Here is a 52,213-nt window from a genome sequence, read left to right as displayed (position 1 = left end):
ATGTTACTGTTTCTTTTTGCATACGCCAATCGTTTTTAATTGTTCGACGGCAAAGAAAACAGGTGTTTCAATGGTGGAATTATTCACCAAAATATAACTGATGAATAACTTTTGATGGTAGTTATTGATGATAAGTCATTGATAATTAATTTGTATTATATGTTTGATTATGTTCTTTGTACTAGTTATTAGAAGTTATTGATGAAAAAGAGGTGATTTTTATGAAATATCAGATTTTATACAGATAAAATAACGGTAGTTGAATTTAAGAATGAATAACTTTTTGTAATTTTACCATCAGATTTTGTTCTTAAATGCAATAGAGATGAAAAATAATTTATATTGGAATGTATATAAATCACTTGAACGTGAATTATTAGCTTTAGCAGAGATTATTCATATAGATGATAAACAGCTTGATGTTTATTCAATGAAAATTGCTGATTTATTGATTCGTACAAGTGTAGAAATAGAATCCATATCTAAAGAATTATATTTTAGAGAAGGAGGTACTAAACCAGATGATAAAGATTTATATTTTGATACAGATTGCTTGGCTCTATTAGAGTCAAAATGGCGTTTAAGTAACAAAGTTGTTATGGTCTCAAGTCCAATATTGTATTTGGAACAAGATGAAAATCTATATTTAGTACCACTACATAAAGCATATAAACGAGGTACTAGTTCTTCAGATTGGCAAAAAGCTTATCAAGCGGTAAAACATAATAGAGGAAAGTCGTTACATAAAGGAACCTTAAAACATTTCATACGTTCATTGGGAGCATTATATCTTTTAAATATATATTATCAAGATCAAACTTTTGATTTAGGTTCAAATAGTAATGGAAACTTATTTGATGCGAGTATTGGGTCTTCCGTATTTTCAATACAATTACATCCTTTCCCTGGTATTGATGCATCTGGAACATACAAAAAGAATGGTGATTTTGATAAATGTATGTATTTAATCCAAGCTACAGACAAAACAAAAGAAATTGCACAAAAAGCTATAATTGAATTAGATAATAAGCTGATGGAAAAAGTGTTATCGCAAGTAAATCAAGAGTTTGCAACGATGACTGAACCATTAACTTCAATTGATTTAAAAGATAAGGTTGCAAGGTCTATAGAAAAATATAAAGCTCAGTTACTGGTTCCCGTTGCAAAGGAAAATGGAATGTTATTGACTAAAGCTTTTAATGATATTCGATATGAGGCTGTTTTAAATAAATGCCAGTATTAATTATGCAATTTTTCTATCTAGTTTGATACGACACTCTGATTCCGTGTGCGACATTTTACGCTCAATGGTAGATATTTCCGAATCACGGAGGGTATGAGCAAATACCCTCTTTATAAATGTGGCAGTCTGTAAGCGTGGCTTGCCGAAAGCCCGCCCGATATTCCATCCAAAGTGCATAATATCAATGGTCTTTAACTGAGAATCGACCTTTATTGGTTCGATTTTAGGCAACGAGTCTGACAAGTAATATTCTGTCACATATCCACACAAGCGATTAAGTGCAGCTTCATCAAGATAGAGAACTAAGGTTTGTTTTGTGTAAGCAATGACCTTATCAAGTTTTTCTTGCGATGCTCGTTCTTTTTCAGCCATAGCGGTAGCATGGTATATCTCATATTCTGTTGGCTGGCTGGATTCTTCTATGGGAGTATTATTGATAATAGAAGGTGTGGCTTCATTCTTTGGAAGTTCTTCCACATTTTCATTGGATTCAGGAAGTGAGGAAATAAAAACTTCTTCTGTCGTGTCAGATGTAGTTTCGATTTCTGGTTCAGATTCGGAAACGATAGGTTCTGTATCTATGGTGCTTTCAATAAGTTCCTGATGTACTATTGAGGGTTCAACCACTGCCTTATTGCGGTAACACTCAAATCTCATAAAGCATCTTTCTATTGTTGGGGAAAGGAGTTGCCTGAATGCCATTTGTAGATTGAAATAGATAGCTCCTATAACAATAGAGCATACTACAAGAATAAGGTAGCTGCTGAACTCGTCCCAACCATAGTGAAGTACGGTTTGACGGGCTAAAACACCAATGATTGCGATTGTAGCAAAAACAATCAGATGCAATGTAATATGTTCTATCTTTTTCTGCTCCATAGTGAGATGTATTAATCGTTTGTGTCAAATATATAGGATTAATTTTTGAGAAAATCCATAGTTTTGCCTGTTAATGGGCTTTTGACGATATATTTCATCACTTTTCACCACGTTACACTCCTTATAATAAGCGCATTGTAAATTTCTTGTTTTTGAATGAAAATAGTTGGGTAAATAGGCTTGTGTATCTCAAAAACAAAAATTATCTGCATCATTTAAGGTAAACAATGCAGACAATCAATAGGGTATAGAGATATAGCTTATTAGCAATACAATGTATGGTTTGTATCCTTGTTGAAATATAACAGGAGGTTGTAATCTTGTTTACGAGCGACTTCGTTTATTACCCATTTCCTAAATGTAACGGAATGCCCGGTGTCTATTGATAGGATAGGGCTATAACCATATCGAGATTATACACATCGGCATTGTTCCCATTCTCCAATTTGAGGTATTTACAAACTTCGTGGCTCTTCAAAACATTAGATTTCAGGATTCTTTTGATTGCTGCGTGAATAGTCCCAGCCGTTGTATAAAACAAGTCTGCTATCTCCCAAGAGGTCATCCATATCTCACCATCGGAAATATGGATGCCTTGTCTGTTGTTTGTTATGATTCCTCGTTTCATACTTGCAATTTACTTGAGTGATATTTTATTAGCGGTTTCTCGTTTTTTGGAATTGACCAAATCGGCATATATTTGAGTTGTGGACACGTTCTTATGCGTTAGCATCTTTGAAACCGTGTAAATATCTGTACCTAAAGAGATTTGGATGACGGCATAGCTATGACGAAAGCAGTGGAAGCTTATCGACTTCGTTATTCCTGCCTTTTTGAGCCAGCTTTTCAGCGGATAATTAATCATACTCCGTTTCAACTCTTTGAATACTTTGCCTGTTCCGGGCGTACCGCATAATTCGTAGGCTTCGTAACTGATGGGGAGTGTCGCTTCTGTCTGGGTTTTCTGGGTTCTGATACGCAAGCAATAACCTTGGTCGGGAGCGATAGTGAAGTCTTCCCATTGCAGGTTGAGAATACCACTGATGCGTAACCCCGTCAGACAGGCAAATAAAGAGGCTGCTTTCAATACGGGGATGTCGCAAGGAGTGACAGCGAGTTGCTTCACTTCGTCCAATGTCAGATACTCTTTCTTCACATCTTGTGGTTCAATCTTTTCAAGGTAATCGTTGATGTTCTCACGAAACCATTTGTTCCGATAGGCAATCTTCAACAATCCTCTGAAAGTAGAATAGTAGCCGGATGCCGAATTGAGGGATATGGGGCGGTTGCTGTGTTTGAGTTGCTTGGCATTCAGCAAGTATTCACGGAACTTCTTGCACAAGTCCACATTCACATCGCCAAAGGTACATTGTCCCTTGACGAAGTTGCAGAAATGCTGATAGACGAATTGCCATTTCTGGTCTTTGTTCCGACACATCTTCTTGAGGTAGGCAAGGAAATCGGCTTTCTGCTTGGTTTTATCCAAGAAACCGAATTCTTCGTTGATGAGTGATTGCACTCTGATGCAACGGATAGCCTCTGTCTTGTTCAACATATCGTTGTTGAACTCACGTTCCATTTCGTTTTTGGGATGGGCGTAGATGTAGATGCCGAGGTATTCCCTGCGGCTCATCTGCATTGTTTCAGGGTTACGAACTGCCGGATAATAATCCAGATACAAGGAGATGCGATTATTCCGAATCGCTCTCTGACGGACTGTTACTTTTGTACATGTGTGTGACATACTGTTTAATATTTAGAGTTTTACATTTGTTTGGTGCAAAGGAATAAGGTGATTCAATGGTGGGTACATTCACCGAAAAATAACTTATTCGATCTTTGGGGCTGCAAGCAACTTATCCAGTTCGGGCTTGGAAATGAGCGTGTATTTGCCTTTCTTCACTTTCGGGATATTATGGTACTTGGCATAATGATAGAGCTGGTCACGGGTGAGATTGAATTTCTCCATCGCTTCGGCTACCGTATAATATTGCGGTTCTTCGGGTGCAGCAATGCCCTTGGCTATATCCACATGCTTCTTGGAATAGTACACCATGATGCCTTCTTTCTTCTTCGGAATGGCATTCTTGGAAACGAAACAGTAGATGGCGGATAAGGTCATGCCGAACTTTTCCTGCATTTCTTGGGTACTATACCATTCGGTAATGTCAGGATTCGGGGCTTTCTTGGCAAAGTAAGCGTCTATATGTTTCTTGCTCCAGTAGGTTTTGCCACGATTGAAAGCCCGAGGAATATTGTTCTTCTTGGCTACTAAAAATATCCATGATTCATTTACATGATATTTCTCTTTGACTTCTGCGGTAGTGTAGAAATCTGTGATAGGGGCTTTCTCTTTTGTTGGTGTATGGAACTCTGTTGGATTATTGAATAGCACATCAATATCCTCTTTCTTCAAAAGGTATTTGAAGCCCAGGCGAATGCCCTTTAATTCACTGCGTTTAATGTAGCCGTAAACGGCTGGTCGAGTTACACCGAGATAGATAGCCGTTTCGGTAATTGTAAGAAAAGGCTTGTCTTTGATTCTTTCGATAGGCTTTTTTTCAATCTTCTTCTCCACGAATTGATTGTTAGCCTTGATTGCTTCATCGCGCTTCTTTTTTTTATAAAGAGCGTTGGCGCATTGCTTGGAACAACACGCCGTAGTTGTCTTTTGGGCGATAAACTCTTTACCGCACCAAACGCAAATTCGCTTAATTTTTAGGTTGCTGCTCATTTTAATTCATCTTTATTTCTCCGTTATTACTGTAAATTCCCGTAAAACCGTGTAAAATGGCGTATAGTTTCTCTACTACCTTTCCACTCGATTTTCAAGTTTTAACAAGCGAGCAACAAATGCGGTACAAAAATGAGCTGAAAAAGCCCTATAAACGATAACCATCGCTTATAAGGCTAAAAAGAAAGGCGCTCAAAATGAACGCCTTAATAATCATTGAGGATATATACTAATCGTTGGTAATCACCACTTATTTGCCGACGCAACATGTAGATGTAATTGATAATCAAAAGCTTATATTTTAAACAGTAGAAAAGTATTTTTTAGACCATAACGGGTTGTTTTTGAATCTGAATCTACTGTTCCTACGTTTATTCTTCTACATAAAATTAGAACTATAGAAAATCTAGATTTTCCAACTGAAGTCCACCAGTTTTCTATCTACTTACAAAGGTACAAATAATATGTGAGTTTTTCGCCTAGTATGTCAACTAAATGCAAGAGAGTTTCGCGAATATTGTTTTACTGAACAAAGGGAAAAATAAAACTATTTTCTCTTTTCCCTTTATTTGACTTTACTTTAATGGACGTATATATGAATACGGTTGTAAAGTCAAGGCGTTTACCACTATTAACGCAATATATAAAGTTCATCATAATTCAAGAAAATGTCAATTCTATCATTTTTTTGAATTATACCATCAATAATTTATTATATGTTCAAATATAATAGTATATTTGTGACAGTAATGTAATAGTTATGGAACGTAAACTTTTGAACCGTATAAAAGTTATTCTTGCCGAAAAAGGTAAAACTAATAAATGGCTTTCTGAACAGTTAGGAAAAGACCCTGCAATTGTTTCAAAATGGGTGACAAATACTTCACAACCCAATGTAGAAATGTTGATTCAGATAGCTAAGTGCTTGGAAGTAAAGGTTGATGATTTATTAAGAACCGAGTAATTATGGAAAATGAAACAGGTTATGTATATATATTGACAAACCCGAGTTTTAGAGAAGATTGGGTCAAGATTGGTAAAAGCTCACGTCCTGTAGATGTCAGAAGCAAAGAACTTGATAATACTGCTGTGCCTTTACCTTTTGAGATTTATGCAACTCTCAAAACAACTAAATATGCTAAAGTTGAGAGACAGATACATAAACAGATTGATCGTCTGACAGATTTGCGTATAAGACAGAATCGTGAATTCTTCAATATAGCTCCATCTGTTGCTTTGGATATTATGCGTGATATTGCAGATTTACTAGATGACGCCGAGCTATATGTGTATGTTGATGGAAAGCCTGTTGTCAGCAAAAGTAAAGATGAAGATAAGAAGATAGAGGCAGAATCTAAAGAAAAACAACGCAAAACCCAAAAGCCTCCGTTTAAGTTTCATATGATTGGCTTAAATGTTGGGGATACGATTGTTTTTGATCCACTTCGAATGTCTGTCAGAATTGCCAGTGATGATAAAATTGAGTATGATGGCCGTCTGTATAGCCTCTCTGCATTTACAGCTAATTTCCTGCCAGAAGAAAAGCAGAACACATCGGGAGCATACCAAGGTCCTAAATATTTTAGTTATAATGGTAAGGTATTAAGTGAATTGAGAAAAGAAAAGGAACAGTATTAAAAAGTAAATTATATATGATAAATATACGAAAACTTGAAGCAGAACTTTGGGAATCAGCTGACCTGTTGAGACAGGGCAGTAAACTGACAAGCAACCAGTATTGCATGCCGGTGTTGGCATTGTTGTTTCTCCGCTATGCTTACAGCCGATATAAACTGGTAGAAACAGAGATACTGAAAGACCGACCTTCACGCGGAGGGAGGGTAATGCCTGTTGAACCAAGCGACTTTAAAGCAAAAAGCGCACTTTATCTTCCACGGGAGGCTCAATTTGACTTTCTCGTCAATTTACCGGACAATATCGCTTCTGTCGGTTTGAAAAACAAGGACGGCCAACCGGTGAATTCATTGGGCGAAGCAGTAAATAACGCAATGCAACTGGTAGAAGAACAAAGTGAACAACTTACGGGCGTATTGCCAAAAACATATACGATGTTTGCCGATGATTTGCTCTGCGAACTGTTACGTATTTTCAATAATAAGACCATTGATGAAATAGGCGGCGACATTATAGGCCGAATCTATGAATACTTTCTTTCCAAATTCGCAAAGGCAGTAGCCAGCGATGATGGCGTTTTTTTTACGCCAAAGTCATTGGTGAAAATGCTTGTCAATGTTTTGGAACCCAAGCAGGGTATTATGTTTGACCCAGCCTGTGGTTCAGGCGGAATGTTTGTTCAGACCGGTGATTTTGTAAATGCGGCAGGTATGAACGCCAATACGCTGATGACATTCTTCGGTCAGGAAAAGGTGGAATACAACGCACAGCTCTGCTTGATGAATATGGCTGTTCATGGTCTTAACGGACGCATTGTTTCCGGGGATGAAGCCAACTCTTTCTATCATGATGCCTTCAATCTCGCAGGCAGATGCGATTATGTGATAGCCAATCCTCCTTTCAATGTGGATAAGGTGAAGTCGGAGTCGGCTTTCAGTGCGGGACGCCTTCCTTTCGGATTGCCGGGTGTCAATGCCAAAACCAAGGAGGTGGGCAATGCTAATTATCTTTGGATTAATTATTTTTACGCTTATCTTAATGAGCGTGGACGTGCCGGTTTCGTCATGGCAAGTTCGGCTACCGACAGTTCCAACAAGGATCGCGACATCAGGGAGCAACTGGTAAAGACCGGGCACGTGGATGTGATGGTAAGTGTAGGGAATAACTTTTTCTACACATTGTCTTTGCCTTGTTCTCTGTGGTTTTTCGACAAGGCCAAACGGGAAGAAAACCGCGACAAAGTGCTTTTTATAGATGCCCGTAAATATTATACAGTTGTTGACCGCACGCTGAACGAATGGACTGAATGGCAGTTGCTCAATTTGCAGGCAATCGTCCATCTTTACCGTGGAGAAACAGACAAATACCAGGCATTATTGGAAAAATACAATCAGGCTATAAACGAGGCAGTAGATTCTATTTCGGAAGAAGCCCTATCATTTGTTTCCCTCCTTGACAGCGATACCGCCGGTCAGTTCAACAGCTCATTGGCATGGCTTAACTGTTCATGGGAAAACTATGATGAACTATCCAAGAACTTGAACGGACAGATAGAGCAGACCAAAAGCTGTGTCAAGTTAGCGGAAGAAAAACTGAAAAAGCGTGAACTCAAATCCATGAGACTGGCAGGAGATAAATTCTGTAAAGTGCTTGAAGAAGTTTTGACAGTTATAAAAGAACACGACTGGCTGACTGAAAAATTCGGTAAAGGCGAATACAAGGATATTGCCGGTCTCTGTAAGATTGCCACTCTGGAAGAAATCGAGGAAAAGAACTATTCGCTTACACCTGGTGCCTACGTTGGTGTTCCGGAAGCAGAAGACGACGGTGTGGATTTTCACAAACGTATGAATGAAATCCATGCGGAACTGGCAAAACTTCATGAAGAAGCTAACGTGCTTATGAAGGAAATATTAAATGACTGGGAGACGCTGAAATGAGCATGAACTATAAGACAGAAACACTGCTTTCCCTGCTGGATGAATATAAGGCATTGGGTATTGCGGAGCAGATAGACTACAACAAGTTCTATCTGTATTCCCTTATTACCCATTCCACAGCCATTGAAGGCAGCACGGTCACTGAAATAGAAAACCAGTTGCTTTTCGATGAAGGTATCACGGCAAAAGGCCGCAGTTTGCAGGAGCAGATGATGAATTTGGATTTGAAAGCGGCATACGAACAGTCAATGAAGCTTGCCAAGGCGCATGCTGATTTTTCTGTCGATATGCTAAAAGGCTTGTCTGCTTTGGTGATGAAAAACACAGGTGGAGAATATAACACAGCAAGCGGTAGTTTTGACTCATCGAAGGGAGAGTTGCGTTTGCTTGGTGTTACAGCCGGTGTAGGAGGAAGTTCCTATATGAATTTCCTGAAATTTCCTGCCAAATTGGAGGAGTTTTGTCGATATATAAACAGTCAGAGAAAGGAACTGCTGAATACAGACGATGCAATCTCCAAATATAGGCTCAGTTTTGAAGCTCATTACCAGCTTGTCACCATTCATCCTTGGGTAGACGGAAACGGACGCATGTCAAGGCTGGTGATGAATCATTTGCAATATGAATTCGGTCTGATTCCTTCGAAAGTGGTCAAGGATGATAAGGCAGAATATATCCAGTCGCTTATTGATGCACGCGAACAGGAAACGCTTCTTCCTTTCTATGAATTTATGTTCGACGAACATATCCGAAACATAAGTAAAGAGATTGAAGCATACAAGAAGTCACAGGCTGCTGACCTGATAAAACCTGTATCTGACCCGATAAATGATATGTCTGACCCGATAACAGAACGCTTGTATCAGGCTATTCTAAAGAATAATAAACTGAATTATGCTGAATATGGAGCGTTATTAGGCGTATCGGAAGCAACTATCAAACGCCGTTTGGGTGAGTTGAGAAAAGCCGGGATGATTGTTCGTATGGGTAGTAATAAGAGCGGATCTTGGGAAGTGGGAAGTTTGAAGGATAGAAAGGAGGGAAGGTATGAGTAACTTGATAAAGCTTGGAGAATTATGTCACTTTATAAATGGAGGAGCATGGAGTGACAAAGAATATATATCTTATGGAATTCCTGTTATAAAAGTAACTAATTGTAAGCCTTCAGGATTTGAACTTACAAACATTAGTTATTTACCATATGCTCTTGAAAAAAAATATATTCAAAATAGACTACAACTTTACGACCTCATTATTGCAACAGTTGGATCTCATCCAAATCTTGAAAACTCTGCAGCAGGGAGAACTATTATTGTTAATTCATTAGTAGAGGGATTCTATTTAAATCAAAATGCTGTTTGTGTAAGGAGTAAAGATAATGAAATTTTAGATCAGAAATTTCTGGGATATTATTCTAAGTATTATTTATTTAAGAATTATATCCAAATGAAAGGTCGCGGTGCTGCTAACCAGATGCGAATAGCAATAAGTTCTATTAAGGAATACCCAATGCCACTATTACCAATATTTAATCAACGTCGTATAGCTGAGATACTTTCTCGTTACGATTCCTTAATAGAAAACTACCAAAAACAGATTAAGTTATTGGAAGAATCAGCACAGCGTCTTTATAAAGAATGGTTTGTTGATTTGCGTTTCCCTGGGCATGAGAATACTAAGTTTGTGGATGGGGTGCCGGAAGGATGGGAGAAAATATGTTTAGGAGAACTTGTTTGTTTTAAGCGAGGTAAAACAATAACAAAAAAAGAAATAATTGAAGGTAATATACCTGTTGTTGCAGGTGGTATTGAACCAGCATATTATTGCAACAAATCAAATACAAGAAATCGTGTCGTAACAATTAGTGCATCAGGTGCAAATGCAGGATATACACGTATGTATTTTGAAAAAATTTGGGCATCAGATTGTTCTTTTATTGATTGCTCAATGACGAACTATTTTCATTTTGTTTATTGTTATCTTATTGCAAATAAAATTGCAATTGATAACCTGCAAAAAGGAGCAGCTCAGCCACATGTATATCCTAAAGATATAAATGCATTAGCACTGTGCTGCCCACACAACGATATTCTTGATAGTTTTGAGTCTAAGATATCATATTATTTTGATTTGATATCTTCGTTACAAAAACAAATCCATAAACTCACCGAAGCCCGCGACCGCTTGCTTCCCAAACTGATGAGTGTAAAAATAGAAGTATAAAATCTAAAATTGAAATATTATGCAAGATATAACAATAAAAAATTTCCGATGCTACGAAGAAAAAAATATGGAATTTCGGAGAGGAGTAAATTTGCTGATAGGAGATAATTCTGTTGGTAAAACTTCGTTATTGCACGCCTGTAACTTGGTAGTAAATGCTTTTTTCTCTGGTTATAGCGATGAAAACACTGTATGGAAAAGTGCGGATGACAACGATTTCCGTGAAACGGGAGTTGCAGAATTACCCATTGAAATTATATTTCATCCCAATGAACAAGATTATCCCATTATACAAACACAGTCTGGTAACAATTATTCTTTAGACCCAAATGTAGAGCTGAAGATAGAAAAAAAGTCTAAAAAGAATTCTCGTAATCTTACAACAGGTTTAAAGCCATTAAGAGATTATGCCACTGTTTGTAATCATTCTTCTCATATACTACAAGAAGATAAAAGTGTTCTACAAGTAAACGTATTGCCTGTATATGCTTGTTTTACTACGGAAGATATCCATTCAGTGCGTAAGTTTGATAAGAATAAATTTAACAAATACAATCACAAACCTTCATTTGGATATTTTGAGTGTTATGATTGTAGAGGATTGTTTGAATGTTGGATAAAACGTTTGCTTGTATTAAAAGGGGCTCAAAAAGGTGAGGAGGAAATTAATTCCGTAAGAAATGCCATTATTGATGCATTAGGCTCAACTGGGTGTAATATCATCAATGATATGGATATACGTCATAATGAAGGCAAGGTATATTTCAAGTTTGTTGACGGACGCGAATCAGAATCCGCATTGTTGTCCGACGGTTACCGTCGTTTGGTGAATATCGTTATGGATATTGCTTTCCGTTGTGCTTTACTCAATAAATCTATGTTTGGCGCCCAGTGCTACAAACATACGCATGGCACTGTCATTATTGATGAGATTGATGAACATCTGCATCCGGCTTTGCAAGTCCGTGTGCTGAAAGCATTGCAAGATACTTTCCCGAAAATTCAATTTATAATAAGTACGCATGCTCCTTTGGTTATGTCGTCAGTTGAACCAAGAACAGATGAAGACGGTAATGACATCAATGTTGTGTATAAACTGGAATATATTGATGGGAAATACACGCATAAGGAATTGAATATCTACGGAATGGATGCTTCAACAATTATTGAAACATACATGGGACAGCCTTCACGAGACTTGAAAGTAAATAATGATATTAAATCCATACTGGAATTAATAGATAAAGGTGATATTCAAACAGCGAGGAAATCGTTGGAAGAGTTAGAGCAGAATATTGCTAGTGGTGACCCGGAATTAACAAGAATGGAAGCATTAATCTCGTTTATGGAATAACAAGCCTTATGATTCTGATTACAAAAAATAAAGAGCCGAAAGAGTGGACTGAGTATAGGAACACTCCAGGAGTAGATTATCAGGCTATTCCAGAATTAGTCCAATCACTATTGAAAGAACAGGGATATATATGTGCCTATTGTATGCGAAGGATACCTACGAAAGATAAAATATATAAAAAAGACGGAGTAAACTTTGTATATACTAATGAGGACCATCGTATAGAACATATCAAAAGTAGAGAACTGCATGACGATTTAAAACTGGATTACACGAATATGGTGGCATGTTGTCCCGGTCATATTGGAACGCAAGATCACTGTGATAGATTAAAAGGATCGAAGGATATTTCGTTTAGTCCAATTGATAAACAATTTATTGAAACTGTCAGATACAGTTCCAATGGAAAAATATCTTCAACAAATGATGTGTACAATGGTGAGATGAATGATGTTCTTAATCTGAATACAAAACTGCTGTGTAAGAATAGACTTTCAATGTTGACCGAGGTTATCTGTAAAATCAATTCAACTTGTAGAAAAGGGAAAAGCTGGGATAAGAAAACTCTGGAACTGTTTTTAAAGAAATACAGTGAAAAGCATTCAGTGAAAGATGAAGAAGGAACAAAGGAAAAGTATTATCCATATTGCGGGATTATTATTTGGTATTTACAAAAGAAACTACGTACTTTAGGTTAAAACTAATTTGAATTAAATCATGTCAACCGACTACAGCGAAGACCGACTCATACAGCGAAGTGCCGCCGGGTTAATGGAAACAGAACTTGGCTGGACTTCTGTTTATGCATACGACAAAGAGGTATTGGGAGAAAACGGTACACTTTGTCGTAACAGTTATCATGAAGTATTGCTTACACAGCGATTCCGACTTGCCTTGAAAAAGCTGAATCCGTGGATAAACGACAAGCAGATTGCTGAAGCTATAGAAAGAATGACGGAACGTATGAGCAGTCAGACTCTGATGCAGATAAACGAGCAGAAATATCAGTTTATCCGTGATGGCATACCTGTAAAACGCATAAAACCGGATGGTACATCGGAAGAAATAAAAGCTATAGTCATAGATTTCGAAAATGCTGACAATAATGACTTTCTATGTGTCAGGGAACTTTGGGTTTACGGTGCGCTATATAGGCGCAGAGCGGATATTGTGGGATTTGTAAACGGCATACCATTGCTGTTTGTTGAGCTGAAGAACCATAATGTGGAAGAGGAGAATGCTTTTAATGAGAATTGCCGGGACTATCTGGACACCATACCGCAGTTGTTCTATCATAATGCCTTTATCATTTTCAGTAACGGATTGGAAGCCCGTGTCGGTACCATTGATTCTAAATGGAAATTTTTCCATGAGTGGAAACGACTTACAGAATTGGATAATGGAAACATAGAGCTTCCGACTATGCTGCGTGGTATCTGTAAAAAAGAAAATTTCCTTGACTTGCTGGAAAACTATATCTTGTATGACCACTCCGACGGAAAAACGGTGAAAATTATGGCGCGAAACCATCAGTATCTGGGAGTGAACCAGGCCGTAGAGATGTATAAAAACCGTGAATATGTAAACGGAAAATTAGGGGTTTTCTGGCATACACAAGGAAGCGGTAAAAGTTATTCAATGCTGTTTCTTGCTTGTAAAATCAGACGGAAATTTGCAGGTTCGCCAACTATCGTAATCCTGACTGACCGAGAAGAACTGAACAAACAAATCAGTGATACATTTGAAAATTGTGGCGTGCTTGGGAATGTGAAAGCCAAAAGTTTCATTGCAAGCAGCGGGGATGACTTGATAACGAAATTGAAAGGTAATCCTTCTTTCATATTCTCCCTGATTCAGAAATTCAACAAGCCTGATGCTGAACCAATTTATCCTGACCATGATATTATTGTAATCAGTGATGAGGCGCACCGTACGCAAAATGGAGTATTCGCCGAAAATCTTCTGCATTTGCTGCCTACAGCCAACCGAATCGGATTCACCGGCACACCTCTGCTGCGTGATGACAATATAACTGCAAGAACTTTTGGTGGATATGTCAGTATATACGACTTCAAACGTGCTGTTGACGATAAGGCTACAGTGCCATTATATTACGAGAATCGTGGCGAACGTTTGAAGGAACTGAAGAATCCGGAAATCAATGAAGAAATTGTTGCCGTTTTGGAACAGGCTGGCGAAATTGATGCCTCGCAACAGGTAAAATTGGAACGTGAGTTTGCTAAAGAGGTACATTTGCTTACAGCACCGAAACGACTCAGAATTGTAGCGCAGGATTTTGTGCGTCATTACAGTGACTTGTGGACTTCGGGAAAAGCAATGGTAGTGTGCTACAACAAGGTGACTTGCGTACGCATGTACAACTATGTACAGGAATATTGGCAGAAAGAAAAAGAGTCATTGGAAAAACAAATATCCAAATCCACGTATCAGCAGGAAGTACAGGAGTTGAAACGTAAACTGGATTGGATGCAACAAACAGAAATGGCAGTTGTCGTTTCACAAGAGCAGAACGAAATACAGACATTCCGGAAATGGAGACTTGATATTTTGCCGCATCGTGAAAAAATGGAAAAACGCGAGCTTGACAAAGAGTTCAAAAACACCGAGAATCCATTACGTGTGGTATTTGTCTGTGCAATGTGGCTGACCGGATTTGATGTCAAGTCGCTTTCATGCCTTTATATCGACAAACCAATGAAAGCTCATACACTGATGCAGACTATTGCACGTGCAAACCGTGTGGCTGACGGTAAAGACAATGGCTTGATCATAGATTATATAGGAATTGTAAAGGCGCTTCGTAAAGCATTGGCAGACTATACAGCCAGTCCGGAAGGTGGAGCCGATGGTAATGATCCGACAATTGATAAACAGGAACTGATTAAGCATGTGACAGAAACAATTTTTGCGGCAACAGCTTTTCTTAAAGAACATGATTTTGAACTGCAGGAACTGATTGATGCCGATACATTCTTAAAACTGTCGCTGTTGAGAACTGGGGCAGATGCTGTATGTGAACCGATTGAAATACGTAAAAGCTACTGTACATACATCACTATTTTGCTGAAATTATGGAAGTTCCTCGATCGTGATGATATCACGCAGGAAATGAAACAGAGCAAGGATGCACTTGAGGCAATCTATAAAGAGCTGCAGAAAAAACGCAAACATGCTGACATCACTAATCTAAGCGTAGCGATTAATGCCATTGTTGATGAGCATTTGGAACTGGATGCTGACAGTATAGTAGCGGAAAGTGCTTCGAACCGTCGTTTTGATATCAGTAAAATCGACTTTGATTTACTTAGGCGGGAGTTTGCAAAAAAGAGAGAAAAGAAATTGATAATGAAGGATATCCAGGAATTACTGCTGGAACGTATTGTTCAGATGATGGCAGCTAATTCTTCCAGAATCAATTTCTACGAGAAGTATCAGGAAATCATTCACAACTATAATGCTGAACAGAATAGGGCAAGCATTGAAAAGACTTTTGAAGATTTGATACACCTTACAGAAGAGTTGTCAGAAGAAGAAAAACGTTACATCAGAGAGGGATTTGAAAATGATGAACAGCTTTCTTTGTACGATGTATTGTTTAAAGACGATTTGTCAAAAGAAGATATTAGAAAGCTGAAAAATGTAGCCAAAGACTTATTGGGTAAAATAAAGTCTATGTTTAAAACAATGGATCATCCGTTTGACAAACAGGAGACAAAAGCTTCTATTGTTATTGCAATAAGGGATTTACTATGGCAAGAACTACCTGAAAGTTATTCAGATGAAAGCATTACTTATTATCGTGACGTTGTGTTTAATTATATCAGCCAACGATATGGTGGGGTAGCCTGAATATACAAAATCAATTTTTATTAAATGAATTATGATGACTTATAAAGATACTACACTTTGGAAAGAAGCATTCAATGATAAATACGGGCATATTGCATTAAGAGGAAGATTAACTAATGCGTTTGAAATAGCACATAATAATGCATCATTTCTACTCAATAAAATTAGAATAGATTTTCCTTCATTAACAATACATGATATAACTCATGTTGATAGTCTTTGGCAAGTTGCAAGTATAATTGCAGGAAAGGATTATCAATTAAATCCTTTGGAAGGCTTTATTTTAGGATGTTCATTTCTTATACATGATGCAGCATTGTCTTATATAGCAGTAGGGGGTAAGGATTCATTGCGCTCTACCACTGAATGGAAAGACTTTCATTCAGATTATATTTCTAAATCAGATATGACTGATGAAGAAAAAGAATATGAAACTGATTTTAGAACTATTCGTTATCTCCATGCTAAATACGCAAAGGATTTATGTAATCAGATTTTTGATAGAGAAAATGGATCCACGTTTTACATTATAGAAGATGATGAATTAAGGAAACATTTATGGCAAGTTATAGGTGATATTGCAGCAAGTCATCATTGGAATATGGATAAAGTCAAGACGTTAGGAAATCAAATCCCTGCTTTGGCAGGTTTTCCTGTAGACTGGCGAATAAATCCATTGAGATTAGCTTGTCTTTTGAGATGTGCAGATGCGGGACATATTGATTCAGGTAGAGCGCCAGACTATCTTTTAAAATTATTAGATATAAATGGAGTTTCTCGGAATCATTGGGAAGCCCAAAATAAATTATCTCAAATAGATATTGACACAACAAATAAATCTAATGTTATTATTGCTTCAAATATTGCTTTTTCAGAATCAGATTATGCAGCATGGAATGTTGTTTACGATGCTGTTATGGTTCTTAACAATGAGCTTATTCAATCCTATGAAGTTTTAAATAATCTTCCGTCTCCGATACCTTTTCAGGCACGTCGGGTAAGTGGTGCTGGATCAAGAGAAGAATTATGTAGATATGTAAAGACATGTGGATGGTTCCCTTGTGATGCTAATATTCATATTAGTAATATTGAAGGGGTTATAAAGACTCTCGGAGGGGAAAAATTATATGGGAAAGAAAAAAAAGTAGAGTATGTTGTACGTGAGCTAATACAAAATGCAAGAGATGCCATTGTTGCTAGAAAATATTTGGAAGAAGGCTTTGAAGGTCGTATTGATGTTTATATTGAAGAAAAAGATAATAATCAATGGTTAATTGTTAAAGATAATGGTATCGGCATGTCTATGCAAACCATAAAAGACTATTTATTGAATTTTGGAAAGAGCTTTTGGGCTTCAGACTTAGCTAAAGAAGAAAATCCAGGTTTGGCATCTTCTGGATTTAAATCTGTAGGTCAATTTGGAATAGGCTTTTATTCTATTTTTATGATTGCCTCTGAAGTTATTGTTGAGACTAGGAAATATAATGAATCATTAAATAGCAATATTAAATTACGTTTTCCTAATGGTTTATGCTTACGTCCAATTGTGTCACAATGTAATGGTAGTAGTATGAATGTAAGCACAATAATAAAAGTATGCCTTAATCCTAAAGAGGTAATCTGGAAAAACATTGTACAAGTGCATTCAGGGATGTCTGGTGTAAAAGATTTTAACGTGCCTTTTAAGGATGTTTTGGCAAATATTACTGCAGGACTTGATGTGGATGTGTATTACAAAGAACTAGGACATTCTTTTGGCAAAGTTCATGTTAATATTGTTTCTGAAAGCTTGGATAAACGTCAATGGTTAATTGATGCAACATATGCAAACCATCATGAAAATCAGAGGTATGTAAATTATATAAATAGTAATTATAATCGATTACGTTATATTTATCACAATGGAAAAATTGTTGGTCTGGCTGCATTAAATACACTTTATCAACAACATTCTTCATATATGGATATTCATACTGTAGGAGGATTATCAACTTTTTCTTGTAATAGTGGAATGGGGTTCTATATGGGATATGTTTCTACGAAACCAGAAACAGCTAAACGTGATGGAAAAGTTGAAACTCAAATACTAAAAGAATGGGCTATAGAACAATACCATATTTTACTTCAGCAAGGGTTAACTGATAGTGATAAACTATGGTTACCATATAACTTATGTAGTTTTGATATTGATATGTGTGATATTTTAATGGTTTATTTTGCTAATAAGTCAAACTTATTTTCTGCTGATCTAAAATCATTATTATCATTAATAGCAAAAGGAGCTAAATTAGTTTTTGCGATTTCACCATATGGTAATGATGATAGAATTGATACATATACTGATAGGGAAAGAAGTATTAGTATGTTAAATGATAATGAATACCTTTTTATTCCATGTACTAATAGTAGTTTTTTAAATACTGAAGTTAAAGATAATTCTTATTTTAACATTATTAGTTGTATAAAAGCTGTTGCAGCCAAAATGGAATTTAAAATCCAATTTAATTTGGTTGATAATAAAACTCATTCTGGAATTGGAGGAAAGTATAAAGGGTTGGTCCTTAGTTGTTCGTGATTAAATGTATATAGGGAATTATTAAAAAAAGAATTCTCAACTGGTAGATTAAAGTTTACCAGTTGAGACTATCTTAATATATTTTTACTTTAGTAAAAAATACGACACTACCATCACCATCGTAATCCCTAAGATCGCTATAAGCCCACATACAGCAACCATCCTCCAAATTAACCAAGAATGCAAAAATTCTACATTCGCCACTATCATACAGACCAAGAAAGAGGATAAGGCAATTAGAATAACAATCAAAATATAAAATGCTTTATGTGATAGAGAAATACGGTTATCCATTTGAGCAATCCTCTGCTCTGCCTCTGTACACTTGGTTTCAATTTGATCAATGAACTGGCCAAGAATGGTATTGCCAAATTTTACAGCCTGCTCTTGCGTATCCTGAGTAATAGACAGTTTGTATTTTCCTAATAAATCTACCAATGCGGTAAGATCCGTCCTCAATCCATACACATTGTCATTCAACTCGGCAAGTTCTTTTACGTTTATACCAAGCAGACGTTTTTCCTCCTCAAGATATTCATTTTGAGGAGTACTTTTGGTAGCCTGTGCTTCATTCATTTCAGCGGTAAAATCAAATTTCTTTTTCATAAGCTCATCGTTTTAATCCAGTTTGCGGTTTCTTTCCTAAGGTACGAATAGCAGCACGGGCACATTTTTTTGCCCATAAGAGATCATCCTCGTCCTTATCTCTCCATGGCAATTCGCTTTGTGAACCACCACCACCTCCGGTTGGTGCATTAGGAACTTCCAGCAATTCGACAAATATTGCTACTGCCATATCGGTTAACTCCTGTGAATTGGAGACGAAACAATAATCAAATTCATCGTTAAAATGGTTGAGTACTTTTTCTGGAATGTAGAACCGATGTTCCTGACCTTCGTGACTCAATGTATAGGGAACCGTATTCGAATTGTAGATCTTATATTGGGTGTAATCAGCGGATGCCGATGGCTTCTGAATCTGTTTCGAATCAGTGTCTTTAGGTTTGTTATTCGCTGCAATGCCTGACCTATAATGAAGTATCTCCCATGTGGCAGGAAGTTTTGAAACCATCAGGTTTCTACCAATACCCAGATCGGAAGCTTTGTATTTCGTCTTTCCTTTCATTATAGCATATCCGTGAAGAATACCATCATCGTCCTTTCGCTCATGTATGGTGTATCCTTTCTTTGTCAATGCTGCTTTGTATTCATCCCATGACCATGATGACATTGATTTAAGGACATTCATACAATCCCGTGTAACTAATGGTATGTTGATATTTCTTACTTGTTTTGCTGTTGTCCATCCACGTTTCTTTGCCACTCTTTCCGCTGCCCATTGGGCACGAAGGTGTATATTGTGGTCGTTGTTGATCTGTCCGTCTTCATCCATCCGGCAGACAGCAGCATGAAGATGAGGAACTCCGCTATTGGATTCCATATGGAGCCAGACTGTGTATTTGCGTTGGCCAGATTGGTCGGACAGTTTCGTACTTTCCCGTTCTTGTCTTTGAACACCTGTTTGTCAAACTCTGTAGAGAAATCCTGCCAAAGTTTTTGCCAGTCTTCAATGGTGAAGTCCTTGGTATGTTCGGGTGACGGACTAAGTTCAATCCTGATGACTGAGTTCTTCACCGGACGGAAGCGAGAAAGGGTAAGCTGCATGGAATTCCAGACACCCATTGCATCTGGTTCCGATGGCATCATATTGTCCAATACCCGATAGATTTTTTCCGGATGTTTTTTATTATGTGATTCGCCGGTTATATAACGGATGTCGTTTATACCATGCGATATTGCTTTAGCCTTTGCGATCATGATTCTTCAGTTTTATTATTGGTTGGAATACTGTTCGGCTCTTTTACGGAGTTGAGGAACTGGCAGATATTTTCTGCCACATTGCCAAGCTCCTTCAGCCAGTTCACCATAAATGGAATCTGGTTGAACATCATATGCCGTTGGCTTGCACTCATACCATGAAGGGCTGACGTGTATTTCACCAGGTCAGCACGGCAGTTGTCCAGATTCTGCAGCAGTGCAGCTTCCTCTTTGGAGAGTCTTGCCTTTGGCTAATAATTATATGCCCGTGCAAGCAGATAATCGCTCACGGTCATTCCGCATTGTTCGGCCAGTGACTTGATATGTTCTTTCTGTCGGGGGCTGACTTTGGCCCCGATAAATACGGTTCTCCTATTGTCCGGAGTCTCGTTCTGTTCTGTTTGTTTTATTATTTCTTTTTCCATGGGAATCTAATATTATAACGGGTTAAGGTGCGAGCCGGCGAGTACCGCACCGACTAAGTGGCTGAGCCGGCGAGAGCGCCAATGTACAACCATAACGGAGTGGAGGTTATACCTTGGCATATCTCGCAACAGATACCTGTTGAAACTGCACGGCAAGCCGTGTCGTATATACAAATGAAATTGGCATTTCGACTGCTACCATAAACGATATCAGTATTCTGGTTATCCGATAAAAGGGGAGAAGATGAAAATTTCCCTATAACGTCTTTATGACTTTGCTTTATTCTAATATGTACACCCTGCCAATAAAGTAAAGCCGAACTCAATAATGGCTGTCTGGGTTGATTTTATATTCCTTTCCCTCCAAGATAAATCAATAATATATAGCAATGATTATAAGATATATAAAATGACAATACAATAAATGAGTAACAAAATAATAACAATTTGAATCATTATATGCAACGCAAAATATAAGTAACAAAAAGTTTGGTCCATTCTTTTAAATAAAAGAAGAGTGTCAGCAAAGTAATTTCTTTATCTGACACTCTTTAATAGGTTAGTTTGGCTGGATTCTTTAATTTATGATTTCTCCCTGATTATTGACAATCACGCCGTCCGGTTGGCAAAGATACCGATCCTTACCTATGGCTTCGATTGATGTGTATATCGGTAGAGTTATGGTCTTGCCGTTACGGTTCAGCAGTCCATAGTAATCGGGGGTGTTGTAATTTCCGCTTCGAACCAAATATCGCTGGCAATCGGCTATCCCATAAATTTTATTGTCCAAACATTCATTATCGACAGATTCTACACCATTGCGAAGTTCTGTTGTTTCATACTGCATATTGCTTACCTCATCAATTACGAAATCAACAACTATATTCCCTTCATAGTCGTAACGCTTTGCCGTATGGTCTGCATGACGGACTTCAATGGCATCGTCATACACACAGATTCCAGTATTTTCAACAGGAAACATTACATCCAGTTCTGCCGTATATAGTCCGATGCAGCCATCTTTCTCCACCTGCCAGAATCCTTCATTGTTGAACAGATTATCGTATTCTGCGTTCAAGACCCAATTACCGTTTCTGTCAATCAACCCCATTTTTCCATCAACAGGATTCTTTATCATGCAATATCCGTTCTTGAAAGCATATTTCGGATTGTCAAAATGCACTTGGAAGTCCCTGTCAATAACAACCTTGCCGGAGTGGTCGATAAATAGCAGTTCTCCATCTTTCTCAACAGCTGCCAGTCCTTCAGAAAATATCCATGCACGAGTATAGTTCTCAGGAACGGTAATCTTTCCGGTAAAGCGATTGATATACCCACGTTTGCCATTTCTTGCAAATACCGCCAATGAATCCTTATCATCGGAAGTTACGACCCAATCAACATCTTTGAGAATTACTTTTTTTTATTTTCATCAAATACCCTACCTTCATTTGAATAATACAGTTGTTGAAATACAATGTGATTGCTTATATGCTTTTCTTCCCATACCCTATTATAGACATGTGGTCTTATCCATTTATCATATACCACTTCTGTAGTAAAAGCATACAAAATGCAACCAGTAAACAACATCAGTAGAATGGTTATGCACAATGCAAATATGCGTTTTATCACTTTCCCGAATGAACTTTCGTCTTTATATCCGAATAGTCCGACAATCCACAAAACAGCCTGCCATATGCCGCCTAACAAGGTGGAGAAATACTCTTTGAATGTTACTTTCTTCATGCTTTAATATTAATTGTTACTGATTTACGATAATTCTTCCTTATTTCTTTCAAATATGCTGAGACATCCTTTATCGGGCGGAATGGCTCGATTATATTCAGGTCGGTGTCGATTATTGCATATACCACCTCTTCGCCATTATCTTCCATCCCAAAGCCATCCTCATCGGCAAAATATCACCCGTCAGGATAAAGCGTCCATGTAATGGCGCCTAGACCATCTTTAAATCCGTCCCACCGATTGAGTCCTGCATAGCGTATAACTTTGGCTTGTGTATTAGCAATTCCATTTTTGCACTCCTTGGCTATCGCATCATAGTCAATATCATTGTCATCAACCAACAATTCACCATCAGTAGTTGCTAACTTACGAAATTTCCTTATAATCGTATTGGTTACATATAATTCATTATTTCGCCAGCCTTCGCCAAAGAAAAAAACTATTCCATCGCCTGCAAGAATACCTTTGTGGTCTTTCAATTCTGGATAACCATACACGCATACTTCGTTATTTTTTTGCTCAAATCTAATAGTTTCCTGTTCCATCTTCTTTTATACTTTTATTGTTGATTTGATAATATGAGATGTGATTGTATGAGATTCTATCGTGGAAAAAGAAAAAAACGCCAAATTCTCCAACGAGTCTTGGTAGTTGATTAAATGAGGATATTCTAGGAAATATCTTAAAAACCTGAGAAATTCAATTCATCCCAAAACTCTTTGGGTAGCCAGACATTATTTAGCAATGAAGTATCACGAAACATAGGAGCAATTTGAGGAACCCGCCATCTACCTAAGCCGCAACCTATGGGAGTAACCAAGAAATTTTGTTCTGAATGTTCTATTGCATATTGTGTAAATCTCTTAACTGCAACTTTTATATCGGCTAAACCAACTCCTGCGGTTACTATAGCATATGATTTACCTTGTGTGCCATCTCCTTGTCCGAATATTGCCCCAAAGTTTTCCAGTGCAAAAGCGGCTGCACCTTCCCAATGTCTGCCCGAACGACGGCAACCCAACACAAAGATTTCATTCTCTTTCAGAGATGTAACATAATCAGGTGCTATACGATTATTCATAGTTGTAAGTATTAATGTTTCTTTAATGCTTCTGCTGCCCAACGAAGATACATTGCTGCTTTTTCATCAGCTTCTGCCGCATATCTCAGTTGTGTCTTATACTTATCCATAGCATCTTCCGCATAACGAGTTTGAGTCTTTGCACGATCTATATCTCCTCGCTTTGTGTAATAGGCAGCTTCTCGCTGGTATCCTTCAGCCTTTTTAAGATAATAGGTAGCTTCCTTTCGGTAACCTTCTGCCTTCTTTTGGTAATACTCGGATTCACGCTGGTAACTCTGCGCTTTTTTGATGTAATAATCACTTTGAGCGTAGGTCACTGTAGTCAAACCAAAAATCATTGCGGTAAGTAATAGTATTCTTTTCATAATTTCCCGTTTTAATTATGAGAAAAACAAACGGCAAAATCTATCATTGAGATTATGCCGTTTATATGCTTTTACTTAGATTTCCGTATTATTTCTCTTAATCGTATACTAACTGCTATATATAAAGATTTATAAAATTCATTTTGCAATTCAATGGTTTTTAAAGATGATTCACTTGCATAACCTTGGTCTAGAATCTCAAATACTCGTTGTTTTTCTTTTGATGTCAATTTATTCCAACCACGATTCTTATAAAAAGAAAAATCTGTCAAAGCAATTTGTTTTTCATTATTGGATTTTTTCTGCATATCAAGGATTAAATACATTAAATCAGCATTTATAGTTTTCCCAAATTTTTTGTTTTTAATGCTATCCTTTTCATACATGAATACTTTTTGTGCTTTTTCTAGTATCCTTTGTGATTCTATTCCATATGCCAACATATTTTCGTATCGATATTGATACAAATGAAACTTAATTGCTTCATTATCTTCACTAACATCCTTTATGTTTAAAGCTTGCAAGTATAATTTATATATTTCAAATTCATCCTGATATGACTTAAGTAATTGAACTTCATAATCATATTTAGTTAGTGAATCTGGAACACTAACAGGTTCTATTGCATTGTATTCTCGTATGGCTAAATTGATTATTTCATTAATCTCTGATGCTATATCCGGTGCAAAAACAGTTTTATAAGTTTGTATACCAGCAAAAATCAATCCAATGCTTCCTACTGTTATGATTGATTTGACTTTACCTTTACACCAATTTATAAACCTCGGAATTAATCCTTCTTTTATTTCTAAAGGGTTATATTCATGATTGTCATTCATAATTTAAATTCACAGTTTAATTACACATTATCTTTTATCAAATAGCCAAACACATCATAAATTCCATCCTTCGCATGGAGTTTATAATCCATTTCTATATGGTACGATTTATCTTGTTCTACCTCAAATTCAAAAGGAGTCGAGATGATTCCGGATGGAGCGTATGCAGTAAGTTTGTGCTTACCCGGTGAGGTTTTACGCTTCAATGTATATCCTTTTATAAAATTTCCAGAACCGATTTCTTTATCATCAAGAAGCAACTTGTAAGAGCCGTCAAAATATGGAAGTTTGTGTTTCCGTTTATCAAGATGAATTTCCAATTCAACAGATGTTTCTAAGAGCCGTTGTTGAGTATAAATTGTAAATCCCTGTCGTAACCACTGAGCGAACTGTATTGCAGGACATTGTTGTGATGTTTGCCCGTTATCCTCTGCTAACAATAATGCTGATTGCTGAACTGTATTTGTGGCAATTGTATTTTTTGTTTCCAATTTTCCCAATCGTTCAACACGTTTTATAACCTCATCAGAGAGCAGACGGCGTGATGGTCGGGAGTAGTTCCCGACAAAGGATAACGCTAAATATTGATTATCAACTATAATGTTTTGTGATTGTAGTTGTTGCATACCCCATTGAACAACATCATAATTGTATCGAATACACGCAGCATGGAGTAATGCCCTTTGTAATGTAGATGCTCCCACATATTTAACTGCAACATCATCGGCATCGTATTCCATTTGTTTCGCTAACTTTGAATATGCCTTGTTGATGCGATTACAGATCCATATTGCAAAATAAGTAAACAGTAATAACTGCATCTTCATCTGCATTTCCCAAGTGCCTTGTTTCTTTAACTCTTTGATTGAAACGAATGAACGTGAAAACTGACCAATCGTGTAAACTGAAATAGAGTTCTTCATCTCCTCTTGAGCATAATGACCGAACTCGTGGTAGAGCATTGCTCGTATTTCATCATCATCCATTTGGGTAAGGAATCCCAAACCAACAACAAGATTCCTTTTGGGCTCAAAAATAAGGTTGCGTAATTGAGGTTGAATGAATACCGCAGCAGTTGCATTGGGAGATATATAAACCTTGCAAATGGAAGATAAATTTAGCGTTGTTGTAACCTCATTTATAATATCAAACAATGCCGGATATTCCTGTTCTGTTATCGGCTTAAAAGTTTTAGGTAGTGAGGTCTTAAAACGGAATGACTTAATCATTTCCCATAATAATATACCTCCTGCCAATGAAATAATCGTAAGTTGAATCGGTAGTTCATGCTCATTGTGATAGCGGATTACATAGTATCCGAACCATAAAGATGCCAAAGCAACCAACACAAAACAACAACAGCCGATTATGTAAATCATAACCGACTTGTGAATATCTTGCTTTAATTCTTTGACTTTAAGGCTCATTACTCATCATTATCCGTATCTGACTCCTCATCCGCAGTTTCATCAGCATTACTATCACCTAAGAATCCCGCCATAACTAATGGCTCATACATCGGGCGTATTGAAGCTGCTGCAACATTCCCCCAAGATGGAAGTGTAATGACATTATCAGACGGGAATTCATTAATAGCCTTACGAGATACATTCAATATTTCAAGCGTATCAATATCCATGGCTGCATCAATCCTTGCTGATTCTTTCTCTGACAGCATACCTTCAAGATAAGCAGCTAACTCTTCATCTGATATTTTATTGAATTGTTTCATAAGCCTCAACTTTTTCATTAAACAATGTTGTTGCTCGAAGGGCAACCATAAAGCACTCTTCAAAGATTGCCTCAGACATATTAAACAATACAGTCTTTCGTTCCTTTGAAGTTGCTTTACCATCAAGTACTCGACCAAGTAACTCGAAGTTATTTATTTGAATTGTATTATTTTCCATATCCTATCGCAATCATTTGTTTTTGCAAACCTTTTCTAACTCGGTTATAACGAGTATAAACATATCCGGCAAATTGAGCATCGGTTTTAGCTTCCGTACTCAAACTTTCATCTTTTGCCATTAAGAGTTTTGCCTCGTCAAGAATATCTCCGGGTTTCTCCCCATCTATAAGAATACGTTGGACCAAGAATCTATCAAAAGGTTGTAATCTCCTAATAATCTTATTGAAATCTTCCATAAAGAAAGCATCTCCATTTCTATCATCTTGTAAATTTTTAACAAGGGCAATGTTTTCATCTAATGGCAATAGTTCCTTGTCTCGTTTATGTTGGAAATATCGAGAGGCGATAATCGTTACATATGAATTTAACGAGCATGTGTATTTGAATATCCTGAGTTTGTGCCAATCATCAGCAGAGAGGAACTCATAGAATTCCCCTATAAGTTCCTCCGGAGTATGTTTATACTGACAAAAGTACTGCCCGATGTATATCAACATTGGCTTGCACCGTACAAAGAAGAAATCCTTAATTGTGCGGTGGTCGCCAATAATGAGTTTATCTACGAGTTGTCGGTCTGTCATATTCATGCCTTGGTTACAAAGTCGTTAATCTCATTGTAAAGAGCATTAACTGCGTTATGTTGTTTTACGAGTAATGTAAGCACTATTATTCCAATGACAATAGATATAAGTGTGCCAAAATCACTTCCTGAAAATGCCATTACATATGAAAGTACAATATTTATTGTCTGTATCAGAAGATATGTGCTACCTGTTAACACCTTTGATTTACCGTGTCTTTCAAGATAGTTTGCTTCATGATTCAACCATTTATATGCCCAAACAATACCATATATACCTAATGTGATAATTGATAATCCGAGAGCTCCCCAAAAGCCTCTTGTGTGTTTACCATCCTCAACACAAGATATATTTGTTTCTTTTGCCATCGCCCATTGAACGACAATGCCATATATGCCCAATGTTATAATGCTTAGAAGATAAATCTTCCAAACTTTTCTTTCAAAAGGTAAGAACTGCACTTGATTGTTCTGAACTTGTCTAAAGAAGTAATCTTCACGAATAATTTCTCCGTACTCATTAATTCTAAATTTTTCACCCATAATAAAACGTTTTTAATATTAAAATTTAATCTGCTAATCTCGAATGGAAATCATATCTAATATTGAGATATACCATTAGTAATACAACTCCGATAATGACGACAGGTACTGTAGCCAATGCAAACGGAACATTAAAGCACAAATAATCATACAATCCATGAATCGTAGCGGGCACTAATATTGCTAATGTGTATAACGCGACTCTAAATCTTGGATATAAAAATGCGAATGCTACAAAATATGAAGCGATACCACACCATATTGCGTGCAAGAATGGCAAACTTGTTAACCTGGCAATGTTTGATAAATATGAGAAGACATATCCATCTGCGATGTCATTATCTAACAACATTTGAAAATTAGGTCCAAGCTGATAATTTACACCTTCATAAACGCCAAATGCTATACCCGACATTAAGCCATAGAAAACAGCTGTTTGTGGTTTGATGACACTCTTGGAAAAATATAATATCAAAAATATATTGGCAATACTTTTACAAATTCTTCTGGTACGCCTATTCCTATGATACAGGAGATTAGAGATATTAAAACATTTCCGGTATCGTATAAACCTTCAAATGGATTTAGCTTCCCGATATCCAACACAAAGAATATAAGGGTGGTGAAAATCTGAGTTGCGAAAAATAGAAAAATTGTCGTTTTGAGTTTTACTTGTTCCGTTTTGAATAAGTAATAAAAGAATAGTCCCCATATAATAGAAAAATATAACGCAATACAGTAGAATAGGACATAAGCATTAAAAAATGGAGCAATAGCTATTAAGCCTGATAATGTAAGTCCTACGAGAGACAAGATAAACAATTGTTTATCCTTTTTCCATGGCTCTTTGGTGAAAATAGAAGAGGGAAGTATTAACTCTTGTCCTATTTCCTTGATTTGAGAAAATATATTTCCTTTATGTTCTATAGAAACCTTCTTTCCATGCCTTTCCAAGAAGAATTCTACCGTTCTAAAACTATCCGGATATTCAATATTATATGCATAATCTCTTTTGAGAATCAGTCCGGAATGAACGAATTCTGCAATTTCATCTATATTGAAAGGACCTAAGATTGCATCCTCTTTCATTACTTCATACAATTTCATGTTTTTATCTTAAACTTAATAAATCTTTAAATTAATCTATTTCTCTCATTAGAGTCAGTTCATATAAAATTAATCAATTAATTGTCCTGCTCACGGCCATGGATGCTGTTACCTACTCTGGATTGATATAATAATTATTTGCAGAATCAATTTTAAATAACTGATGTTTAAATCCCATTATGTTTATCAACACATCTGCATCTGGTAGTACAAGATAAACGCGCACTGCTTCATTTCAACAACTCAGGATCTATTTCATACCATTGCTTCATTTATTTAGAACGTTCAACTAGTTCATTTTTGTTGAGTTGGGAACAAAATTATTCCAATCGCATTCCTATTACAGAATATTTCTCTTTTTTGTTTTTTCTTTCAATTAAAACTGCATTACCACCCAAATATGTAATTCCTTCTGAATCTTTAAAAAGGAACTTATTTTTGTATAGTTAAATAGACTAAAAAGTCCTTCGCTTTCACAAATAAAAGCTGGATAATCATGTGTTTGTAGTTGTTGGATTGAAACATATTTGGCCGATGTAATCCGATACTTTTGTGAATATAACCCAAGCAATCCCTTTTTGTCACAATATATTTTTATTGGGTTATTAGTATCCTCAATGGCTCTAATTCCAACAAAGGGCCAATACCCCTTGAAAAGTTTAATTCCCCAAAATATTAGTAAGCCAACCGCCCATCCATATATGGGAAATAAGCACAGTATGCAAAAAAACAGTTGCATAAATGACCACTTCCCCTTGTATTGCTTATAATCAAGCCATTTAATGCTATCCAAGGTCTTTCTATTAGAACGGGTTATAGATCCATCTTCATTTATCGAATATAATTCTCCCATATTGAATTTATTTTTTTAGACATAATAGTTACTCCAATCTTAATTCAAGTTCTCTATAACTTGTATAAACGCATGCTAATATTTCTTTGCATCTTTAACTATAGCTCCAAAAGTTACATCTCCATCATGATTAACTACAACAGCATAGTTCTTACTTCCAAAACTCCTAATTTTATCATATAATTTTAACATTTTGGGCTAAGTCTTGACTCAGAAGTTTATTTAATTCTTTATCAGTTGGAGTTCTTGAATTTGCTTTTCTGTATAGGGCTCAAGTATATCCCCATCCATTTTATATAACACTTTTACATACTAATATATTGTAAATGTTTTTGCTTTTAGACATACATTCTCATACCAAACCTCGATCCGATATGTTCCGCTGTGCCAATTTCCCTTTCTATCATTACCCCAACCGTTAAGAGTAAGAGTATTATTCCCCTTGCTTATATATTCATCGTGAGCTTGAGAGAATCCAGAAGGGGAAGAATCTCCTCTACTAAGATAACCGCTCGGAGTATACCATTTCACTTTAAAGGTTTTCGTTCCAGACTCTAATCCAATATACTCAATACGAGGCTCAAGGTACATCGTATTGTAATCATATATGCGTTCCCCATAATCGGTTTCGATATCTCCATCTTTGTATATATTTCCAATTTCAATATCAGTTATAATTAAAGGATAAGTGTTACTTACTCTGCTTTTGAGACTTGAAAGTTCTGATTTGGCGTTATCCCTTTCTTGCTCCAAACTACTAATTTGACTACGCATAGAAGTAGTCGCTTCCTCATACTTTTCTTTATACTCATAGCGTTCTTTACTAGCTCTAGAATAATTTTCATCAGCCTCTATATATGACACGCCCAAAATAACGGCTGCAATTGCAAATACTATTATAAAAAACAAATATCTGCCTTTACTACCACCTCCTGTCGTCATAATTTCTCCAGATAATGTACTAATACGTCCATTATCATCAATTTTGGCTAATTTGGCAATAGATCCGTCATCTTTAATTTCAAAGATAGTTCCATCTCCTGAAATTCTATATGTTTTATCCATAAATTACAATTTGATTGGTTCGATAGTTATGCTTGCAATAACATTTGCTGTATCGTTAGTTATGGGTTGTTTGTTTTCAATAAAACGACTAAATACAAATTTAAGCTGATACGCACTATTAGGGTAACGAGCATTAAAAGTTGCTGAAAATCTGTCCTTCCACCTTAGAAATCCCACTTTCTCTTTAATGACTACAGGTTCTTGGGTATCTGTAATTTTAAAATTATTTTTCTTTAATAATGCTATCCATTCATTATATGATAGCTTTGAAGAAAAACCGAATGCATTATACCATTGAATAGGCATATCATCACTCACCAAAAACATGATATCAGTAATAATTCCTTTGGCGTCAAAATGCCCACTAATATTATCTTTATAAAAATATCCATGAGTAACACCTCCGTCGCCAAAAGATCCATTAAGAATATCGATTAGTTCATCTGATGCGCCCGGAATGGAAGAAAATGCGGAAGGAAAGAAAGGTTTAATCCAATTTGAATTATAACCAAGTTTCTGTAAATCAGAGTGTGAAGTCACACCTAATTTTATTCCATTAATGGGAAATAATTTATCAATTAAAGCATCAATTGTGACTGTTGTATGACTTCTGCTCCTAAGTATATCTATAATGTCACAGATAGCTTGAGCTTTATCATATTCAACCTTTGAGACTGAATTATGATGTTGGGGTATGTTTGGCCTATCTTTTTCCGCATTCCTAATCGTTGAAATGTTTCCAGCATCATCAATTTTAGCCAATTTCGCAATAGAACCATCTTCTTTAATTTCAAAAATGGTACCATCATTTGATATTCGATAAGTCTTATTCATTCCGTTCTTAGCGTGTTTAGTATATCTTGAATGTTTTTGTTTTAAGACATGTGTTCTCATACCAAACCTCGATCCGATATGTTCCGCTGTGCCAATTTCCCTTTCTATCATTACCCCAACCGTTAAGAGTAAGAGTATTATTCCCCTTGCTTATATATTCATCGTGAGCTTGAGAGAATCCAGAAGGGGAAGAATCTCCTCTACTAAGATAACCGCTCGGAGTATACCATTTCACTTTAAAGGTTTTCGTTCCAGACTCTAATCCAATATACTCAATACGAGGCTCAAGGTACATCGTATTGTAATCATATATGCGTTCCCCATAATCGGTTTCGATATCTCCATCTTTGTATATATTTCCAATTTCAATATCTTTAATAATAATAGGATATAATTCTGCCACATCATTGATTACAGAATTGGCTTCTGATAGTTCTTTTCTTGTATCATAATACTTCCATCGATAATAACTCAAACTATCTGATGTCTGAATATATAAAACACCCAGTATGGCAGAGGTTATAATGAAAAGAATAATAAAGAACCAATACTTACCTTTACCACCTTGCTGCCTATTTATGTTCCCGTTTATGCTAGAAATATTTCCTTTCTCATCTATTCTAGCAATTTTAGAAATGGAACCATCTTCACGAATTTCGAAAATGGTTCCATCTTTTGATACTTTATAATCCGTATTCATCTTATTATATAGAGGATCCTATGCCAATTAATACTCCTAATCCAATAGATATACCCAATACCCATAAAATGGCTATTGCCCATTTGTGTTGTACTCTTTTAAATTCCGCTACACTTGACCAGGATTTGGCTTTCCATGCCCACTCATTGCCATTTATACCTAATGCAATACAGCCACCTAATGAGATTAAAGCCCCTACATATGGAATGAAGTTTACGATAATTAGCACTAAAGGCCAATATACACCATTGCAAACCCCCCAAATCCAATTAAAGAAAAATGCGCCCCAGTTCCAACCTTTGATTTCATTAGGAACTCCCCCTGAATAAGTTGATGTATAATGTGATTGATGTTGTTGAGTGGTAACTGGTGGCACTGGCGAAGTCATTGGCGTATCATATCTTGGACGGTTGATTGTACCATCTTCATTTACAGAAGCACCTAATTCTTTCTTCACCATATCGTCAAAATCAAATCGACCAGCGGGCAACCATTCATTCATACTTTCTTCTGTTACCAGGATATCATCCATCAACTGAAGATCTCTTACTTCTTTAGCAGAATAGGGACCATAAGTTTCCTCATCCATTTTTACATAAAATTTATACTCCATAATTCTTACATATTAATCATCCCATCCCCATATTAGTTTAAGAATCCAATATACTGCGACAATTGGTATTCCTACAAGGAAGTTTCCACCACCTGCATTAGCTATCGCAATTGCTATAGAAATACCGATAGCTAAAACTATAATTGTTCCAAGTACCTTAAAAAAGATTTTCCATCCTTCGCTACTTGCAGTATTATTAGAGTTTGATGAAGAGCTATTAGTTGAGTTTGAACTATTATTAGACGAAGTACTGCTAGAACTATTCGGCCTAACTATTTGTCCAAATTCATCCACATATGAGCCATTATGATTATTACTGGGGCTTATATTTCTTCTATGTATCTGCCCATATTCGTCTACATAATATGAATTTTCATTAGATTGACGTTCTGGAAAACAATATGATTTAAGTGGTGTAAAATTAGACTTCGTAGTTTTTTTAATTTCTATACCATTTAAGCTGTCCGCATCAAGTTCAAACAAACCCATATCCACCAACTCCTGATAGGTATAGGAGTCGGTGGATTGTTCTCCGTCTATACGAATATGGTATTGATTCATTTTTTACTGAGCTGGATTTGCGTATTCAACTTCAATACTTGTTGTTACTTGAAGCGGATATGAGAAAATCTCTGCCATTTCACCACCAATCTTAGGATTATTGGTATTACATATCAATGTATATTGAGAAAGGTGATGAATTAGACGCTGGGTATAATTCTCATTGTCTCTATTCAGTAGGTCGAGAATCATTTTAACACCAATAGTTGTTACGAAATTAATATCCGCAGAGATACCTGGTTCAAATGATCCCACTTCACCCATATATAAATGAGTATTAGCATTTACGCGCCCCGATGTGTCACCCAATGCAGCAACAAAATCTGAGTATGCTGGCATACCTTCCGGTAGGCAATAGAAGATTTCACCAGCAAATGCTCTTTCCCAAAAGCCGATAGAAACAAATGGCATCTTGTATGGCTTTGCAAGCATCGAATCTGCATACAAATCACCCTCGCGGTTATCAGCACAACCAATAATAATAGTGTTAGACCCACAGAATGGTTCTATTATATCTAAAGCTACTTCTTGAATCATTTTAGTTGAAGTTATCACTTCTGCACTTGGGTTGATTTGTAGAATACGTTCTTTTACTGCATTAACTTTATACTTACCAACATCCTGTATGCCACATTGGTGACGACAGATATTATGGTAACCCATAATATCCATGTCAATTAAGAAGAAACGACCAACACCAGCTCGTGCTAATTCCAATGCAACTAAACTACCTACAGAGCCACATCCAATAATGATGGCACCTTTCTTGAGCATAATGTCAGATTCAAGAATACCTGTGTTACGAGAGAAAATATCAATCTTCAGTTCAACAGGGGTAAGTTCACAGAGAACCCCCTCGTATGTTTTAAAAATTACCTTATCCTCTTCATAATATCCGATGAGTTTATCTTCTGCATTGGGCTGTTCCGGCTTAACGGCGTAAAAATGGCCCAATAATACGGGTTTTGTGCCACCCATTTCTGATGAAGGTTCCTTAGTGTCTATAACATTATAGTAATTGCTCTCTTCGTGATAATATCCCCACAATGGTAAATCCTCTTTAGCAATATTATTGGGGAAACAAACTGTCGGTATACGACGTTTTCCCTTCATGAATTTATTTGCGTCAATCATATTACTTTTTCTTTTCTTCAGTAATGGTTAATAATAATGTATCTTGTTTTATTCCATCGTATGATACTGTGATATTAGTAGTGCCAATTGCAACAGGTTTAACGACACCGTCAGGTGTGACTGTTGCAATTGATGGATTTTTTGATGCAAATCTGATAAGATCTTTATTTACAGAACCTTTTGTTGAAATTTCTACTTTCCAACTGCTATCTGTTAATTTTAGACTCGCAGTTCCAGAATTATTCCAACCTGGTATTCTTATTGTTACACCCTCTTGTTCCATAGACTTATCTATTGGCGTAACTGTTACCTCACATTCATAACTCTCTCCTGCGATGCTTGCAGAAATCTTAGCGGTACCAGCCTGTTTTGCTGTAACTTCTCCGTTTGCAACTATCACAATGGAACTATCTGTTGAAGTCCATTCTATTTCAGATATATCTTCTACTCCTTCTAATGTCAATACTCCCGTTTTATTAACTTCCAACGTAATTTTCTCATCAGATAATTTATACTTTGGCGTCTTTGACTTTTCTGATTTTGCTTTTATTTCAATCTGACATTCATCAACATCTTTATTATTGACATTTAATGTAATTTCAACATTACCTTCTTTCAACGCTCGTACTTTACCGTCTTTTTCAACAGTGGCGAGACGTTTATTCGATGATTTCCACCTTACCTTGTCTTTCTCTGTTACATGTTCTGTCGTTAGAATAGTATTATCTCCAACGTTCAATGTAATCTCATCTTCTGAGATACAAGGCTTCTTTTTGTCATCATCACTAACCCAAGAGATTACAGTTTCAACTCCTGACTTACACCAATCAATCGCCGTTTTGAAAGAAAATATAGAGGCAGTCACCAAGATCAAAGCGATCAAACTCATAATCTTGTTTTTTTTTAGAATGTTCCATATTCTCGTAAGGTCATTCATCCAAGAGGGATTTTCATCTTGAGGTTCAACATAACCTTCATCCTCACGATTAAGATTCCCTTGTATTGTATTGCGAATATCAAGTGGTTCTTCATTTATAGTACGATTACCGACACCTTCAGTTCTCACACTGCGAGACATTCTTGTATGAGAACGCTCAACGAAAGGGTTAAGGTTACTTCCTTCTCCATCATAATATCTCAATTGGAAATACTCTTCAGGGATGATGTCGTCACCAACTTCCACATCTATGCGTTCATAGTTTGGACGAGCATATTGACGTACTACATTTCTTGGATTTTCCATATGATACATGGTCAATCTAAATTGTGGGTCAATATTTACCAATCCTGAAATTACACCACTTGGGTTTTGTAATGCAAAAGTTGTATTTGTACCATCATCTGTTGATGAGAATACATCCATCGAACCAGGGTGTCTATGCCATAGTCCAAGTAGTTCAAGAGGTATCTTGTATTGATTTGCCACTGACTGTGCCAAATAGTTTACAAAAGCATCATCATATTCAAAATACGCTCTCTCAAATATACATTTAATGCCTGGAGGCAAAACCTCCATTACAATCCACACACCATTATCAAAGATATGTCCTAATAAGATTCCGCCAGTCTCGACAGGATCTTTGTCGAAGCTTTCTCTAATAATGGCATTATAAGCCTTATTAGAGAAAACCACCATTTGACATTTATTACTCATAATTAAATACCACCATGTCTGTTAAACGTCTCTTTTGAAAGGTCTCCTGTAAGAACCAACTCATAAGACATGAGCCATTTTACAGCCCAACCGAGTACAGAAGCAGCACTTGTTACTGTCGCACCAGTTGACACATTATCTGCTTCATTAGTACATAGGTAAAGATTATCTGATGAATCCCTCAACAAATGGAATGGTCTAAAACCACATCTGTTTATAAGATCATCTACATCAGGAAGAACAGGATAAACACGCACCGATGACCCCATCACTTGCTGAGGGTGATTGTTGTTATATACTGCCATTACAGTATATGTAAGACGCTCATTAAACTTAGTTTCATAGATGCCTGGAGTCAACTCTCCAATCCAATATAAGCGACCATCATCAAGTTTGTCTAGCGTAAAATGAGGGAAAGCCTTTGCCATTGCAATTTTTTCCATTTCCAATAACTCCGGATCTCTTTCATACCATTGATTAGCAGCCAATTTTCCTTTGGGAATACTAATGGTAGAGTCTGCGCCCTTATCATCTGTTACTGAACCATTGTTCTTGAGGGTAATTTTACCACCTTCAAGCAATTTCTTCTTCAAAGCTTCACGCTTAGCTTTCAAAGCGGCATCATCTTCTGCTAACTTACCTTTGGGGATACTAATGGTAGAGTCTGCGCCCTTATCATCTGTTACTGAACCATTGTTTTTGAGGGTAATTTTACCACCTTCAAGTAATTTCTTCTTCAAAGCTTCACGCTTAGCTTTTAATGCGGCATCGTCTTCTGCCAATCTTCCTTTTGGAATAAAAATCTTGTTGTTCATATTAAAACGTTTTATATTATGAGTACTATAATTATTCAAATCTTTCATCACTTGTATTATTTTCTACAATGGAATTGGTGATTTCTGCCCAATAAGGCAAATCGTATATCTGTTGGATAAAACTTTCATACCCATCGGTATCTAGTTTTTGTTGCATACATATTAGCAACTCAACCAACATATCAACGGCATCCTCTCCAATGATACCTACAATTGGTTGAAAAACTAAATTACCATTCTCTACTTGTAATCGATCCAAAAGAGTCTGATATATCTGAAGTAAATAGTTATAGGATTCTTCTCTTTCTGTTTGAGTATAGTCTTTATAAAAGAAGATTGCGGCCTTTAACCAATTTTTAGGTTCAGATGTACCTTGAAAATATGATAAGCCTTTTTCAAAATCATTATTTAATTCAGGTGGTATAACATTTTGTGTTTCTTTGTCTTTAATGTAGATTATGCCTCCTAAACTCACCGCAAATAAAGTATCTATAAAAATACCCTCTTCAGATTTATTTTGAATAATGGGGATTTGTGCATTTTGTCCTATAAGATATTGCTCAAATAATCTTTTCACGCATGGTATAGCACATGAACCTCCGATTAATAAAACTCGATTAATATCAGTCCATTGTTTTCCCGCAGAATGAATCAAAGCTTGACATTCTTGGAAAGTCTTCTCAAGTAGTGGAGATATTAATTCTTCAAACTCGCTACGCGTAATATCAAAAGTCTGCCCCTTTAATATTGGAATTGGATATGATACTGATTCGTTCTCAGACAATATTTCTTTAATGTTCCGACACATTTTACTCAATGCATCAATTTGAAGCATTCGCATATTATCATCATCACTATATTCAATAGTCATAGATGAATTAAAATGCTTATATAAAGCTGCATCAAAATACTTTCCACCACATTCAATTCCAGCCATATGACCTAAAATCTTATAGCCTTCTGAGAAATGCTGAATCAATGTGGGATCAAATGTTCCTCCGCCTAAATCATATACAAGAGAGATACTGCCTTGTTGCTGCTTTTGTATACTATTATAATATATTGCAGCAGCCTCAGACTCTCTTAGGAACTCTATTCTTTCGAATCCTACAATTTGAGCCGCTTCGCGCATTATATCAACTCTGGGATCTGCATCTGAATACGATGTCGGTATTGTTATAACAGTTGCGTTTATTGATTCCCCACCAATTGCATATTCTGCCGATTTTCGAATAGTTCTCAATATTTCAACAATAATATCTTTGTATGTTGTATTTAGATATGCAATTTTGTTTTCATGGATATCTAACTTGAAATTTTGAATAAAACGTTCAGGATCTTGACAACGCCAAGGCAACGCATCATTGCAAACCCTAATTGTCCCATTTTTATCTACATATGCAACTGTAGGGAATCCATACATATCATATAAACCTCCTAAAGGACGAACCTTTACGGGTTTATTATTCACAACAATTGATGCTGATGAATAACTATTTCCAAAATCTATAGATACCCAATTCATACGATTTCACAATAAATTTTTGTTTTCAAACCCAAAAGAAATTCTCTCGCATAATTTAATGTAGCTTCTGCATTTTGGGCTTCAGTATAAACACTTTCTACACGTTGTTGAAGTGCATTATATGATGATAATATCACTTTATATAAAGCTGCTTTATGCGGATCTATATCAGAATAAATATTATAACGTTTTCTCCAATACAATGACCTATTTCTGATTGTTTGAATCATTTCAGACACACTTGTTCCTACAGGTAGTTGTAGTCTCTCTATAGCAGAACCTCCATATTCACCACAAAGAGCTTTAAATTCATTCACTTCTATATCTTCGTAAATACTTGGATTTTCATAAATATCTGTCAAAAAACGCCATTCTTGAAATTCATGAATAGATAATAATGTAGTAGTAATTTCACGAGTAATAGATTTTATAACCTTATGCTCTGAATCACTATTACAGTATAGTGACGCTTGCTTACATGCTTCAATTACAGATACAATTGTATTCTGGCTCTTAATCAAAGCGGCACGATCTCCAAAATGAGCTATAATAGTTGACAATAATTTATCAAACCCACTTTTATCCTTTAATAGACCTTTTATTTCATCCAAATTATAATTAGGGTTCCTCCAAATCGCATCCACTAACAAGTAGATTCCGTATAGCCCAAATTTGTGATATAATGCTAATCTTTCTGCGATTGTTACATCTACTTTGTAATCTTCATCAATTAGCAGGTCAGGAGATGACAGCATTTCATATAAAGTGCATGCTTCTATTTTAGAGAGACTTTTAATAATATCAAAATCACTGTCCGTTATTGTAGATGATGATAGTCCTAATAATGAAGACACCGGCAAAATCGAAAATAACGATCGTTTAATTTCTGGATACTTATCATACAAGGTATGTTGAATGACTCGTTTTGCATCTGCCAATACATCATTCTGAGGATTCACCGATGTCCACATTGTATCAACCTTTGCTAACACACCTATTGCATTCAATGGTGTCAATGAAAAAGTATTTGAACCTATATTCTGAAAATCTTGTAATATACTAAAAGTGGATTCTGCAATGCTTTTTGTAAAAAGCATAATTACAGCATCCGGTTTAACTTCTTTTAAAAATGCAATAGTATTTTTAGAGTCAATTTCCGAAAGCGCATCTAGCCCTGGAGTGTCAATAATGTTTAATTTCTTAAGTATATTATCATTATATGAAACTTCAATATATCTTACCTGCTCTTTTAAAATGTTGTCATGCTGATGGGAAGTCCAATATGCCCAATCCTTATTTGGAACATATTTTATCTCCCCATTTTTAAACACGACCTTGATATCAGAATCGGAGGCTCCGTATTTGAGCCAACTGACATTGAAAGTTTCTTCCATTTGGCCTGTTCTAACAACTTCTTCCTTTCCTAATATTGCATTAACAAGCGTGGATTTAGAACTGCTTATTTTGCCTATTATAGCCAATTGCATGGGTTGAGACAAGCGTTCTAATGCCTCTTGTATTTTATCATATACAAGGGGGATTGAAACATTTTTGTTTACAAGGGTGTGTAAGCACCCTTGTAAACAAATCTTCAACTTATCAGTAACACATGTATCTTGCATAAACTTATTTCTCAAATGGATTTGTCAATAGTAATTCTGTTTGCTTCAAATGAGTTTCAACAAATTGAACTTGTCCTTCTATTGCTTCTAATTGTTTCGCGACTTCCTTTTTGTCATTTTCAATGCTCTTAATTGCATCTACTACATCTTGCATTTCTGTGACAATTTCGTTTGTCATACGCTCGATACTTTCAACAAGTGCCTCATTAAACTCATCATAGCGTTGCTGAACATAAGTTTTCAAATCATTCATTGCAATCGTTATCTGAGGACCAAGTTTGGATTTTAACTCATATACACGATTTGCGGTGTTAGCATCTTTACTTGATTTATAAACATATGCAGCCGCAGCCGCTAATCCACCTAAACCATATACCAATGGGCCACAGAATATAGAAAGAACTCCTGCAGCTAAACCAGCGACGCCTAAACCAGGAAGTGCTTGTCTTGTCATATTACAAGCTTTATCCGCAATACTTCTCTCGGCAGGAGTTAAATCTACATTAATCCTTTCTGTAAATCCTCCTTCAGATATTTGTATCTCTTCACCTAATAATTCATTCACTTCATTAAAGCCCGATTCAATTCGTAGGTCTACTTCTGCGGCAAGAGATTCCAATCCAAGGTTAATCTGTTGAAGCACCCAATTTCCACCATTCTCGCTTTTAGCTTCGGGACGTTTTAAGATACTATCAAGGCATTCTGTGGAAAATAGAATACTCTGTTTTGTTAATTCATTGATAACTTTTGTCTGTGAATTCTTGATAATATGAGTTATCTTTTTTCTAATCTCAGATGATGGATTCAAGACATTATCCTTCATTTGTTTAAGTTCGATTAAATGATTCTTAAACAATTCTTGCTCTTCTTCGTCTGGTTCTTTAAGTTGAGCAAACTGGTAGCTCAACATCTCTTTTATATTTGAGAGAGAGGCAATCAATCGCTGTTTTATTCCCTCAAGAATGAGTCTTTTATATTCAGGAACAGTGTTCTCAAGGATAGAATTAACAGTCTCACAATTAGATGAGACTCTCATCTTCTCGCTTTTGGACTTATTGTACATATTCCAATGAGCAGAAGATACCTGAACAACATCTATCTTTTGTTCATCAATAGCACAATACTGGGAAATCTTATTTTTAATATCTATGGTTATTTGTTCCAATTCTTCTTTTGTCTTCAAGTCACTCTTGTTAAGAATGATTTTGCACGATTTTGAATAAGGAACTATCTTATCTTTATAGAAATCCAATTCTGTTGACGAAAGAGGTTCGCCAGCATCTACAACAAAGAAAGTCACATCAGCTTTGGGCAGTACATATAAAGTCAAAAACAAATGTCTAGGATCAAGACCTCCAACTCCCGGAGTATCTATAAGAGAAAGTCCATTTTCTAATTTAGGAGATGGCAACTCAATAATGAGCATTGTTGTATTATCAACTTCAAGAGATGTACCTTTAGCATATTTTTCAATTGCATCAAAAGGGATATCTTCTGACTGCAAATTGTTAATATCACCATAAAGTCTAGTAACTTTGTACTCTTTTCCATATTTTATGACTGATACTACAGAAGTTGCAATTCCCGCATCCGTAGGACATAGTTCTTCACCTAAAAAGGCATTAATAAAAGATGATTTGCCTCTTTTAAACTCACCACAAACCAATACGGAAACTGAATCTGAAGAAACTGTCCCCATCATCTTTGACAACTGTTCTATATCACTTTCTTTATGGTGATTTTTAAGAACAGGTGTAATTTTCTTTAACAATGCGTTAAAGCGAACTATATTATCGTTTATTTGTTTATTCATAACCTAGGACATAAATGCAGAATAGAAATCAATATCATGAGTATCGCAAAAATCCAACATCATTTGTTGTTGTTGGCAATATGCTGCAGAATTATAATCACCAATACTATTAAAGTAATCAATAGAACCACTTAAGAAATCATTATAATCCATATTACTAATAGGATCAATGAAGTGCGTATCAGGACCTATCATCGGACACATTTCTGGATTTGCCATACAGAATGAATTAAAATCAATCTGACCAAATCCCATATCATATGTATTATGCATCATTTGTGTCGCAATATTCACATCGAGATAGTCATTGAATGCATAGCCAGAGAATATATCTCCGAATATAATGTCGTTATTTGCAACGCCCCAATATGCATCCATGAGAGATGATACAGGAAAATCATATGTTCCCATGCCATTCAATCCATAAACAGGTAATCCATAACTTAAATCATTGAATATCTGAAAGTCTGTATAATCCATACCTGCAACAGAATCTATGTGTCCTGTATCATAGTTGAAATTTTGCATTCCATTAACAACATCTGGCACCGCAATATCTGTGGAAACCATATAGCAACTTGCATCTGACCAGGCATCCATAAATTGATCTAAAGGATAGGCTTTGTGATAATCGCCATTACCCGGGTCGGTTACTATAACTTGTACATTATTGGGATCAGATGTATCAATTCCACTTACAATTAATGCGTGATCCGGTGTGTCTCCCTTAAAGAAATCATTATACCAAGCACTAAATTTGTTTCCCCAGAGTTCCCCAGAGTCTACGCCAACAATCACTTTGTGCCCTTGCGACAATTCACTTACAAGGTTAAATACATTTGCATTAGCTTGGCGCGTACATGGAATATTAGCATCTTCAAGCAAATTACCTACATCCTGCATGGTAGTACCTGAACCATTACCTTGATACCAACCCTTTTCATAGGAATACTGCACTAATTGATCTTCCGTAGCAGGAATACCAAATTCATTCAATATAATTTGCTGTGACTTAATAGCACAAGTATCAGCATAAGTTTGCTGATATGGATTAACAGCATCACCAACTAATCCATTAGCTTCGAATATATCTGCCATAACTTATATTTTTTTATTCTTCTATAAAGAATCATTTAGACTGCAAAATCTTTCGCAACCCTAAGATTTCTTCTTATTCATTTTGTCCGTTTCTCCACAAGAAACGGACATATCAAAATAAACCATTGATAATACGGACAATATAAAACCTAATAAACCTTATTTGCGTGATGAAAAATCTGTTTGTAAGCAACCCTCGAAAGATTTATCAGTCCTAATGATATGCTATTCAGGATTTTTATGTACTTTTGTATTCAACATCCGTTTCTTGTGGAGAAACGGATGTTTTTGCTTAACATTATCGTCTTTATAAATCCCTAATAACCATATCATTTGCACGATCAATAACTGTGGTGTCAATTGACGCAAGATATATCTGTGTAGTACTTACAGAGTCGTGACCCAGCGCATCCGATATGACATTGACCGGAACATTCTTGGACTTGGCAATTGTAGCCCATGCGTGCCGCGTTACATACGTTGTAAGGGGAATCGGTAACTTGATGATCTCAGCGATGGTTTTGAGTGCATTGTTGATACGGCGCAATGCCGCTTCATATTGTTTCCGTTCACCAATACCCGGCCTGGAGATTATAGGAAGCAAATAGGGGGATTCACTGATAGAGTAACGGTCAATCAAATCCTGGATAGGCTTCACAACCTTTATGTGAAGGTACTGGTTGGTCTTGTGACGGCGATAACTTATCACTTCGTTCCTGACATCCATTTTCTTCAGGAACGCCGCGTCTATGAATGACATACCGCGACAAAGGAAAAGGAACATGAAAATGTCACGTGCAAATTCGAGATTTGGTTTTGAAGAAAGTTCCAGATTGTTTATGCGTTTGATGTCACTGATTGAAATGGCCCGTTTAAGAGTTTTCTCCACACCGGTGAATACCGAACGGAAAGGCTTGCGGTCCTGGACGAGTTCCTGTTCCACGGCACGGTTATAGACAGCACGCAGAATCCGCATATAAAAGGAGATGGAGTTGGGCTTGACACCTGTGGAGATGAGATAAGCCTGATAATCCTCTATCAGAAAATGGTCAATGGATTCGATAAATACATCCTCATTATTCCAGAATCTTTTGAAGCTGCCCAATGCGGCACGATAGTTATTGGCGGTCCCAGTATGATTCAACTGCCTGAGCCGCAGAATCACTCCCTCCATGTAAGAGAAAAAGGTATCCGATTGGGAAAGTCTCTGGAACTCTGCGACAATCTCATCCGAAGTGTATTCGGCGTACTGATTATCAAACCGGTTTATAACCTGATTCAGCTTCTCTATATCTCTGCGTATTCCTTGAATGATAGGCCGGATGATACCAATACGTTCATTGTCACAGCAAATGACTTTTGATTGTTTCTCACCCCATTCAAAAGGAAAGATTTTATAACCGGTAGTAATCTGTCTTACCGTCCGGCGGTGAGTTACAAGATATACAATACTTCCCGGCCGGTCTTTGACCGTTGACGGACGGAACTTTACTTTGATTGTAGTCATACATTTTATATAATTGGTTTACTGATTTAATTTATGGCAAACAAGAATGACCGCCACTATACAGAAAAACAATGCAGCCGCCGTGTACACGACAAGTTTTCCCAGCAGGTCACTATGGATAAAGTATTCGTTGGCGACCATGGTGCAAGCAAAAAATGAGGTCAATATGATTATCGCCATGACTATGCACCAAAAAGTTGCCGGGGTAAGGAATATGCGGCTCGTATCCCTATGAATGTCATTCTCCACCCTCTCACGCTCCTTGCGGATTTTTGTGACGGCATGGTCTGCTATGCCGTGCAGTTCGTCTTGTAACGCTTTCTTATCTTCATCGGTCAGTCTGACAGGCAGGGCGGTTTTCAAAAGTTCAAGCAGGTTGAGTATGGTTTCGGAAAGCACTCTAGATTTCTCGACAAGGTTGCATAGTTGGTTGTAAGCCCTGCCGATTTCCGGTTTGAGGTCTCGGAACTCGTTTGCCAACGCATTATTACGCTGCTCAAGACGCTGGTGACGCAGGATTTCTTTATTATCATTTTCATCTTGCGGAACATCGCCTTGTATCATATCATTACTGTAATCGAATTTCTTGTTTGCCATAAGTCTTTGCTATCGTCTGATTGATGATTTCGGTTTCTTTCCAAATTTCTTAATGGCTGCACGGGCACACCTCCGGGCACGTTCCATTTCATCCTCGTCTTCATTCCGTCCCCAAGGCAAGTCGTTGGAAGTGCCGCCTCCGCTACCGGACGGAACAGCCGGAACGCTCATCATGCCGACAAACAAGGCCACTGCATAGTCGGCCAGTTCTTTATGATTCACCGTTTCACGGTATTCGAACTCGTCATCGAATAGTTGCATGACATTATCGGGGATATAGAACTTGTAATCCTTGCCATCATGTGTAAGCCCATATCTTGATGTTCCCTCACGCCATATGGAATAATCTATAACAGGTTTGTCGCAAACTGTTTCAGGTTTTGCTTCAGGAGTTGTTGCAGCCAGTGTCTTGAGCTTGTTGCCATTCTGATTTAACTCTGTTACAGACTGGTTGTGCAGTTTGTTCCATGTCGCTTCAATCTTCGAAACCATCAGGTTACGGTCTTTGCCGAGTTCCGAAGCCTTGTAGATGACATCCCCGACACCGACCGTATAACCGCGCAATACACATTTCTTGTCCCGCCGTTCTTCGAGTGTGTAGCCTTTTGCCCGTATCTTTGCGACATAATCGTCCCATGACCATGACGGCATTGAACGTAAAACTTCCATAAGTCCTGCTGCAACTTCATCGGCATTCGTCCTGCGGATGTCCATTGCCGTAGTCCAACCTCTCTTTCGGGCCACACACTCCGCCGCATACTGTGCGCGTAAATGTATGTTGTGGTCATTGTTGGTTCTGCCTTCCTTATCCTTGCGGCAGACTGCGGCGTGTAGATGGGGGATGCCACTCTTTGATTCCAAGTGCAGCCACACGCTGTATATACTTCCGGAAAGGTTTGTCTTGTGGGAATAGATTTCACCTTGCCTGTTCCTAAACTCTATACAGTCATACTCCCGGATAAAGTCATTCCATAGCTTTTCCCAGTCTTTCATGGTAAAGTGTTCCGTATGCTCCTTTGCCGGACTGATTTCAATGCGGATAACGTTCTTGCCTTTCGGTGCATGGGCTTTCATCATGTCCCATATGCCTTGCGCATCAAGTCTGCATGGAAGCAAGTTATCCTTGACGTGGTATATCAGTTCGGGATGCTTCTTATTCCTCGACTCTCCTGTGATGTACCGGATGTCGTTTATCCCGTGACTGATGGATTTTGCCTTACCTATTAACTATTCTTCTGTTTCTGTTGTTCTTGTATTTGGGGAGTTTCCGGAATCCAGTTCGGTGAAAAATGGCTGTCAATCAACTTTGTAACCACTTCCGCTGTCCTACCGAGCAGTTGCAATGCACCGACCATCCACGTCTGGTTGCGGAACATCGCACGTCGTTCCTCCTGCGGCATGGCGTTGAGCATGGACGTGTATCTGGCGTAATCGCTCCGTGCCATGATGAGTTCGTCACGTACTGCCTCCTGTCTTGGGGTCAGTCGCGCTTTGGGTCTATAATTGTACGACCGTGCCAGCACATAGTCGCTGAGGGTCATGCCGCACTTGTCGGCCAACCTTCCGATATGTTCCCGTTGCGTTCTGCTGACACGGAACGAGATAGTAGAGTTCCGTCTTTCGTGTTTGGTTTCGGTATTTTGGGCATCTTCTGTATGCTGTGATATATCCTGTTCTGTATTCATAAAAAAGTGATTAAAGTGATACAATAGGCTTATTACGGTGCGAGCCTGCGAGCGGCGTTCCCCATTGTCACTGTCGGACAATGGCAAGAGTGCCGTGTATGGAATGACCGTCAGGGAGTGTAATACACCGGCATATCTTGTAATAGGATGCCATTCCCTGCTTCCCCAATACGGTTCACCCTGCCGGATGGATGTCCACAAATACCTTACGGAATCTGTCGGCTGTGTATAAAAGGATGGGGGGTGCAACAAATGGTTTCGGCATTGTTGTCGGTTATCCCTACAAGCCGTTGCAGCTTCTGCCGCTGTTCCTTGTCGGGGCTGCCGACATCTTTGCAGGGAAACGACATCGGAGTATCGGACATTTCTGTTCCCCTTATTTCGCAAAAGTTCACAGAGGGTGGTTCTTGACTGCCGACACTCCGATTGCCTTGTTGTCAACTCCTGCCCGCAGTAGTGGGAGGTTGTGATTGCAAGTGTTGTCGTGCATCCTCCACGGCCTTGAAGTCCGATGAGATTTTCATCAGTGTGACACTGACACGGCATAGCTGGCCGATGTTGACGAACTCCTTGACGGCTTCCATCAGCTTCTGCGCACGTTCCTGCCGGTGTCTCATTACAGTTTCATTGCTTGTTCCGTTTTCCTTTATAAGCCCGTGGTTGAGAAAGCGGTTTACGGCAAGCTGGTCGGTTGCCTCAATCGTTTCGGTATCACCCTTGCCGGTGGCATAACCGACCATCACACGGATGGAGTCCGCCTCGTAAGGCGTGCAGCGTCGGAGAAAATCCAGAATGGTCTGCGCTTTCGCTCCGATGGCGGAGCGTGTCGTCTTTGTCTTGGTTTCCTTGTTTGTGGAATCCTGCGGTACGGCATTCCTGATGCCTGTACCGGTCATGTTTGAATCGTTCATACTGTTTCTGTTTTTATAAGTGGATAAATCATTTGTCCTTCTCACGGTTTGCCAGATACCGTGAAGTCTCGCTGTCTATCTCGTCCTGCGACTTTACCCTTACCCGTTTCAGCCAGGCATCAAGGTCTTCCTTTGCGAAGAAGCACAGCTTGCCTCCCGGCTTGTAGTAAGGGATTGCGCGGCGCATCATCATCTTGTAGAGATAGCTCGGTTTCACTCCGAGATACCGGGCCGCTTCGGTGGTGGTCATTAAGTTGCGTTCATTCTCCATGTCACTTGTCCTTTTATTGTTTCAACTGTCTTTCAAATCCTGTCACAACGGTGTGGAACACATTGGCATTTAGCCTTTTGTTGCCTTCCGTTTCGTTTGCAAAGTTACTTTGGACTCAAAAGGGGACAATGTGGGGCGAATGGGGAAAGTGCATAAAAGCGGCAGTGCGCCATACTGCTGGCATTCAACAGTATGGCGCACTGCCATGATGGGAAAATGTTATCTCAAATGGGGGACTGGCGGGCAGTTACGGGGTGTTTCTAAACCTTCTCGCGTTTTCGATAGCCTTGTCAACGGATTTGCGGTATTCACGGTTCTCTTCTGTCGTACCCTTGCCGCATACATCACTGCGGTGCTTGTCGTAGTATGACTTGGATATGCCGCAGCGTTTCAGAAACTCTTCTGCCCAAAGTTTGCCACGCTCATGCGGCCTGATGGTCTGCGAGACGGAAAACACCATGTAGCAGACACGCAGGTTCTCTTTCGGGCGCACGGCAACAGCCCGTGATGTGGGTTTCAGGTTCATGAAGTTCACGAAGTCGCTGCCCGACACGTACTCGAACTGACAGTCGTTGCACACCTCGTAGATGAACAGGCACAGGGCGAGGTCAACGGTGTCCATCCATGCGGATGTCTCCTGCAACAGGTCTGTCCGGGTCATGGCTCGTCCTCCTTCATGCGGCTGATGTCGGCAATGATACTTTCTGCGATACCTTTCAGGCGTTCCACCAGAACGTCAAGGAACATCGGCTTGAAACAGTACACATAGAAATACCGGTCACGCTCCTGCTGCCACTCGTTATATAAGAGGTTCACGCGCGCATGAGCCTTGTCATATTCTGTTTTTGCCGTATCGCATTCCGCATCAAGTGACTTGTATTCGTCGGACTCCAGCGGCAGGAAGTCCAGCCGGTTGCTCACCGCAGAATAGTTCTGCCACAAAATTGTGGCGGTTTCCTTGGCTTCTTCGTATCTACGCTCAAACGGCCTGAGGTGTTCTTCAAAAAACGCTTTGAAATCCACGGTCTGCAATACCGACCTGTCAAGCGACAGGTATCTGTCCGTTTCCGAAATAAGGGAGGATGAAAGTTCCGACAGTTGTCCGGGATTCTCCTTTGCCAAGAGGGTGGCCCCACCTACAAGGCTGTTTGTATCGCTGAAATCACGATAGAACAGGGATAATGTCAAAGCCTGGGCAAAAGAGAAATCGTCTTGCCTACAAGTGGTGAGAAGTGTGTTTACCTCACTCAGCCGTTGTATAATTTGCTGTATCATCATAATTGTCAGGAATTGAAAAGGTCATCCATTGTCACCTCGCTGTGGACGATGCTCTTGTGCTTGCCATTGGCAACGCCATAAGTGGTTATAAATGTATGTACTAATGATTTTTTATTCGCGGTCAAATATTTGAATAAGCCCATTCTTTCTCGAAGTTTTTTCTCGTAGTCTTGGGAGATATGATAAACTCCTTCCGAGAATTTCATTTCGCAAAGATGAATCATACGGTCCGCACGTTCAATAATCATATCTATTTGCGCTCCCGGAGTCTGTTCTTTCTCGTTTGGTTTGCAATGCCATGTGGAAACCGATGTGGCCATTCCCGATATGCCCAATGCTTTTTTTATCTGGTTGTGATGCCGCAGGCAGACAAGCTCGAAACTTACCCCCATCCATGACGTGACGCTTTGCGAATCAAAGTTATTGCTCCACCATTGTTCATCCTTGGTGTTGTTCGATTTGATAAACTTATAATAAAACAAAGTGTAGAAGTCCGTAAGACGAAGTATTTCCTGCCGTTTCTTGTTGCCATATTGAGACCATCTTTCGATAAAGTCACAACGCTCAAGATTTTTAAGTACACGGGTCAACTTACCTCCTTCCAGTTTGATTTCCTTTGCGATTTCCTGAAATGTCAATCCCGACTTATGCGCACTCAACACCTTGACGGTATCAATATAGTAATCCGCATTTGAGAACAAGGCGTTGTACAGTTCATCAAATTCTATCCGCAATTTGCCATCGGGTCTGAAACAGAGAAGGTCGATGTTCTGCATCAGGCTCTTTTCCGGTGCCAGTATGCTATAATAATAAGGTACTCCGCCTAACAGCATATAAGATTGCAATATCTGATACCTGTCCCAGAACATCCCTCGATTTTCCAGATATTTCTCCGTTTCACGCAACGTAAAAGGTGCAAGATGCAGTTGGCATGTGACCCGGGCATGAAGTCCGCCCTTGTTTCCAACCAATTTGTCCCTCATCCAAGAAGTGGCAGAACCTGTGGCAATCATCATCACATTTTCGCGGCTCATCGCCCAGCCATTCCAGAAATTTTCCAATGCAACTACGAAATTGGAGCGGCCTGAATCCATCCACGGCATTTCATCAATGAACACAATTCTCTTCCTGTCCGCAGGCAGATGCTCCAGATAATCCTGCAATGCGTCAAAAGCATCAAACCAGTCTGAAAAGTGGTAGCTTGAAATGCCGGAATACTCTTTGAGGACTTTGGCGAACCTCCGCAACTGGTTTTTGGTTGTCAGCCCACGTACCCCGACAAACCAGAAGTCGAAGTGCTTTTCAAAATATTGCTCTATAAGGAATGTCTTGCCTATGCGACGACGGCCATATACTATGATAAGTTCCGAACGGTCTGATTCCAGACAGCGTTCGAGTTCACCACATTCATATTCACGGCCTATGAGTTTTTCTGTCATATTTCTTTGTTTTGTTGCAAAGTTAACGGTTATATTTGATTCAACCAATTATTTTGCCCGCAAACAAGACTTTATCATGCGTATTTATCCACAAGAAGTCCAATGAAAGGGCAAAATCTGTATAAAAGACCACTCAATAGACTTTATGTTTATTTTCAGGGCAGATAAAGTCAATCGTACAGAGCCGTTCTTATATGACAGAAGGATTGGAGCGGAACATACTATTTAAGACAAAAAATGAGCTGAATACAGACCTAAAACAGCAAACGTGATGTTAATCAGGTCTATTTTCGGACTAAAATAGTTTGTCCAATGCCGAAGTTATTCATTGCATTTTATCAGTCAGATTCCATCTGCTCGAACATTTTGTCAACTATATTGACAGCCTCAATCTTCTTGCTGTCAACGATTTTCGCGTATATCTGCGTAGTGCGCACGTCGGCATGTCCCATCAGCTTGCAGGTCGTATAAAGGTCAGCCCCCACGGTCATCATCATCGTTCCGAAGGTATGGCGGCTTGTGTGGTAGGTGATTTTCTTGTCAATACCGGCCTTCTCCACCCATTGTTTGAGGATTTTGTTGGTGGTCGGGCGTGACGGAAGTTCCGCGAAAACAAACGTCTCGTCACTGTCGTCCGCTTTCCGTTCAGGCAGCCACTTGACTGCATTTTGCGAGAGCGGCGTATAAATGGGGGTGGATGTCTTCTGTTGCACGGTGGCAATCATATACCTGCCGTCATTGCATATAATGTCTTTCCAGCAAAGGGTTTCCATGTCGCTCAGGCGCAGTCCGCAATAGCAAGAGAACAAGTAGGCTTGTTTTACTGTTCTGTTACGGCATTCGGTGGCTATAAGGAGCTTCACTTCCTCGATGGCAAGGAACTGGCGTTTTGATTCCGGTTTCTTTACACGTTCCGAAGCCGAGAGCAGCATGAACGGATTTTCACCCAGCCATTCCGCACGGACAGCGGCATTCAGAGCAATGGAGAGTTGGGAGATATAGGCCACGACTGTTCCCTGTTCCAGCAGTTTTTCCTGTCTGCCTTTATAAGTGTGTTGGAGCCAATCAATGAAACCGAGTGCCCACTTCTTGTCAATGTCGCCCATCCGGGTACTTTTGCCGTATTGGTTGATGACCTTTATAATGCTTCTCAATTTGTCGATACGCTTGATACCCTTGCGCTCCTGGTTGGAATAGAATTTTTCCAGCCAGTCCGCCAACATCAGTTTCTGCCATGCAGACTTGTTCCTGATTCCGGCTCTGGAATTTGTAATCTCGATGATGCGCTGCGACTTTATGGTCTCGACAGCCTCACGGGTGGCGCGGTTCTGCTCCCTGACCCTCGCGTTGACTTCCGGCAGGT

The 52,213-nt window shown here is 38.0% G+C and carries 50 protein-coding genes and 3 pseudogenes; 10 read left to right on the top strand and 43 right to left on the bottom strand.

Annotated elements, in window-relative coordinates:
• The first annotated feature begins 325 nt into the window (after positions 1 to 325).
• Positions 326 to 1,243 (top strand): hypothetical protein, encoded by a 918-nt coding sequence (locus Q0110_RS15435; protein WP_297908356.1) that lies wholly within the window; start codon positions 326 to 328, stop codon positions 1,241 to 1,243.
• Here the strand turns inward: Q0110_RS15435 and Q0110_RS15430 are convergent, their stop codons facing one another.
• The 4 genes and pseudogenes from Q0110_RS15430 to Q0110_RS15415 form a co-directional block, all read right to left on the bottom strand.
• On the bottom strand, positions 1,244 to 2,122 hold the full coding sequence (locus Q0110_RS15430) for a mobilization protein (RefSeq protein ID WP_297908354.1): 879 nt from the start codon (positions 2,120 to 2,122) through the stop codon (positions 1,244 to 1,246).
• 263 nt (positions 2,123 to 2,385) lie between these two features.
• Positions 2,386 to 2,750, bottom strand: a pseudogene (locus Q0110_RS15425) (lipofamily protein).
• 9 nt (positions 2,751 to 2,759) lie between these two features.
• Entirely contained in the window at positions 2,760 to 3,866 is a 1,107-nt protein-coding gene (locus Q0110_RS15420; protein WP_297908351.1) for a site-specific integrase, read from the bottom strand.
• An 84-nt stretch (positions 3,867 to 3,950) separates the two neighbouring features.
• On the bottom strand, positions 3,951 to 4,856 hold the full coding sequence (locus tag Q0110_RS15415) for a helix-turn-helix domain-containing protein (protein WP_297908348.1): 906 nt from the start codon (positions 4,854 to 4,856) through the stop codon (positions 3,951 to 3,953).
• A gap of 760 nt (positions 4,857 to 5,616) precedes the next feature.
• Between Q0110_RS15415 and Q0110_RS15410 the strand changes: the two genes are divergently transcribed.
• The 9 genes from Q0110_RS15410 to Q0110_RS15370 are packed head-to-tail and all read left to right on the top strand — an operon-like array spanning position 5,617 to position 18,453.
• Entirely contained in the window at positions 5,617 to 5,820 is a 204-nt protein-coding gene (locus Q0110_RS15410; RefSeq protein ID WP_032528831.1) for a helix-turn-helix transcriptional regulator, read from the top strand.
• 2 nt (positions 5,821 to 5,822) lie between these two features.
• Positions 5,823 to 6,494, top strand: coding sequence for a GIY-YIG nuclease family protein (locus tag Q0110_RS15405; protein ID WP_032528832.1), 672 nt, complete (start codon positions 5,823 to 5,825; stop codon positions 6,492 to 6,494).
• A gap of 14 nt (positions 6,495 to 6,508) precedes the next feature.
• Positions 6,509 to 8,431 (top strand): N-6 DNA methylase, encoded by a 1,923-nt coding sequence (locus tag Q0110_RS15400; protein WP_297908343.1) that lies wholly within the window; start codon positions 6,509 to 6,511, stop codon positions 8,429 to 8,431.
• A 2-nt stretch (positions 8,432 to 8,433) separates the two neighbouring features.
• The gene (locus Q0110_RS15395; RefSeq protein WP_366139688.1) at positions 8,434 to 9,486 is read left to right on the top strand and encodes a Fic family protein; all 1,053 of its coding nucleotides are present in this window, start codon (positions 8,434 to 8,436) and stop codon (positions 9,484 to 9,486) included.
• Complete coding sequence (locus Q0110_RS15390) at positions 9,479 to 10,654, top strand: restriction endonuclease subunit S (RefSeq protein ID WP_297908337.1); 1,176 nt, start codon at positions 9,479 to 9,481, stop codon at positions 10,652 to 10,654. Before Q0110_RS15395 ends, Q0110_RS15390 begins: the two co-directional genes overlap by 8 nt.
• 19 nt (positions 10,655 to 10,673) lie before the next feature.
• Positions 10,674 to 12,008 (top strand): AAA family ATPase, encoded by a 1,335-nt coding sequence (locus Q0110_RS15385; protein WP_297908335.1) that lies wholly within the window; start codon positions 10,674 to 10,676, stop codon positions 12,006 to 12,008.
• An 8-nt stretch (positions 12,009 to 12,016) separates the two neighbouring features.
• Positions 12,017 to 12,706: a hypothetical protein gene (locus Q0110_RS15380; protein ID WP_297908332.1), complete on the top strand. Its 690-nt coding sequence runs from the start codon at positions 12,017 to 12,019 to the stop codon at positions 12,704 to 12,706.
• A gap of 19 nt (positions 12,707 to 12,725) precedes the next feature.
• Positions 12,726 to 15,878: a type I restriction endonuclease subunit R gene (locus tag Q0110_RS15375; RefSeq protein ID WP_297908329.1), complete on the top strand. Its 3,153-nt coding sequence runs from the start codon at positions 12,726 to 12,728 to the stop codon at positions 15,876 to 15,878.
• 31 nt (positions 15,879 to 15,909) lie between these two features.
• A complete protein-coding gene (locus Q0110_RS15370) occupies positions 15,910 to 18,453 on the top strand; it encodes an ATP-binding protein (RefSeq protein WP_297908326.1) in 2,544 nt (847 codons plus the stop codon).
• Positions 18,454 to 18,537: 84 nt separating this feature from the next.
• On the opposite strand, the gene Q0110_RS15365 is transcribed toward Q0110_RS15370, so the two are convergent.
• The 39 genes and pseudogenes from Q0110_RS15365 to Q0110_RS15180 form a co-directional block, all read right to left on the bottom strand.
• Positions 18,538 to 19,059, bottom strand: a complete 522-nt coding sequence (locus Q0110_RS15365; RefSeq protein ID WP_297908323.1) for a hypothetical protein — start codon at positions 19,057 to 19,059, stop codon at positions 18,538 to 18,540.
• Between the two features lie 4 nt (positions 19,060 to 19,063).
• Positions 19,064 to 20,271 (bottom strand): annotated as a pseudogene (locus Q0110_RS15360) (relaxase).
• Positions 20,268 to 20,696: pseudogene (locus Q0110_RS15355) on the bottom strand (metalloproteinase). The pseudogenes Q0110_RS15360 and Q0110_RS15355 overlap by 4 nt, the downstream one beginning before the upstream one ends.
• Positions 20,697 to 21,273: 577 nt before the next feature.
• Complete coding sequence (locus Q0110_RS15350; protein WP_297908321.1) at positions 21,274 to 22,062, bottom strand: WG repeat-containing protein; 789 nt, start codon at positions 22,060 to 22,062, stop codon at positions 21,274 to 21,276.
• A 47-nt stretch (positions 22,063 to 22,109) separates the two neighbouring features.
• Positions 22,110 to 22,445 (bottom strand): hypothetical protein, encoded by a 336-nt coding sequence (locus Q0110_RS15345; protein ID WP_297908318.1) that lies wholly within the window; start codon positions 22,443 to 22,445, stop codon positions 22,110 to 22,112.
• Between the two features lie 176 nt (positions 22,446 to 22,621).
• Complete coding sequence (locus tag Q0110_RS15340) at positions 22,622 to 22,990, bottom strand: hypothetical protein (RefSeq protein ID WP_297908315.1); 369 nt, start codon at positions 22,988 to 22,990, stop codon at positions 22,622 to 22,624.
• A gap of 137 nt (positions 22,991 to 23,127) precedes the next feature.
• The gene (locus Q0110_RS15335) at positions 23,128 to 23,526 is read right to left on the bottom strand and encodes a hypothetical protein (protein WP_297908312.1); all 399 of its coding nucleotides are present in this window, start codon (positions 23,524 to 23,526) and stop codon (positions 23,128 to 23,130) included.
• Positions 23,527 to 23,537: 11 nt separating this feature from the next.
• Complete coding sequence (locus Q0110_RS15330) at positions 23,538 to 23,894, bottom strand: hypothetical protein (protein ID WP_297908310.1); 357 nt, start codon at positions 23,892 to 23,894, stop codon at positions 23,538 to 23,540.
• Positions 23,895 to 23,965: 71 nt separating this feature from the next.
• Positions 23,966 to 24,733: a hypothetical protein gene (locus Q0110_RS15325; protein WP_297908307.1), complete on the bottom strand. Its 768-nt coding sequence runs from the start codon at positions 24,731 to 24,733 to the stop codon at positions 23,966 to 23,968.
• Between the two features lie 20 nt (positions 24,734 to 24,753).
• Positions 24,754 to 26,160: a M48 family metallopeptidase gene (locus Q0110_RS15320; protein ID WP_297908304.1), complete on the bottom strand. Its 1,407-nt coding sequence runs from the start codon at positions 26,158 to 26,160 to the stop codon at positions 24,754 to 24,756.
• Positions 26,160 to 26,465 carry a hypothetical protein gene (locus Q0110_RS15315; protein WP_297908302.1) on the bottom strand — a complete coding sequence of 102 codons (306 nt, stop codon included), beginning with the start codon at positions 26,463 to 26,465 and terminating at the stop codon, positions 26,160 to 26,162. Before Q0110_RS15315 ends, Q0110_RS15320 begins: the two co-directional genes overlap by 1 nt.
• Positions 26,449 to 26,643 (bottom strand): hypothetical protein, encoded by a 195-nt coding sequence (locus tag Q0110_RS15310; protein WP_297908299.1) that lies wholly within the window; start codon positions 26,641 to 26,643, stop codon positions 26,449 to 26,451. Before Q0110_RS15310 ends, Q0110_RS15315 begins: the two co-directional genes overlap by 17 nt.
• Complete coding sequence (locus tag Q0110_RS15305; RefSeq protein ID WP_297908297.1) at positions 26,633 to 27,226, bottom strand: hypothetical protein; 594 nt, start codon at positions 27,224 to 27,226, stop codon at positions 26,633 to 26,635. The genes Q0110_RS15310 and Q0110_RS15305 overlap by 11 nt, the downstream gene beginning before the upstream one ends.
• 2 nt (positions 27,227 to 27,228) lie before the next feature.
• Complete coding sequence (locus tag Q0110_RS15300) at positions 27,229 to 27,768, bottom strand: DUF4234 domain-containing protein (RefSeq protein ID WP_297908294.1); 540 nt, start codon at positions 27,766 to 27,768, stop codon at positions 27,229 to 27,231.
• 25 nt (positions 27,769 to 27,793) lie between these two features.
• Positions 27,794 to 28,243, bottom strand: coding sequence for a PrsW family glutamic-type intramembrane protease (locus Q0110_RS18350; RefSeq protein WP_366139687.1), 450 nt, complete (start codon positions 28,241 to 28,243; stop codon positions 27,794 to 27,796).
• Positions 28,240 to 28,857 (bottom strand): hypothetical protein, encoded by a 618-nt coding sequence (locus Q0110_RS15295; protein WP_297908291.1) that lies wholly within the window; start codon positions 28,855 to 28,857, stop codon positions 28,240 to 28,242. The genes Q0110_RS18350 and Q0110_RS15295 overlap by 4 nt, the downstream gene beginning before the upstream one ends.
• Positions 28,858 to 29,251: 394 nt before the next feature.
• Positions 29,252 to 29,728, bottom strand: coding sequence for a hypothetical protein (locus Q0110_RS15290; RefSeq protein WP_297908288.1), 477 nt, complete (start codon positions 29,726 to 29,728; stop codon positions 29,252 to 29,254).
• A 312-nt stretch (positions 29,729 to 30,040) separates the two neighbouring features.
• Positions 30,041 to 30,793, bottom strand: coding sequence for a hypothetical protein (locus Q0110_RS15285; protein ID WP_297908286.1), 753 nt, complete (start codon positions 30,791 to 30,793; stop codon positions 30,041 to 30,043).
• A 3-nt stretch (positions 30,794 to 30,796) separates the two neighbouring features.
• Positions 30,797 to 31,627, bottom strand: a complete 831-nt coding sequence (locus Q0110_RS15280; RefSeq protein ID WP_297908284.1) for a hypothetical protein — start codon at positions 31,625 to 31,627, stop codon at positions 30,797 to 30,799.
• A 16-nt stretch (positions 31,628 to 31,643) separates the two neighbouring features.
• Positions 31,644 to 32,327 (bottom strand): hypothetical protein, encoded by a 684-nt coding sequence (locus Q0110_RS15275; RefSeq protein ID WP_297908281.1) that lies wholly within the window; start codon positions 32,325 to 32,327, stop codon positions 31,644 to 31,646.
• Positions 32,328 to 32,331: 4 nt separating this feature from the next.
• On the bottom strand, positions 32,332 to 32,940 hold the full coding sequence (locus Q0110_RS15270) for a hypothetical protein (protein ID WP_297908277.1): 609 nt from the start codon (positions 32,938 to 32,940) through the stop codon (positions 32,332 to 32,334).
• Positions 32,941 to 32,952: 12 nt separating this feature from the next.
• Positions 32,953 to 33,501 (bottom strand): hypothetical protein, encoded by a 549-nt coding sequence (locus Q0110_RS15265; RefSeq protein ID WP_297908274.1) that lies wholly within the window; start codon positions 33,499 to 33,501, stop codon positions 32,953 to 32,955.
• A gap of 3 nt (positions 33,502 to 33,504) precedes the next feature.
• On the bottom strand, positions 33,505 to 34,635 hold the full coding sequence (locus Q0110_RS15260; protein WP_297908272.1) for a ThiF family adenylyltransferase: 1,131 nt from the start codon (positions 34,633 to 34,635) through the stop codon (positions 33,505 to 33,507).
• A 1-nt stretch (position 34,636) separates the two neighbouring features.
• Complete coding sequence (locus Q0110_RS15255; RefSeq protein WP_297908269.1) at positions 34,637 to 36,289, bottom strand: Ig-like domain-containing protein; 1,653 nt, start codon at positions 36,287 to 36,289, stop codon at positions 34,637 to 34,639.
• 2 nt (positions 36,290 to 36,291) lie between these two features.
• Positions 36,292 to 37,152, bottom strand: coding sequence for a hypothetical protein (locus tag Q0110_RS15250; RefSeq protein ID WP_297908266.1), 861 nt, complete (start codon positions 37,150 to 37,152; stop codon positions 36,292 to 36,294).
• The gene (locus Q0110_RS15245; protein ID WP_297908262.1) at positions 37,136 to 38,629 is read right to left on the bottom strand and encodes an Hsp70 family protein; all 1,494 of its coding nucleotides are present in this window, start codon (positions 38,627 to 38,629) and stop codon (positions 37,136 to 37,138) included. The genes Q0110_RS15250 and Q0110_RS15245 overlap by 17 nt, the downstream gene beginning before the upstream one ends.
• Entirely contained in the window at positions 38,626 to 40,251 is a 1,626-nt protein-coding gene (locus Q0110_RS15240; protein WP_297908259.1) for a dynamin family protein, read from the bottom strand. Before Q0110_RS15240 ends, Q0110_RS15245 begins: the two co-directional genes overlap by 4 nt.
• A 4-nt stretch (positions 40,252 to 40,255) precedes the next feature.
• The gene (locus tag Q0110_RS15235) at positions 40,256 to 42,064 is read right to left on the bottom strand and encodes a dynamin family protein (RefSeq protein ID WP_297908256.1); all 1,809 of its coding nucleotides are present in this window, start codon (positions 42,062 to 42,064) and stop codon (positions 40,256 to 40,258) included.
• Between the two features lie 3 nt (positions 42,065 to 42,067).
• Positions 42,068 to 43,162 (bottom strand): C39 family peptidase, encoded by a 1,095-nt coding sequence (locus Q0110_RS15230; RefSeq protein ID WP_297908254.1) that lies wholly within the window; start codon positions 43,160 to 43,162, stop codon positions 42,068 to 42,070.
• A gap of 307 nt (positions 43,163 to 43,469) precedes the next feature.
• Positions 43,470 to 44,669 (bottom strand): site-specific integrase, encoded by a 1,200-nt coding sequence (locus Q0110_RS15225; protein ID WP_297908251.1) that lies wholly within the window; start codon positions 44,667 to 44,669, stop codon positions 43,470 to 43,472.
• An 18-nt stretch (positions 44,670 to 44,687) separates the two neighbouring features.
• Positions 44,688 to 45,266 (bottom strand): hypothetical protein, encoded by a 579-nt coding sequence (locus tag Q0110_RS15220; RefSeq protein WP_297908248.1) that lies wholly within the window; start codon positions 45,264 to 45,266, stop codon positions 44,688 to 44,690.
• 9 nt (positions 45,267 to 45,275) lie between these two features.
• The gene (locus tag Q0110_RS15215; RefSeq protein ID WP_297908359.1) at positions 45,276 to 46,490 is read right to left on the bottom strand and encodes a relaxase; all 1,215 of its coding nucleotides are present in this window, start codon (positions 46,488 to 46,490) and stop codon (positions 45,276 to 45,278) included.
• The gene (locus Q0110_RS15210; protein WP_297908246.1) at positions 46,490 to 46,951 is read right to left on the bottom strand and encodes a metalloproteinase; all 462 of its coding nucleotides are present in this window, start codon (positions 46,949 to 46,951) and stop codon (positions 46,490 to 46,492) included. Before Q0110_RS15210 ends, Q0110_RS15215 begins: the two co-directional genes overlap by 1 nt.
• A 437-nt stretch (positions 46,952 to 47,388) precedes the next feature.
• Entirely contained in the window at positions 47,389 to 47,862 is a 474-nt protein-coding gene (locus Q0110_RS15205; protein WP_297908243.1) for a hypothetical protein, read from the bottom strand.
• A gap of 28 nt (positions 47,863 to 47,890) precedes the next feature.
• Positions 47,891 to 48,133 (bottom strand): helix-turn-helix domain-containing protein, encoded by a 243-nt coding sequence (locus Q0110_RS15200; RefSeq protein WP_008665042.1) that lies wholly within the window; start codon positions 48,131 to 48,133, stop codon positions 47,891 to 47,893.
• A gap of 247 nt (positions 48,134 to 48,380) precedes the next feature.
• Positions 48,381 to 48,794 carry a hypothetical protein gene (locus Q0110_RS15195; RefSeq protein ID WP_297908239.1) on the bottom strand — a complete coding sequence of 138 codons (414 nt, stop codon included), beginning with the start codon at positions 48,792 to 48,794 and terminating at the stop codon, positions 48,381 to 48,383.
• Positions 48,791 to 49,411, bottom strand: coding sequence for a hypothetical protein (locus Q0110_RS15190; protein ID WP_172501101.1), 621 nt, complete (start codon positions 49,409 to 49,411; stop codon positions 48,791 to 48,793). The genes Q0110_RS15195 and Q0110_RS15190 overlap by 4 nt, the downstream gene beginning before the upstream one ends.
• Positions 49,412 to 49,416: 5 nt before the next feature.
• On the bottom strand, positions 49,417 to 50,850 hold the full coding sequence (locus Q0110_RS15185; protein WP_297908235.1) for an ATP-binding protein: 1,434 nt from the start codon (positions 50,848 to 50,850) through the stop codon (positions 49,417 to 49,419).
• Between the two features lie 338 nt (positions 50,851 to 51,188).
• Positions 51,189 to 52,073, bottom strand: a complete 885-nt coding sequence (locus Q0110_RS15180) for a site-specific integrase (RefSeq protein ID WP_297908232.1) — start codon at positions 52,071 to 52,073, stop codon at positions 51,189 to 51,191.
• Between the last annotated feature and the right edge of the window lie 140 nt (positions 52,074 to 52,213).

It is taken from the genome of uncultured Parabacteroides sp. (assembly GCF_947855115.1).
Taxonomy (GTDB): Bacteria; Bacteroidota; Bacteroidia; order Bacteroidales; family Tannerellaceae; genus Parabacteroides.
This window is presented reverse-complemented; position numbering and strand designations above follow the sequence as displayed.

Bases quoted from the DNA above. Each gene is read 5' to 3' on its own strand.
- Q0110_RS15430 (WP_297908354.1), bottom strand. From the start codon at position 2,122: ATGGAGCAGAAAAAGATAGAACATATTACATTGCATCTGATTGTTTTT.
- Q0110_RS15260 (WP_297908272.1), bottom strand. From the start codon at position 34,635: ATGATTGACGCAAATAAATTCATGAAGGGAAAACGTCGTATACCGACA.
- Q0110_RS15435 (WP_297908356.1), top strand. From the start codon at position 326: ATGAAAAATAATTTATATTGGAATGTATATAAATCACTTGAACGTGAA.
- Q0110_RS15185 (WP_297908235.1), bottom strand. From the start codon at position 50,850: ATGACAGAAAAACTCATAGGCCGTGAATATGAATGTGGTGAACTCGAA.
- Q0110_RS15330 (WP_297908310.1), bottom strand. From the start codon at position 23,894: ATGAAAAGAATACTATTACTTACCGCAATGATTTTTGGTTTGACTACA.
- Q0110_RS15420 (WP_297908351.1), bottom strand. From the start codon at position 3,866: ATGTCACACACATGTACAAAAGTAACAGTCCGTCAGAGAGCGATTCGG.
- Q0110_RS15280 (WP_297908284.1), bottom strand. From the start codon at position 31,627: ATGAATAAGACTTATCGAATATCAAATGATGGTACCATTTTTGAAATT.
- Q0110_RS15365 (WP_297908323.1), bottom strand. From the start codon at position 19,059: ATGAAAAAGAAATTTGATTTTACCGCTGAAATGAATGAAGCACAGGCT.
- Q0110_RS15285 (WP_297908286.1), bottom strand. From the start codon at position 30,793: ATGGATAAAACATATAGAATTTCAGGAGATGGAACTATCTTTGAAATT.
- Q0110_RS15210 (WP_297908246.1), bottom strand. From the start codon at position 46,951: ATGAATACAGAACAGGATATATCACAGCATACAGAAGATGCCCAAAAT.
- Q0110_RS15375 (WP_297908329.1), top strand. From the start codon at position 12,726: ATGTCAACCGACTACAGCGAAGACCGACTCATACAGCGAAGTGCCGCC.
- Q0110_RS15405 (WP_032528832.1), top strand. From the start codon at position 5,823: ATGGAAAATGAAACAGGTTATGTATATATATTGACAAACCCGAGTTTT.
- Q0110_RS15395 (WP_366139688.1), top strand. From the start codon at position 8,434: ATGAACTATAAGACAGAAACACTGCTTTCCCTGCTGGATGAATATAAG.
- Q0110_RS15335 (WP_297908312.1), bottom strand. From the start codon at position 23,526: ATGAATAATCGTATAGCACCTGATTATGTTACATCTCTGAAAGAGAAT.
- Q0110_RS15390 (WP_297908337.1), top strand. From the start codon at position 9,479: ATGAGTAACTTGATAAAGCTTGGAGAATTATGTCACTTTATAAATGGA.
- Q0110_RS15370 (WP_297908326.1), top strand. From the start codon at position 15,910: ATGATGACTTATAAAGATACTACACTTTGGAAAGAAGCATTCAATGAT.
- Q0110_RS15310 (WP_297908299.1), bottom strand. From the start codon at position 26,643: ATGGAAAATAATACAATTCAAATAAATAACTTCGAGTTACTTGGTCGA.
- Q0110_RS15195 (WP_297908239.1), bottom strand. From the start codon at position 48,794: ATGACCCGGACAGACCTGTTGCAGGAGACATCCGCATGGATGGACACC.
- Q0110_RS15345 (WP_297908318.1), bottom strand. From the start codon at position 22,445: ATGAAGAAAGTAACATTCAAAGAGTATTTCTCCACCTTGTTAGGCGGC.
- Q0110_RS15340 (WP_297908315.1), bottom strand. From the start codon at position 22,990: ATGGAACAGGAAACTATTAGATTTGAGCAAAAAAATAACGAAGTATGC.
- Q0110_RS15190 (WP_172501101.1), bottom strand. From the start codon at position 49,411: ATGATGATACAGCAAATTATACAACGGCTGAGTGAGGTAAACACACTT.
- Q0110_RS15245 (WP_297908262.1), bottom strand. From the start codon at position 38,629: ATGAATTGGGTATCTATAGATTTTGGAAATAGTTATTCATCAGCATCA.
- Q0110_RS15240 (WP_297908259.1), bottom strand. From the start codon at position 40,251: ATGCAAGATACATGTGTTACTGATAAGTTGAAGATTTGTTTACAAGGG.
- Q0110_RS15205 (WP_297908243.1), bottom strand. From the start codon at position 47,862: ATGAACGATTCAAACATGACCGGTACAGGCATCAGGAATGCCGTACCG.
- Q0110_RS15305 (WP_297908297.1), bottom strand. From the start codon at position 27,226: ATGACAGACCGACAACTCGTAGATAAACTCATTATTGGCGACCACCGC.
- Q0110_RS15265 (WP_297908274.1), bottom strand. From the start codon at position 33,501: ATGAATCAATACCATATTCGTATAGACGGAGAACAATCCACCGACTCC.
- Q0110_RS15315 (WP_297908302.1), bottom strand. From the start codon at position 26,465: ATGAAACAATTCAATAAAATATCAGATGAAGAGTTAGCTGCTTATCTT.
- Q0110_RS15275 (WP_297908281.1), bottom strand. From the start codon at position 32,327: ATGAATACGGATTATAAAGTATCAAAAGATGGAACCATTTTCGAAATT.
- Q0110_RS15270 (WP_297908277.1), bottom strand. From the start codon at position 32,940: ATGGAGTATAAATTTTATGTAAAAATGGATGAGGAAACTTATGGTCCC.
- Q0110_RS15380 (WP_297908332.1), top strand. From the start codon at position 12,017: ATGATTCTGATTACAAAAAATAAAGAGCCGAAAGAGTGGACTGAGTAT.
- Q0110_RS15290 (WP_297908288.1), bottom strand. From the start codon at position 29,728: ATGGGAGAATTATATTCGATAAATGAAGATGGATCTATAACCCGTTCT.
- Q0110_RS15320 (WP_297908304.1), bottom strand. From the start codon at position 26,160: ATGAGCCTTAAAGTCAAAGAATTAAAGCAAGATATTCACAAGTCGGTT.
- Q0110_RS15410 (WP_032528831.1), top strand. From the start codon at position 5,617: ATGGAACGTAAACTTTTGAACCGTATAAAAGTTATTCTTGCCGAAAAA.
- Q0110_RS15400 (WP_297908343.1), top strand. From the start codon at position 6,509: ATGATAAATATACGAAAACTTGAAGCAGAACTTTGGGAATCAGCTGAC.
- Q0110_RS15255 (WP_297908269.1), bottom strand. From the start codon at position 36,289: ATGAGTAATAAATGTCAAATGGTGGTTTTCTCTAATAAGGCTTATAAT.
- Q0110_RS15385 (WP_297908335.1), top strand. From the start codon at position 10,674: ATGCAAGATATAACAATAAAAAATTTCCGATGCTACGAAGAAAAAAAT.
- Q0110_RS15220 (WP_297908248.1), bottom strand. From the start codon at position 45,266: ATGGCAAACAAGAAATTCGATTACAGTAATGATATGATACAAGGCGAT.
- Q0110_RS15235 (WP_297908256.1), bottom strand. From the start codon at position 42,064: ATGAATAAACAAATAAACGATAATATAGTTCGCTTTAACGCATTGTTA.
- Q0110_RS15415 (WP_297908348.1), bottom strand. From the start codon at position 4,856: ATGAGCAGCAACCTAAAAATTAAGCGAATTTGCGTTTGGTGCGGTAAA.
- Q0110_RS15295 (WP_297908291.1), bottom strand. From the start codon at position 28,857: ATGAAAGAGGATGCAATCTTAGGTCCTTTCAATATAGATGAAATTGCA.
- Q0110_RS15230 (WP_297908254.1), bottom strand. From the start codon at position 43,162: ATGGCAGATATATTCGAAGCTAATGGATTAGTTGGTGATGCTGTTAAT.
- Q0110_RS15200 (WP_008665042.1), bottom strand. From the start codon at position 48,133: ATGGAGAATGAACGCAACTTAATGACCACCACCGAAGCGGCCCGGTAT.
- Q0110_RS15250 (WP_297908266.1), bottom strand. From the start codon at position 37,152: ATGAAAGATTTGAATAATTATAGTACTCATAATATAAAACGTTTTAAT.
- Q0110_RS15180 (WP_297908232.1), bottom strand. From the start codon at position 52,073: ATGTTGGCGGACTGGCTGGAAAAATTCTATTCCAACCAGGAGCGCAAG.
- Q0110_RS15300 (WP_297908294.1), bottom strand. From the start codon at position 27,768: ATGGGTGAAAAATTTAGAATTAATGAGTACGGAGAAATTATTCGTGAA.
- Q0110_RS15325 (WP_297908307.1), bottom strand. From the start codon at position 24,733: ATGAATGACAATCATGAATATAACCCTTTAGAAATAAAAGAAGGATTA.
- Q0110_RS15225 (WP_297908251.1), bottom strand. From the start codon at position 44,669: ATGACTACAATCAAAGTAAAGTTCCGTCCGTCAACGGTCAAAGACCGG.